This is a genomic window from Stenotrophomonas sp. STEN056, assembly GCF_056759635.1.
This window is the reverse complement of the sequence record NZ_JBRRDL010000004.1, coordinates 1-55177: the sequence shown is the minus strand read 5'-3', so window position 1 is coordinate 55177 and position 55177 is coordinate 1. Positions and strand designations below refer to the sequence as shown.

Annotated in this window: 59 protein-coding genes; 35 read left to right on the top strand and 24 right to left on the bottom strand. The window is 65.3% G+C overall.

Features of this window, described 5'->3' with window-relative positions:
* Window positions 1-165 precede the first annotated feature (165 nt).
* Complete coding sequence (locus ACVOLO_RS03540) at window positions 166-621, bottom strand: CopD family protein (protein WP_481568902.1); 456 nt, start codon at window positions 619-621, stop codon at window positions 166-168.
* A gap of 63 nt (window positions 622-684) precedes the next feature.
* Between ACVOLO_RS03540 and ACVOLO_RS03535 the strand changes: the two genes are divergently transcribed.
* Window positions 685-1281 carry a methyltransferase domain-containing protein gene (locus ACVOLO_RS03535; protein ID WP_481568901.1) on the top strand — a complete coding sequence of 199 codons (597 nt, stop codon included), beginning with the start codon at window positions 685-687 and terminating at the stop codon, window positions 1279-1281.
* Window positions 1282-1365: 84 nt separating this feature from the next.
* Window positions 1366-2682, top strand: coding sequence for a polyhydroxyalkanoate depolymerase (locus tag ACVOLO_RS03530; RefSeq protein WP_481568900.1), 1317 nt, complete (start codon window positions 1366-1368; stop codon window positions 2680-2682).
* Window positions 2683-2939: 257 nt separating this feature from the next.
* Here the strand turns inward: ACVOLO_RS03530 and ACVOLO_RS03525 are convergent, their stop codons facing one another.
* From ACVOLO_RS03525 to ACVOLO_RS03515, 3 genes are all read right to left on the bottom strand, one after another.
* Window positions 2940-3254: a DMT family transporter gene (locus ACVOLO_RS03525; protein WP_481568899.1), complete on the bottom strand. Its 315-nt coding sequence runs from the start codon at window positions 3252-3254 to the stop codon at window positions 2940-2942.
* Between the two features lies 1 nt (window position 3255).
* On the bottom strand, window positions 3256-3612 hold the full coding sequence (locus ACVOLO_RS03520; RefSeq protein ID WP_481568898.1) for a DMT family transporter: 357 nt from the start codon (window positions 3610-3612) through the stop codon (window positions 3256-3258).
* 62 nt (window positions 3613-3674) lie between these two features.
* The gene (locus ACVOLO_RS03515) at window positions 3675-4253 is read right to left on the bottom strand and encodes a TetR/AcrR family transcriptional regulator (protein ID WP_481568897.1); all 579 of its coding nucleotides are present in this window, start codon (window positions 4251-4253) and stop codon (window positions 3675-3677) included.
* A 334-nt stretch (window positions 4254-4587) separates the two neighbouring features.
* Here ACVOLO_RS03515 and ACVOLO_RS03510 point away from each other — a divergent pair, with 334 nt between their 5' ends.
* Window positions 4588-4857: a DUF2798 domain-containing protein gene (locus tag ACVOLO_RS03510; RefSeq protein WP_481568896.1), complete on the top strand. Its 270-nt coding sequence runs from the start codon at window positions 4588-4590 to the stop codon at window positions 4855-4857.
* Between the two features lie 83 nt (window positions 4858-4940).
* Here ACVOLO_RS03510 and ACVOLO_RS03505 read toward each other — a convergent pair whose 3' ends face one another.
* Together ACVOLO_RS03505 and ACVOLO_RS03500 are read right to left on the bottom strand one after the other, a co-directional pair.
* A complete protein-coding gene (locus ACVOLO_RS03505; protein WP_481568895.1) occupies window positions 4941-5927 on the bottom strand; it encodes a sensor domain-containing protein in 987 nt (328 codons plus the stop codon).
* Window positions 5927-6289: a PadR family transcriptional regulator gene (locus ACVOLO_RS03500; RefSeq protein WP_481568894.1), complete on the bottom strand. Its 363-nt coding sequence runs from the start codon at window positions 6287-6289 to the stop codon at window positions 5927-5929. Before ACVOLO_RS03500 ends, ACVOLO_RS03505 begins: the two co-directional genes overlap by 1 nt.
* Before the next feature lie 153 nt (window positions 6290-6442).
* Between ACVOLO_RS03500 and ACVOLO_RS03495 the strand changes: the two genes are divergently transcribed.
* The 3 genes from ACVOLO_RS03495 (at window position 6443) to ACVOLO_RS03485 (ending at window position 8251) form a co-directional block, all read left to right on the top strand.
* Window positions 6443-7363, top strand: coding sequence for a peptidylprolyl isomerase (locus ACVOLO_RS03495; protein ID WP_481568893.1), 921 nt, complete (start codon window positions 6443-6445; stop codon window positions 7361-7363).
* 230 nt (window positions 7364-7593) lie between these two features.
* A complete protein-coding gene (locus ACVOLO_RS03490; RefSeq protein ID WP_481568892.1) occupies window positions 7594-7986 on the top strand; it encodes an OsmC family protein in 393 nt (130 codons plus the stop codon).
* Window positions 7987-8002: 16 nt separating this feature from the next.
* Entirely contained in the window at window positions 8003-8251 is a 249-nt protein-coding gene (locus ACVOLO_RS03485; protein ID WP_481568891.1) for a hypothetical protein, read from the top strand.
* A gap of 172 nt (window positions 8252-8423) precedes the next feature.
* On the opposite strand, the gene ACVOLO_RS03480 is transcribed toward ACVOLO_RS03485, so the two are convergent.
* The gene (locus tag ACVOLO_RS03480) at window positions 8424-9236 is read right to left on the bottom strand and encodes a DUF4349 domain-containing protein (RefSeq protein ID WP_481568890.1); all 813 of its coding nucleotides are present in this window, start codon (window positions 9234-9236) and stop codon (window positions 8424-8426) included.
* A 356-nt stretch (window positions 9237-9592) separates the two neighbouring features.
* Here ACVOLO_RS03480 and ACVOLO_RS03475 point away from each other — a divergent pair, with 356 nt between their 5' ends.
* From ACVOLO_RS03475 to ACVOLO_RS03400, 16 genes are all read left to right on the top strand, one after another.
* On the top strand, window positions 9593-11395 hold the full coding sequence (locus ACVOLO_RS03475; protein WP_481568889.1) for a DUF885 domain-containing protein: 1803 nt from the start codon (window positions 9593-9595) through the stop codon (window positions 11393-11395).
* 154 nt (window positions 11396-11549) lie between these two features.
* Window positions 11550-12041 (top strand): hypothetical protein, encoded by a 492-nt coding sequence (locus ACVOLO_RS03470; RefSeq protein ID WP_481568888.1) that lies wholly within the window; start codon window positions 11550-11552, stop codon window positions 12039-12041.
* Window positions 12042-12331: 290 nt separating this feature from the next.
* Window positions 12332-12763: a hypothetical protein gene (locus tag ACVOLO_RS03465; RefSeq protein ID WP_481568887.1), complete on the top strand. Its 432-nt coding sequence runs from the start codon at window positions 12332-12334 to the stop codon at window positions 12761-12763.
* Between the two features lie 24 nt (window positions 12764-12787).
* Window positions 12788-13132 carry an excalibur calcium-binding domain-containing protein gene (locus ACVOLO_RS03460; protein ID WP_481568886.1) on the top strand — a complete coding sequence of 115 codons (345 nt, stop codon included), beginning with the start codon at window positions 12788-12790 and terminating at the stop codon, window positions 13130-13132.
* Between the two features lie 222 nt (window positions 13133-13354).
* Window positions 13355-13609, top strand: coding sequence for a hypothetical protein (locus tag ACVOLO_RS03455; protein WP_481568885.1), 255 nt, complete (start codon window positions 13355-13357; stop codon window positions 13607-13609).
* A 118-nt stretch (window positions 13610-13727) separates the two neighbouring features.
* Window positions 13728-14159 carry a PH domain-containing protein gene (locus tag ACVOLO_RS03450; RefSeq protein ID WP_481568884.1) on the top strand — a complete coding sequence of 144 codons (432 nt, stop codon included), beginning with the start codon at window positions 13728-13730 and terminating at the stop codon, window positions 14157-14159.
* Window positions 14160-14323: 164 nt separating this feature from the next.
* Window positions 14324-14722: a hypothetical protein gene (locus tag ACVOLO_RS03445; protein ID WP_481568883.1), complete on the top strand. Its 399-nt coding sequence runs from the start codon at window positions 14324-14326 to the stop codon at window positions 14720-14722.
* 46 nt (window positions 14723-14768) lie between these two features.
* Window positions 14769-15191 (top strand): GNAT family N-acetyltransferase, encoded by a 423-nt coding sequence (locus tag ACVOLO_RS03440; RefSeq protein ID WP_481568882.1) that lies wholly within the window; start codon window positions 14769-14771, stop codon window positions 15189-15191.
* Window positions 15192-15268: 77 nt separating this feature from the next.
* Window positions 15269-17500 (top strand): CocE/NonD family hydrolase, encoded by a 2232-nt coding sequence (locus tag ACVOLO_RS03435; protein ID WP_481568881.1) that lies wholly within the window; start codon window positions 15269-15271, stop codon window positions 17498-17500.
* A 35-nt stretch (window positions 17501-17535) separates the two neighbouring features.
* Window positions 17536-17919, top strand: a complete 384-nt coding sequence (locus tag ACVOLO_RS03430; protein WP_481568880.1) for a hypothetical protein — start codon at window positions 17536-17538, stop codon at window positions 17917-17919.
* A 218-nt stretch (window positions 17920-18137) separates the two neighbouring features.
* Entirely contained in the window at window positions 18138-18572 is a 435-nt protein-coding gene (locus ACVOLO_RS03425; RefSeq protein ID WP_481568879.1) for a DoxX family protein, read from the top strand.
* Between the two features lie 77 nt (window positions 18573-18649).
* Window positions 18650-18988 (top strand): tRNA-binding protein, encoded by a 339-nt coding sequence (locus ACVOLO_RS03420; RefSeq protein ID WP_481568878.1) that lies wholly within the window; start codon window positions 18650-18652, stop codon window positions 18986-18988.
* Between the two features lie 47 nt (window positions 18989-19035).
* A complete protein-coding gene (locus ACVOLO_RS03415) occupies window positions 19036-19305 on the top strand; it encodes a hypothetical protein (protein ID WP_481568877.1) in 270 nt (89 codons plus the stop codon).
* Between the two features lie 75 nt (window positions 19306-19380).
* Window positions 19381-19833, top strand: a complete 453-nt coding sequence (locus tag ACVOLO_RS03410) for an iron chaperone (protein ID WP_481568876.1) — start codon at window positions 19381-19383, stop codon at window positions 19831-19833.
* Between the two features lie 52 nt (window positions 19834-19885).
* Entirely contained in the window at window positions 19886-20389 is a 504-nt protein-coding gene (locus tag ACVOLO_RS03405; protein WP_481568875.1) for a hypothetical protein, read from the top strand.
* A gap of 17 nt (window positions 20390-20406) precedes the next feature.
* Window positions 20407-20688: a hypothetical protein gene (locus tag ACVOLO_RS03400; RefSeq protein WP_481568874.1), complete on the top strand. Its 282-nt coding sequence runs from the start codon at window positions 20407-20409 to the stop codon at window positions 20686-20688.
* 157 nt (window positions 20689-20845) lie between these two features.
* On the opposite strand, the gene ACVOLO_RS03395 is transcribed toward ACVOLO_RS03400, so the two are convergent.
* Window positions 20846-22678, bottom strand: a complete 1833-nt coding sequence (locus ACVOLO_RS03395; RefSeq protein WP_481568873.1) for an ABC transporter ATP-binding protein — start codon at window positions 22676-22678, stop codon at window positions 20846-20848.
* 89 nt (window positions 22679-22767) lie between these two features.
* Window positions 22768-24348: a serine hydrolase gene (locus ACVOLO_RS03390; RefSeq protein WP_481568872.1), complete on the bottom strand. Its 1581-nt coding sequence runs from the start codon at window positions 24346-24348 to the stop codon at window positions 22768-22770.
* Between the two features lie 107 nt (window positions 24349-24455).
* Here ACVOLO_RS03390 and ACVOLO_RS03385 point away from each other — a divergent pair, with 107 nt between their 5' ends.
* From ACVOLO_RS03385 to ACVOLO_RS03375, 3 genes are all read left to right on the top strand, one after another.
* Window positions 24456-24887, top strand: a complete 432-nt coding sequence (locus ACVOLO_RS03385) for a VOC family protein (protein ID WP_481568871.1) — start codon at window positions 24456-24458, stop codon at window positions 24885-24887.
* 167 nt (window positions 24888-25054) lie between these two features.
* On the top strand, window positions 25055-25897 hold the full coding sequence (locus ACVOLO_RS03380; protein WP_481569028.1) for a DUF72 domain-containing protein: 843 nt from the start codon (window positions 25055-25057) through the stop codon (window positions 25895-25897).
* A 46-nt stretch (window positions 25898-25943) separates the two neighbouring features.
* The gene (locus ACVOLO_RS03375; protein ID WP_481568870.1) at window positions 25944-26876 is read left to right on the top strand and encodes a DMT family transporter; all 933 of its coding nucleotides are present in this window, start codon (window positions 25944-25946) and stop codon (window positions 26874-26876) included.
* Here ACVOLO_RS03375 and ACVOLO_RS03370 read toward each other — a convergent pair whose 3' ends face one another.
* From ACVOLO_RS03370 to ACVOLO_RS03350, 5 genes are all read right to left on the bottom strand, one after another.
* Entirely contained in the window at window positions 26877-28037 is a 1161-nt protein-coding gene (locus tag ACVOLO_RS03370) for an AAA family ATPase (protein ID WP_481568869.1), read from the bottom strand.
* 79 nt (window positions 28038-28116) lie between these two features.
* Complete coding sequence (locus tag ACVOLO_RS03365; RefSeq protein ID WP_481568868.1) at window positions 28117-29181, bottom strand: GGDEF domain-containing protein; 1065 nt, start codon at window positions 29179-29181, stop codon at window positions 28117-28119.
* Window positions 29182-29275: 94 nt separating this feature from the next.
* Window positions 29276-29998, bottom strand: a complete 723-nt coding sequence (locus ACVOLO_RS03360) for a pseudouridine synthase (RefSeq protein WP_481568867.1) — start codon at window positions 29996-29998, stop codon at window positions 29276-29278.
* Between the two features lie 48 nt (window positions 29999-30046).
* Entirely contained in the window at window positions 30047-31723 is a 1677-nt protein-coding gene (locus tag ACVOLO_RS03355) for a sensor domain-containing diguanylate cyclase (protein ID WP_481568866.1), read from the bottom strand.
* A 207-nt stretch (window positions 31724-31930) separates the two neighbouring features.
* Complete coding sequence (locus tag ACVOLO_RS03350) at window positions 31931-33856, bottom strand: DEAD/DEAH box helicase (RefSeq protein WP_481568865.1); 1926 nt, start codon at window positions 33854-33856, stop codon at window positions 31931-31933.
* A 186-nt stretch (window positions 33857-34042) separates the two neighbouring features.
* Between ACVOLO_RS03350 and ACVOLO_RS03345 the strand changes: the two genes are divergently transcribed.
* Window positions 34043-34264, top strand: a complete 222-nt coding sequence (locus tag ACVOLO_RS03345) for an RNA-binding S4 domain-containing protein (protein ID WP_481568864.1) — start codon at window positions 34043-34045, stop codon at window positions 34262-34264.
* Window positions 34265-34372: 108 nt separating this feature from the next.
* Here the strand turns inward: ACVOLO_RS03345 and ubiM are convergent, their stop codons facing one another.
* From ubiM to ACVOLO_RS03330, 3 genes are all read right to left on the bottom strand, one after another.
* Window positions 34373-35551, bottom strand: a complete 1179-nt coding sequence (ubiM, locus tag ACVOLO_RS03340) for a 5-demethoxyubiquinol-8 5-hydroxylase UbiM (protein ID WP_481568863.1) — start codon at window positions 35549-35551, stop codon at window positions 34373-34375.
* Window positions 35552-35790: 239 nt separating this feature from the next.
* Complete coding sequence (locus ACVOLO_RS03335) at window positions 35791-36336, bottom strand: DUF4019 domain-containing protein (protein ID WP_481568862.1); 546 nt, start codon at window positions 36334-36336, stop codon at window positions 35791-35793.
* A 67-nt stretch (window positions 36337-36403) separates the two neighbouring features.
* A complete protein-coding gene (locus tag ACVOLO_RS03330; protein WP_481568861.1) occupies window positions 36404-37537 on the bottom strand; it encodes a COG3904 family protein in 1134 nt (377 codons plus the stop codon).
* Window positions 37538-37702: 165 nt separating this feature from the next.
* Here ACVOLO_RS03330 and ACVOLO_RS03325 point away from each other — a divergent pair, with 165 nt between their 5' ends.
* The 3 genes from ACVOLO_RS03325 (at window position 37703) to ACVOLO_RS03315 (ending at window position 41271) form a co-directional block, all read left to right on the top strand.
* Window positions 37703-39172 (top strand): DNA-3-methyladenine glycosylase 2 family protein, encoded by a 1470-nt coding sequence (locus ACVOLO_RS03325; RefSeq protein WP_481568860.1) that lies wholly within the window; start codon window positions 37703-37705, stop codon window positions 39170-39172.
* Window positions 39169-39675 carry a methylated-DNA--[protein]-cysteine S-methyltransferase gene (locus ACVOLO_RS03320; RefSeq protein ID WP_481568859.1) on the top strand — a complete coding sequence of 169 codons (507 nt, stop codon included), beginning with the start codon at window positions 39169-39171 and terminating at the stop codon, window positions 39673-39675. The genes ACVOLO_RS03325 and ACVOLO_RS03320 overlap by 4 nt, the downstream gene beginning before the upstream one ends.
* A gap of 342 nt (window positions 39676-40017) precedes the next feature.
* Window positions 40018-41271 (top strand): alkaline phosphatase family protein, encoded by a 1254-nt coding sequence (locus ACVOLO_RS03315; RefSeq protein WP_481568858.1) that lies wholly within the window; start codon window positions 40018-40020, stop codon window positions 41269-41271.
* 315 nt (window positions 41272-41586) lie between these two features.
* On the opposite strand, the gene ACVOLO_RS03310 is transcribed toward ACVOLO_RS03315, so the two are convergent.
* The gene (locus tag ACVOLO_RS03310) at window positions 41587-42492 is read right to left on the bottom strand and encodes a DnaJ C-terminal domain-containing protein (protein ID WP_481568857.1); all 906 of its coding nucleotides are present in this window, start codon (window positions 42490-42492) and stop codon (window positions 41587-41589) included.
* Between the two features lie 128 nt (window positions 42493-42620).
* Window positions 42621-43052, bottom strand: coding sequence for an Hsp20/alpha crystallin family protein (locus tag ACVOLO_RS03305; RefSeq protein ID WP_481568856.1), 432 nt, complete (start codon window positions 43050-43052; stop codon window positions 42621-42623).
* Window positions 43053-43199: 147 nt separating this feature from the next.
* Here ACVOLO_RS03305 and ACVOLO_RS03300 point away from each other — a divergent pair, with 147 nt between their 5' ends.
* Window positions 43200-43682 carry a redoxin family protein gene (locus ACVOLO_RS03300; protein WP_481568855.1) on the top strand — a complete coding sequence of 161 codons (483 nt, stop codon included), beginning with the start codon at window positions 43200-43202 and terminating at the stop codon, window positions 43680-43682.
* A gap of 229 nt (window positions 43683-43911) precedes the next feature.
* Here the strand turns inward: ACVOLO_RS03300 and ACVOLO_RS03295 are convergent, their stop codons facing one another.
* Together ACVOLO_RS03295 and ACVOLO_RS03290 are read right to left on the bottom strand one after the other, a co-directional pair.
* Window positions 43912-45999: a M13 family metallopeptidase gene (locus ACVOLO_RS03295; RefSeq protein ID WP_481568854.1), complete on the bottom strand. Its 2088-nt coding sequence runs from the start codon at window positions 45997-45999 to the stop codon at window positions 43912-43914.
* Window positions 46000-46139: 140 nt separating this feature from the next.
* Complete coding sequence (locus ACVOLO_RS03290) at window positions 46140-47531, bottom strand: aminotransferase-like domain-containing protein (protein WP_481568853.1); 1392 nt, start codon at window positions 47529-47531, stop codon at window positions 46140-46142.
* Window positions 47532-47652: 121 nt separating this feature from the next.
* Here ACVOLO_RS03290 and ACVOLO_RS03285 point away from each other — a divergent pair, with 121 nt between their 5' ends.
* Entirely contained in the window at window positions 47653-48516 is an 864-nt protein-coding gene (locus ACVOLO_RS03285) for a DMT family transporter (protein ID WP_481568852.1), read from the top strand.
* Between the two features lie 42 nt (window positions 48517-48558).
* Here the strand turns inward: ACVOLO_RS03285 and ACVOLO_RS03280 are convergent, their stop codons facing one another.
* Together ACVOLO_RS03280 and ACVOLO_RS03275 are read right to left on the bottom strand one after the other, a co-directional pair.
* Window positions 48559-49698 carry an MFS transporter gene (locus tag ACVOLO_RS03280; protein ID WP_481568851.1) on the bottom strand — a complete coding sequence of 380 codons (1140 nt, stop codon included), beginning with the start codon at window positions 49696-49698 and terminating at the stop codon, window positions 48559-48561.
* A 58-nt stretch (window positions 49699-49756) separates the two neighbouring features.
* Window positions 49757-50545, bottom strand: coding sequence for a DeoR/GlpR family DNA-binding transcription regulator (locus ACVOLO_RS03275; protein ID WP_481568850.1), 789 nt, complete (start codon window positions 50543-50545; stop codon window positions 49757-49759).
* Window positions 50546-50857: 312 nt separating this feature from the next.
* Between ACVOLO_RS03275 and ACVOLO_RS03270 the strand changes: the two genes are divergently transcribed.
* The 3 genes from ACVOLO_RS03270 to arsB all read left to right on the top strand — a co-directional run bounded on the left by ACVOLO_RS03270 (window position 50858) and on the right by arsB (window position 52817).
* A complete protein-coding gene (locus tag ACVOLO_RS03270) occupies window positions 50858-51178 on the top strand; it encodes an ArsR/SmtB family transcription factor (protein WP_481568849.1) in 321 nt (106 codons plus the stop codon).
* 69 nt (window positions 51179-51247) lie between these two features.
* Window positions 51248-51766 (top strand): arsenate reductase ArsC, encoded by a 519-nt coding sequence (locus tag ACVOLO_RS03265; RefSeq protein WP_481568848.1) that lies wholly within the window; start codon window positions 51248-51250, stop codon window positions 51764-51766.
* Between the two features lie 13 nt (window positions 51767-51779).
* Window positions 51780-52817, top strand: a complete 1038-nt coding sequence (arsB, locus tag ACVOLO_RS03260) for an ACR3 family arsenite efflux transporter (RefSeq protein ID WP_481569027.1) — start codon at window positions 51780-51782, stop codon at window positions 52815-52817.
* A 50-nt stretch (window positions 52818-52867) separates the two neighbouring features.
* Here arsB and ACVOLO_RS03255 read toward each other — a convergent pair whose 3' ends face one another.
* Entirely contained in the window at window positions 52868-54085 is a 1218-nt protein-coding gene (locus ACVOLO_RS03255; protein WP_481568847.1) for an MFS transporter, read from the bottom strand.
* A gap of 75 nt (window positions 54086-54160) precedes the next feature.
* Between ACVOLO_RS03255 and ACVOLO_RS03250 the strand changes: the two genes are divergently transcribed.
* Entirely contained in the window at window positions 54161-54958 is a 798-nt protein-coding gene (locus ACVOLO_RS03250) for an AraC family transcriptional regulator (protein ID WP_481568846.1), read from the top strand.
* Window positions 54959-55177: the final 219 nt, after the last annotated feature.

Genomic DNA, 55177 nt, shown 5'->3' with positions numbered 1-55177 from the left:
TTGCGAACCATTGGTTCGCGATCCGATGAGTGCCCTTGCGTCAACGCAAGGGCCGGGGCGCGGAGCGGGCGTTGGGGAGAGGGGGAAGGCCTTCAGCAACGCGCAAAAAAGAAAGACCAGCAATGTGCCGGCCTTTCTTTCGCATCCAACAATGCTGCAGAAACCTCAGAACGGCTTGGCCAGCACCAGGTACACAATCGCAATGAACAACACCAACGGCAGCTCGTTGAACCAGCGCAGCGCGCGCGAGGACGGCAGCGGCTTGCCCTTCAGCGTGCCCTTCAACCAGCGGCCGGTGAAGGTGTAATAGACCAGCAGCAACACCACCAGGCCCAGCTTTGCGTGCAGCCAACCCGCGGCGCCCGGGGCTACCATGGTCGGGAAATCAGGCAGCACCTTGTAGCCCAGCCACAGCACCAAACCCAGCACGAAGGCGATGCCGAACATGGTGTGGCCAAACCCGTACAGACGCTTGCCCATCAGCTGCAAGCGCTCCACCACCGCAGGCTGGCCGGCGGCCTCGGCAAGGTTGACCAGAATGCGCGGCAGATAGAACACCGCCGCCATCCACGCCACCACGAACACAAGGTGAAAGGTCTTGACCCAGAAATACGACTGCATGCATGTGCTCCGGCGGCGGCGTAGGATGGGCGCCATTTTCGCCCATCCGCACAAGACACGCACATGCAGGACAAGCAGTACGACGCCGCCTACTTCCAACGCTGGTACCGACGCGGTGATATCGGCGGCGCTGCGCGCCTGGCGCGCAAGGTGCAATTGGCCGTTGCCAGCGCCGAGTATTACCTCGAACGCCCCATCCGCAGCGTGCTGGATGTCGGTTGCGGCGAAGCAGCATGGCGTGCGCCGCTGCTGAAACTGCGGCCCAAACTGCAGTACATGGGGTTTGACAGCAGCGAGTACGCGGTGCGCCGTTACGGCCGCACCCGCAATATCCACCTGGCCCGCTTCGGTGATTTCCAATGGCTGCGCCCGTGCGCGCCGGTGGATCTGCTGATCTGTTCTGATGTGATGCATTACGTGCCCAGCCGCGAGTTGCGCCAGGGCGTGGAAGGCCTGGCCGAGCTGTGCGGTGGCGTCGCCTTCCTGGAAACCTTCACCGCCGAGGACGATTTCCACGGCGACCACGAGGGCTTCCAGAAGCGTCCGGCGCGCTGGTACCGCCGCCAGTTGCAGGACGTGGGCTTCCGCTCGGTGGGCTCGCATTGCTGGCTGGGCCCGGCCTTCAGCGAGGACATCGCAGCGCTTGAGCGCAGCGGCTGAATACGCAGGCGCGGCATTTAACGCCGGATTCGCCCGGTTGCGCTATGCTGCGCAGCACCATATGACCATACATAATGCATAGACATGCTCTATAACCTGCATGAGTTGACCCGCAACCTGCTCGCCCCCTGGGTTCACCAGGCGCAAGCCAATGCGGCGTTCTTCAACAAACCGGGGCATTGGTGGTCATCCATGCCGGGTGCCGACCGCTTCGCGGCGATGAACGAGTTGTTCCATCGCCTCGGCAAGGATTACGAGAAGCCCGAATGGGGCATCCATGAGCTGGAACTGGACGGCGAGATCGTCCCCATCGCCCAGCTCACGGAAATGGAAAAGCCGTTCTGCAAATTGCTGCGCTTCAAGCGCCACAGCAATGAAACCTCCAAGGTCGAGGCGCTGCTCGCCCAGCCCATCGTGCTGGTGGTGGCGCCGCTGTCCGGCCACCACGCCACGCTGCTGCGTGACACCGTGCGCACGTTGTTGCGCGACCACCGCGTGTACGTCACCGACTGGGTGGACGCACGCATGGTGCCGGTGGAACAGGGCGAGTTCGGCCTGGACGATTACATCGAGTACGTGCAGGAATTCATCCGCCACCTCGGCGCCGAGAATGTGCACGTGGTCAGCGTCTGCCAGCCGACGGTGCCGGTGCTGGCCGCCGTGTCGTTGATGGCCAGCCGCGGCGAAACCACGCCGCGCTCGCTGGTGATGATGGGTGGCCCGATCGATGCGCGCTGCAGCCCGACCGCGGTCAACAACCTGGCCACGCGCAACCCGCTGTCGTGGTTCGAGAACAACGTCATCCACACCATTCCTGCGCCCTACCCGGGCCAGGGCCGCCGCGTGTACCCGGGCTTCCTGCAGCACGCCGGTTTCGTGGCGATGAACCCCAGCCGGCACCTGATGTCGCACTGGGATTTCTATACCGACCTGGTCAAGGGCGACATGGACGATGCCAATGCGCACCGCCATTTCTACGACGAATACAACGCCGTGCTGGACATGCCGGCCAAGTTCTACCTGGACACCATCCGCGTGGTTTTCCAGGAGTTCCTGCTGCCGCGTGGCGAGTGGTATGTGCGCGGCGAGCATGTGGACCCGTCCGCCATCCGCGACACCGCCCTGCTGAGCATCGAAGGCGAGCTGGACGACATCGCCGGCCTCGGCCAGACCGAAGCCGCGCAGGCCTTGTGCACCGGCATTCCGGCCGCGCGCCGTGACCATTTCATCGTTGAAGGCGCCGGCCATTACGGCATCTTCAGCGGCCGCCGCTGGCGTGAAGTGGTGTACCCGAAGATGCGCGATTTCTTCAGCGCGCAGTCGCAGCCGGCGGCGGCGAAGAAGCCCCGCAAGAGCACCAGCAGCAACGTCACCCCGCTGCGTCGTCGCGCACAGCGCTGACAGCTTTGGCTTTGCTTAAGCCCCTCTCCCGTTCACGGAAGAGGGGTTGGGGTGAGGGGAAGAGCGAAGCGACAGTAATTGAGCTTGCAGTGCGCTATCCGGGGCCTGTTGTAGAGGCTCCAAGAGCTCCGAAGACTCAAGCGCTAAAAGCTCCCCCTCATCCACCCTTCGGGCACCTTCTCCCGTAAACGGGAGAAGGGCAAAAATCAGCACTCCTCGCATACGAAGGCCCCGGCATCCACCGGGGCCTGCTGCATTCACGAAACCGCCTTCAACCCCACCACGCCGATCACGATCACGCCAAGGCTGAGCAGCCGCGCAACACTGCGTGATTCGCCAAAGAACAGCATGTTGACCAGCACCGCCGCTGCTGTGCCCAGGCCTATCCACACCGCGTAGGCCACGCTCAGCTGGATGTAGCGGAACGATTGGTACAACAACACGAACGACGCGCCGAAACCGCCGAAGAACATCAATGCATTGAGCGCGTTCCTGTGCAGGCTATAACGCTTCAAACCAACCACGCCCAGCGTTTCCATCAGTGCCGCGGTCACTACCAGAAACCAACCCATTTCAGCCTCCCTGGCCGGCGGCGCCGGTACTGTCTGCGGCCTTGCCATCGGCCAGCTTCAGTGCAATCACACCGATCACCAGCAGCGCCATGAAACCGCCCTTGGCAACGCTGAAACTGCCGTCGAACAGAAAGATATCCATCAATGCGGCGCCCACCGTGCCCACCGCCGCGAACACTGCGTACACCGTGCCGGTCGGCAGGCTTTCGCAGGCACGCGCCAGCCATTGGAAGTCCACCAGGATCACCGCGATGATCGGTATCCAGTGCCACCACACCGTCGCCACGTTGAAGCCGTAGACCCAGACCAGCTCGAACGCGCAGGTCAGGGCCACGTAAAACCAGCCTTTACTGGCCATGCGTTTCTCCTCGTTGATTGTCTGCATCACGCAGCGGCGTGATGCATGAAAGGGCTGCGCCGCTACTCGGCCGCCGTGCGGCCAAGACCTGCACGGATGAAGCGCTCCAACTCCGCGCGATGCGCATGCGCCTCCTGCGGCGCAGTGGCGGCATACAGGTGCACCTGCTCGGCCGCGGCCTCAATGGCGCCGACCAACACTCTTGCTGCGTAGCGTGGCTGCACATTGGCGGCCACCGCGCCTTCGGCACGTGCCTGTTCCAGCACCTGCTGCAGCCAGTCATACAACGGCGCGTAGATGGCTTCCCAGCGCCGCATTTCATCGGTCTGGGTCATGCCGCTGTACAGCAGCGCCACCACCTGGTGTTGTTCTTCGACCACGGCGAAGATCGCCCCGGCCAGCGCATCAAGCTGGGCAGCCGCCGACAGGCCGTCCAGCTGCGCATGCAGACGTTGCAACATGCGCGCGACCACCTGCTCGGCAATGCCGCCCATCACCGCAAGCCGCGACGGGAAGTACAGGTAATAGGTGCCCTGTGCGATGCCGGCACGCTTGACGATGTCCGAGACCGTGGCTTTCTCCACGCCCTTTTCGCCGAACACGGCAATGGCGGCATCGATGATGGCGGTGCGCTTGTCCATGCAATAAACAGCAGATCACTGACTGACTGTCAGTCATTTTAGATGGAAGCCCTGCCGGGTCAAGCCGATGCCAAGGGCCGGTAAATGCCCGGTTCAAACTCGCAGTCAGTCCCCATTCCCTGCGGCCGCGCAGGCATGTACCGCGGACAAGGCGCTGCGCATCGAGTTCTTGCCTTCGCACGCGGCGGCTTCTACCATGCCCGCCGTCGTCGTTCTCGCGGCGACCGTAAGCGTTCACGTCAAACAACGCGCCCATCAACTCCGGCATTGCCGGGGCTGTTCGCCCAGTTGCGGGTGAAGGCGCCTTTGCTTGACCGGATCAAGGAATCCTCGCGTGAACGCTACAAACACACCCACTCATTTTTTCGGCATCCCCAAACTTCCCGCGCGCTACGGCTCGCTGGTCATGCCGCTGCTGCTCTCTGCCCTGATGACCTGCATCGTGTCGCTGATCAGCACGCTCAAGGCCATTGGCATGTCGCCTCATCTCACTTCCCGTTGGCTCGGAGCCTGGGGTATTTCGTGGCTCATCGCATTCCCGGTGTTGCTGCTGCTCCTGCCTGTGGTTCGCAGGGCGACCTCGGCACTCGTGCGCCCCGCATGACCGTGAACATCCGCGGCATTTGCCGCCGCTGAAAACAAAACGGGGTGCCACTGGCGCCCCGTTTCCTTGCCGCTCCGCGTGGATTACAGCCGCACCAGCAAATGCTTGGCCAGGGCGCCATGCATCCTGCCAATGGCGCGCGCCAGGTGCAGCGTGGCGAACAACAACACCGCCCCCACGGCCACCGACAACGGCCACAACCAGAACGCTCCAGCAACGTTCACGCCGTCGATCCAGATACCCACCGGCTGGTCCACAAAAAAACTGGCCAGCGGTGCGAACATCAGTGCCAACGACAGCGACAGCAGTGTCGTGGCAATGCTGAAGTACACGCTGCCCAGGGGCAGCATCAGCAGGAAATACAGCATCGTCAGCCAGGTGCGGCCATCGGAGAACATGTCACCAATGCGCGCCAGCCAGCCCCGGCTCTTGTCGCTATAGGCAGGACGGCGCGGCATGCGCACGCCCAGCATGGTTTCGATGATGCGGCCTTCCACCAGCGACAGCACCCGCACCGAGCCCAGGAACAGCAGCAGGATCGGGATGCCGACGATCAGGATCAGCAACGACACCGACAGCGACAGCCCGGTCACCACCCAGGTGAAAAAGAACGTGCCGGTCGCCAACGACAGCAGCATGTAGAACAGCGCACCGTAGGTGTGCGGGTCCAGGGCCACACCAAAGAAACGCGCCAGTGCCGAACGCGGTTTGGCCGCTGTCGGCGGTGGCGGCATGGCCGCACTCGCCGAGGTGACCGCGGCGGCCGACGCCACCGCTGCCGGCGTCAGACGCATGCCCGGCGTGCGCAGCGCGCGGTTCACGGTGACTTCGGTTTCGCGGTAGATCTCGGCCACTTCCTCCGGCGCACCGTAGCTGCCGGCCACGCCCGCAATGACCTCGGCCTCGCTCTTGCCGGCCTGCTCGGCCAACTCCGAGCGCAGGTATTCCTCGGCGTCGTACAGCGCGTCCTGGACCATCGCCGAATCGGCACCGGCCAGCGCACCACGCAGCTGCTCCAGGTATTCGGGGATCGTGGTCGGCAGCGCTCTTGGGGTGTTGTCGGTGTTCATCAGATGATTCCCTCCAATACGGATTCCAGCGAATTCCGGGTGGCCGTCCAGGCCGCGATCCACTGCCGCAGCGCGGCGCGGCCGTCGTCATTGATGCGGTAGTAACGCCGCGGCGGCCCCGCCACCGATGGCTCGATATGACTTTCCAGCAGGCCGGCCCCTTCCAGGTTGCGCAGCACCGGATACAACGCGCTCTGCTTGCCGCTGAGTACGCCATCGCCTACCCGCTCCAGCTCCTTGGCAATCAGGTAGCCGTACATCGGCGCTTCGGCCTTGGCCAGCACCGCCAGCAAGGCCAGCGACACCGTGCCGGTGCTCAGCTCCTTCTGGAACTTTCGCAGTTGGGCTTCCAGGTCGTTCATGACATCACTCCTGCAAACCAGCCTGGAGCCAACACTATTGTTGAGTTCGCTATAGCGAATGTGCCGGTAGTCACTCCCACCACCGTCACGACGCTGGCCGCCCGACCTCCGTATCCCGCAGAATCGGCCCACACCCAATCTGGAATGCGCCCGATGACGCTTCGCCCTTCGCTGCTGGCCCTGGCCCTGATGCTGTCCCCGCTGCCGCTGCTGGCCGCTGATGCACCCGCCAAGTACCGCAGCGCGCAGGAGATCATCGACGCCGCGCCTGCCAGCGACTGGCATACGCCGGCGCCGGAGAACACGCTGTACATGAACCTGGAAGGCGGCCGCGTCATCATCGAGCTGGCGCCGGACTTCGCCCCCCAGCACGTCGGCAACATCCGCACGATGGCACGCGAGCACTTCTGGGATGGGCTGAGCATCTACCGCGCGCAGGACAACTTCGTCGTGCAGTTTGGCGACGTGGATGCCGAGGACAGCGCCAAGGCCAAGTCGATGGGCAGCGCCAAACAACATCTGCCCGCCGAGTTCCAGCGCCCAGCCAAGGGCCTGGCGTTCAACGCCCTGCCCGACCGTGACGGTTGGGCCGCCAGCACGGGTTTTGTCGGCGACTTCGCCGTGGGCAGCGATGGTGAACACACGTGGCTGGCGCATTGCTACGGCGCACTCGGTGCCGGCCGCAACAATGATGAAGACAGCAGTGTCGGTGCCGAGTTGTACGTAGTCACCGGCCAGTCGCCACGCCAGCTCGACCGCAACATCACCCTGGTCGGCCGCGTGCTCAAGGGCATGGAACTGCTGAGCAGCATCAAGCGTGGCCCCGAGCCGATGGGCTTCTACGAGAATGCCGCCGAACGCACGCCGATCATCTCCATGCAACTGGCCAGCGAACTGCCGGCCGACCAGCGCTTGGCGCTGCAGGTACTGCGCACCGATTCCAAGACCTTTGCCGATGCGGTGGAAGCACGCCGCAATCGCGTGGATGACTTCTACAAACGCGCGGCCGGCCACATCGACCTGTGCAACATTCCGCTGCCGGTACGCATCGGCAAGCCAACCAGCGGGTCGTAAACGCTGCGCCATAGGCGCTGGCAGACGCATCCCCGGCATCCGGTGATGCATCCGCGCCCCGGCAACCGATCACTTCGCGGTTGCGCCATGCTTGCCTGGCCTACCCGGACCATATGCGTGGGCTAGCTGCAGCGTTCACTTCACGGAACGCTGCAGCCAGCTGGAGCAGACTACCGATGGTCATCAGCAGCCGCTAACGTGACCTCACCTGCCCAACTGGAAGACGCCACATGGCTCACGTCAGCATCACCTCCTCGGCGACGAACTACGCCCATCAGATCAGCAACGGCAAACACAGCCTGGTCGCGGACGAGCCTGCCAGCCTCGGCGGGCAGGACGCAGGCATGGCGCCGTTCGACCTTTATCTGGCGTCACTGGCCTCCTGCACCGCGATTACATTGCGCATGTATGCAGAGAAAAAAGGCTGGGACCTGGGTGAATTCAAGGCCGAGCTGAGCTCCAGCCGCGACGAAGCCGGTAAGCTGCAGGTGCACCGGGTGCTGTCGGCCACCGGCGCACTGACCGATGCGCAATGGGAGCGCCTGCTGGATGTGGTCAGCCGCACTCCGGTCACATTGGTGATGCGCGAAGGCGCAACCATCACCAGCGAACGCCGCAACTGAAGACAGGTAACCGCACATGTATACGATCGTCATCCTCTGGGACAGCGAGAACGCCGAAGTCACGCAATGGGACGAAGCGCCCATGGTCATCACCTGGAAAGACCGCGAGATATCCCTGCGCGCCGGCCCACGTGAGCGCGTGGACGCCAACGGTGCCAGCAGCCAGGTCGCGGTGTACCTGCCCGATGAACTGAACGAGGAAGAATTCCAGGACCTGTTCGCCGCGCATGAAAAGAGCGTGCCGGAGTTGCACCTGCATTCGTGATCGCCGCCGACAGGCGTGGTTTGTGCCGCGAAGCCGGTGCCGGCACGCGTTCTGCAGATGCAATGGGCTGGCGGGATATCAGCCAGCCCCCGGCTTCACCGCTCAAGCCGCACCAGCAAGCGCCGGTGACAGGATGAAAAAACGGCGCCTTGCGGCGCCGTTTTCCTGTCCGTCAGGCGCTGCCCGCGCGGTTCCTGCGACGGCGACGCCACCAGGCCCGGGCACCCCAAAGCAGCAGGCCGCCGATAATCAACAGCGGCAGCACACCGGCAGCAAACCGGATCAAATACGCCAGGCTGGTCGTGAAGATTTCGCCGGACTCTCCCAGTGCGCGGCCAATTTCGCTGCGGTTGCGCTGGCTGCTGGTGGATTCCATGTTGATGGTGACCAACTGCGTGTCGATGCGCCTGTGCTGTTGCGCCGAATCGCGGTTGGCCTGCTCCAGCCCGGCTTCGATCTCCGACAGGCGCTGGGAGATGGTCAACAGATCGGCGACCGTCAGATCACGCCGTTGCTGGTACTCGACCAGGCGTTCGTGTTCGTTCTTCAAACGCGCCTGCGTCAAGCGGGTGTCGGCCACCTGTTGCGCCAGATCCTCGGCCTGGGTGTGGCGCGTGGTCAGCTCCCCCTTGTCACTGGCCAATGCAACCAGTGGCTCCACGCCCTTGGGAGCGATGCGCACCTGCACCGAACCGCTGGGTGTATCACCGGCCTGCTGCGACACGTTGAGTACCGCGCAATCACCGAATTTCGCACTCTGGCAGGCCTCGGTCACCGCCTTCACCCGTGGCGCGATGTCCTGGGCCGGCAACCGCAGCTGCACGGTGTGCTCGTAGGCCAGGTAGGCACCGTCGGGCGACTGCAGTGCCTCGGCCGGAGCCGCCGCCGCATCGGCCGCCATCTCATGTTGGCTGCAGCCGGCCAACAACATCAGCGCGCCCAGTCCCGCACTCAGTACCCAGCCACTTGCCTGCAAACGCTTCATGCTTCGGTGTTCCCTGAAAGGTTGGTGCCGGCCACCCGGCAGCGCGGCAAGCATAGCGACAAGCCTGAATACGAACGCTAAGAAAGTGTGGATGGTGGCGTTGCCAGGCGAACCGGCTGCTGTAGGAGCGCCCTCGGGCGCGAAACCTGCCGATTGAGGGGCGAGACTTCCTTCGCAAGGCCAATGTGCTGTCAGCTTCGGCAGCGATGCTGGCTTCGCGCCCGAGGGCGCTCCTACGCGCGGCAGGGCCTGGGCGTGAACCGCCCGTTTCGGCAAGGTGCGCCCAACCAAAGGCATGTGCGGCGGTACCGCCGTCCGCCTATGCTCGGGGATTCTCCAGAATCCCAGGATTACCGATGCGCAAGCACCTGCTCGCCGCCGCCCTGCTTGCCGGTCTGGCCGGCTGCCAGAGTGGCGAAGCCCCCAACGCCCCCGCCGCCACTGCAGAGCAGGCCGGCCAGAGCCAGGCCGACGCACAGTTCGGCGAGCTGTCGAAGAAGGCGCTGGACACGTGGATGCAGCTGTCCCCGGTTGGCGCCACGCAGATTGGCGACCACCGTTTCGACAGTCAGCTCGATGACCTGAGTGCGGCCGGCCAGCAGAAGAGCCTGGAAGCCAGCAAGGCGCTGCTTGCCGACCTGGAAAAGATCGACGTCAGCAAACTCGGCCGCGAAAACCAGGTGGACGCCGCCATCCTGCGCAACCAGCTGCAGTCGGACATCTGGAATAACGAAACTCTGCAGTCGTGGAAGTGGGACCCGCAGACCTACAACGGCCTGGCCGGCAGTGCCATCTACGGCCTGATGGCGCGTGAATTCGCACCGTTGCCCGAGCGCCTGAAGTCGGCGACCGCGCGCATCGAGCAGATCCCGCAGATCTTCGCTGCCGCCCGCGCCAACCTGGACCCGGCCCGCGTGCCGAAGATCCACGCCGAAACCGTGGCCAAGCAGAACCGCGGCATCCTCAGCCTGGTGGACACCTTCATCGTGCCCAACATCGGCCAGTTGGGAGCTGCCGACCAGGAGCGCCTGAAGACCGCCATCGGTAACCTGACCAAGGCCGTTGAAGAGCAGCAGACGTGGCTGGACAAGACCCTGGTGCCGAACGCCAAGGGTGAGTTCCGCATCGGTGCGGAAAAGTACGACCAGAAGCTGAAGTTCTCGCTCAACTCGTCGCTGTCGCGCGCCGAGATCGGCGAGCGCGCGCGTGCCGAACTGACCCGCGTGCGTGCCGACATGTACGGCATCGCCCAGGTGGTCTTGAAGGACAAGCCGGGCGCACCGGAAATGCCGGCCAACCCCAGCGACGAGCAGCAGCAGAAGGCCATCGAAGCCGCACTTGAGCTGGCCTATGCCGACAAGCCGGCGCGCGACAAGGTCGTCGAAGATGCCAAGACCGCGCTGGACCAGTCCACCGAGTTCGTCCGCAAGCACGACCTGATGACCCTGCCGGATGCGCCGGTGGACATCATCCTGATGCCGGAATTCCAGCGCGGTGTGGCCGTGGCCTATTGCGATTCGCCGGGCCCGCTGGACAAGAACCTGAAGACCTTCTACGCGGTCTCGCCGATTCCGGACGACTGGAACGACAAGCAGGTGGATTCGTTCCTGCGCGAATACAACAGCCGCATGATCCACCTGCTCTCCATCCACGAAGGCACGCCGGGCCATTACCTGGAAGGCTGGCACTCGGGCAAGTTCCCCTCGACGCTGCGTGCGGTGCTGCGCTCGGGTCTGTTTGCCGAAGGCTGGGCCGTGTACACCGAGCGCATGATGCAGGAGCAGGGCTACCTGGATAACGACCCGCTGTTCCACCTGGTGCAGCTGAAGTTCTACCTGCGCACCATTGCCAACGCCATCCTCGACCAGGGCGTGCACGTGGACAACTGGAGCCGCGAGCAGGCCATGCACCTGATGACGCACGACGCCTTCCAGCAGGAAAGCGAAGCCTCGGGCAAGTGGGTCCGCGCCCAGCTCACCTCGGCGCAGCTACCGACCTACTTCGTCGGTGCGCAGGAGCACTTTGACAGCCGCAAGGCCGTGGAAGAAAAGCAGGGTGCCAACTTCAACCTGAAGGCCTACCACGACCAGATGCTGTCCTACGGCGCACCGCCGGTGCGTTTCGCACGCCAGCTGATGCTGGACCAGCCGATCGAGTAATGCTCGGCCGCGTTGATGATTGACCACAAAAGCCCGGGATTTCCCGGGCTTTTGTTTCTGCGCCACTGGCCTATCATCCATGCTCCGTACTCCCGGCTGATGGCAACATCCGGCCACAAGGCACTTCCCGGCAACTCACCCAAGGACGGTAGAGATGGACGCATCACATGCAGCCCTGCGCTCGCGCATCAGCGCGATGGACACCACCGCGTTGATGCGGATGTGGGGCGAGCAATCGCTTGAATCGTGGGCAGAAACCGTATTGCAGGAAGAACTGCAGACGCGCGGTATCGACGAAGCGGCCCTGCAGCAGGCCAGCAAGCTAAGACTGGCACCGGCGCTGCCGAAGCCGCTTTCGATCAGGGACACCTTCATGCTGCATGGCGCGCTGGGCAACTTCGGCTGCGGCATATTCGGCACCGCGTTGTACACGATGCTGGTCGGCAACACCGGGCCGCGGATCGCCCTCATCGCCCCGCTTGTCTGCCTTGGCGTTTACCAGGCCATCCTGATGCGCCGGCTGCTGGCGCACAACAAGCAGCCCGTCACCGGCGGCGACGGCTTTCTGCTGGCAATGCTCTGGTTCGGGACTGTCTCCACCAGCTTGATCCTGTTGGTTGCAGCGGCCGCACTCGCATTCGGCTGAGTACCGTCTCGGCCGGCGCTCAAAGCGCCCTGGAGATCAGCGGCGGCGCCGCGCTCTCCAGCCCGAACTCTCCCCCAATCAACGCGGCTCTTGTACGCTGGGCGCCTCGCTCGCGCTGACACGCAGCGCAACGCAGGCCGGGGAACGTGGGGAATCAGGCAATTGCCTTGTGGCCGGGGGCAAGCATCACGTTGGCAGATGCCTGCCGATGGCGCGGCTTCGGGCATCTACGGCCAGGCTGGCACACGCAATTGAAGTGACTCGAAGTACCGCACACAAGGAGATGGGACATGCGTTCATGGGTGATTCTTCTGCTCGTCCTGGGTTTGGCTGGCGGCTACAACTGGTGGAGCAAGCGCGGGCCATCCAACCCGGTCGCAACCAGCGTCAGCGGCAGCAGCGACGGTTTTGTTCCGGTGGAAATGCCCGGCGGCACGCCGCGCAATACCGTGCTGGTCCTGGCGCCACCCAACTGCCCTTCCGAACAGGCACAGCGCGCCGAAGCACTCATCCAGGCGCTGAAAGACCAGGGCATTCCGGTGACACGGGGCAGCTCCATTTCCTTCGACCTGATGAACCCCAGCGCTGAACAGCGCGCTGCGGTGGATCGCACGGTGGAAGTCTTCAAGCAGGGCGCCCCTGCGGTGTTCGTCAACGGCATGGGCATGTCCAACCCCAGCTTCGCGCAGGTTGCCGCCGTCTACGAGAAGACGCGGCGCTAGACCCGTTCCTGCAGGGAGAGCCCAATGCGCAATGCGCCCGCCGCACTTCTGTTCTTCCTTGCCTGCAGCACGATCAATGCCGCAGCGCACGCGCATTCGGGCGGATTGAACAAGGACGGCTGCCACACCAACCGCAGCACCGGCCACTACCACTGCCACCGTGGCACACCATCACCGGCGGTGCGCAGCAGCTTCAATGCAGCGCCGGCGCCGACACGCCCGGCCAGTGGCGACCGCATGTTCGCCAATTGCAGCGAGGCCCGCGCAGCCGGTGCAGCGCCTGTCCGCCGCGGCGATCCGGGCTATGGCAGCCACCTGGATCGCGACAATGACGGCATCGGCTGCGAGCCATATCGCCGGGCACCGTAGCCGCGGCTAGAACCCCGGCATGGATGACCCGCACCGAATGTCCGGAGTTCATCGCAGCCTGTTCCTGCGTGCCGCCCTGCCGGTGTGGCATGATCAGCCGGCATTGCGCAGTACGAACCGAGCGGCTTCGGCACAGGATTCGCTACACCGCCAGAGCTCGCCCAACCTTCTTACAGGCCGCTGGCGCTGCGTCGCCCGGCTGAGCCCGGGCGTCAGGCACTCATGCAATGGATCGATGATCTTGAGAAGGAAGCCTGGAACGATGTGATCGAGGAGCTGGTCTGGCACCTGCGCAACGGGCGCGTGCCAACCATCATCGCCGGCCAGTCCACGCCCGAACGCGGCGTGGAATTCCTGTTCCAGGACCTGCCCGCCGTGTTCCTGCCACTGGCCGACCCGGCCCGCTGGAAGGAGGCCGTGCAGATCATCGAACGCTTCCCGCAACTGGACGCAACCCGCCTGCGCAGCAGCGTTTGAGCTTAATCCCACATACTTCCCGCAGGCCGGCATTGCGGCCTGTTGCGGTGGCCTGCGCGCTGTCTACAATTCCGCCTCCATTGCACGACAACGCACCATTACAGGGGACGGCTTCACCATGGAAACCAATGCAATCCTGGCCTGGACGCTGGTATCGGAGTGCCCGATTCCGCAGGACGTCAACGCGATACTGGTGCCGGGCGAGACCGCCGTGGCGGCCTACAAGACCTTCCGCGACTCGGCGGTGTTCACCAACAAGCGGCTGATCGTGCGCGATGCGCAGGGCATCACCGGCAAGAAGGTGGAGATCTACTCCCTGCCCTATTCGTCCATCTACATGTGGTCCTCGGAGAACGGCCACGGCCTGTTCAACTTCAACTCCGAGATCGAGCTCTGGACCAAGGCCGGCCACATCAAGGTCAACCTCAACAAGGGGCTGGACGTGCGCCGCCTGGACAACCTTATCGCCCAGGCCGTGCTGGGCAGCCCCGTGTCGCCGGCCGCCAGCACCGCGCACGCGGCGCCCGGCAACCCGCCGCCGTTGCCGTAACCGGGCCAACGCATCCCTTCTCCGGAAGGGATGCATCACGCCACACAGGGCAGGCCGTACAGTATCGACAGAAGCATTGCCGCCCACTGCAACCGGAACTCCTCTGTCCTGCGCCGTTCCGGGCCAATGCATCACCAAGCGACACCTGGAACCCGGACGCCCCCATGACAAACCAACGCGCGCACTACCTTCAGCTGGCCCATTCCGTACTCGACTGGAACCGCCGGCATCTCAACCGCGATTCCGTGCTGACCGAAGCACTGATCGGTGAGTGCTTCGCCGGGCAGTTCATCGTCGAACCCAATGGCCGCCGCTACCAAGCCAACCCTGCCAATTACCTGGAATTCCTCAACGGCATGAAAGCCGGCATGCAAGGTATCGACTACGAGGTTGACCATGCGCTGGTCGATGGCGCGTCGGTGGCCTTCTCAATGCGCGCGAAGATCGCCCATCACGACGGCAGGTGCGAGTTGTTCCGCGCGATGCTGCTGATGCACTTTGACGAGGCGGGCAAGGTCACGCTGTGGCATGAGGTGTACGTGCCGCTGGCAACACCGGCTTGAGCCTCCGCGTCTTCAGCGTTCCCACTCCCATGCAGGCTGATCTCCGATGAGCGAATCCGGCTTCACGGTTCTTCACCAAACCCCTTCCATCGAAACCTATCGGCACTTGCGCCAGGCGGCCGGGCTCAGCCCCAAGACGCTGGAAGCCGCCACCCGCGGCCTGCCCAACACGCTGTTTGCCGTACAGCTGCTGCACGGTGAGCAGAGTGTGGCGATGGGGCGGGTGATCGGCGATGGCGGCACGTTCTACCAGGTCGTCGATATTGCCGTGCTGCCGGAGTACCAGGGGCAGGGGCTGGGCAAGCAGGTCATGGGCGAAATCGCCGCCTACATCGCGCGCGAAGTACCCGCATCGGCCTATGTCAGCCTGCTCGCCGACGGCGAGGCCTACCGGCTGTACCAGCAGTACGGCTTTGCGCTCACCGCACCGGCCAGCGTCGGCATGGCGCTGAAGAAGACCGCTGCCTGAGCGGAGCCACCCTTCACACGCCGCACCCAGAGCACGCCACCGCGATCACACGCCCCACCCACTCCACCAGGCTGCCTATGAAGACGTTCATGCTGTTGGTGTTGCTGATGTTTTCCTTGCCCGCAACTGCCGCGCCGTTGCATCTGCCGCTGCCGATACAGGCCGACAACGCCGACAAGGCCATACCTGCGCTCGCCCGGGAGTTGATCGCCGATTTCCGTGACCCGGACGAGCAACGTCATCTGGGCACGCTGTTCCGCCTGCAGATGGCCGCTGGCCAGTACCGCCAGGCGCTGCAGAGCATCCATGCATTGCGTGCGCTGCGCGGCGATGACCCGTCGCAGCCACCGCTGTTCCTGCAGTACGAAATCCACGCCCTGGCAACAATGCGCCAGGCAGAGCGCCGCGAGCCCTACGCGCAGGCATGGCCGGCGGTATTCGCCGAGCGCTTCGCAGCGCTGCAGGACAAGACCGCCTTTCAGGCCGAGTATTCCTTCGGCAGCCATCTGCCGCGCCTGCGTGGCGACTTCGATGCCGCCATCGCCAGCGTTGCCGGCAAGCACGCGCTATCGCAGACCGAAGCCCTTGAGCTGGTCCGCACCTGGCAGGTGGTTTCGGCCTACAGCGCCTTCCTGCCGTTGTTCAACGACGCACTGGCCAAGGACGATGCACGCCGCTACCTGATCGACCGCGACGCGCTGGTGCGCACCAGCGATGGCGCAAGCATTGCCGCCTTGGTCGTGCGGCCGCGCACCGGCGTCGCCTTGCCGGCACTGTTCACCTTCACCATCTACGCCAACGACGACTGGGCGTGGCTGGATGCCAAGAAGGTCGCCGCCCATGGCTATGCCGGCGTGGTCGGCTACAGCCGCGGCAAGGGCCGCAGCCCCGATGCCATCGTGCCATTCGTGCATGACGGTGAAGACGCGGCACAGGTGATCTCGTGGATCGCCGCGCAGCCGTGGAGCGACGGGCGGGTTGGCATGTACGGCGGCAGCTACAGCGGCTTCACCCAATGGGCCGCGCTGAAGCACCGGCCTGCGGCGCTGAAGGCCATTGCCACCTCGGCCACGGCCGCCCCCGGTATCGACGTGCCGATGGAAGGCAACGTATTCCTGAATTTCATGTACGCCTGGCCGGCGTATACGGCGAGCAACCGCGCGCTCGACGATGCCAACTACGGCGACCGCGAACGCTGGAACGCGCTCGACCGCAACAGCTACGCCAGCGGCCGCGCCTACCGCGACCTGCCCGCCATCGACGGCACGCCGAACCCTATCTTCAGCCGCTGGTTGCAACACCCGGCCTATGACAGCTACTGGCAGGCCATGACTCCACAAGGGGACGAATTCGCCGCGATCGATATCCCGGTACTCGCCACCACCGGCTATTTCGACGGCGCACAGATCGGCGCCCTGCACTACTTCCGCGAGCATCTGCGGCACCGGCCCGATGCCGACCACACCTTGTTGATTGGCCCGTTCGAGCACTTCTCGATGCAGACCGGCGTGGCGCCGGTGGTACAGGGTTACGCCACCGATCCGTCCGCACGCATCGACCTGCAGGCCCTGCGCCTGTCCTGGTTCGACCATGTGTTCAAGGGCGCAGCGAAGCCCCCGGTGCTGGCCGACCGCGTCAACTGGCAGGTGATGGGCGCCGATACCTGGCGCCATGCACACACGCTGGAGGCCATGCCCACGCAACGACGCAAGCTCTATCTGGTGCCGGGCACGGCAGAGGGCCCCCAGCAACTGTCCGAACACCCCCGCCCTGAGCTGTCGGTGAAACAACGCGTGGACTTCACCGACCGCAGTGATGCGGCCACGCCACTGCCCAGCCAGTCGGTGAACCTGCAACTGGATCCACGTGCAGGGCTGCTGTTCGTCAGCGCACCGATGCCGGCCGATACCGAGCTGGCCGGGGATTTCAGCGGCATGCTGGATTTCCGCATCAACAAACAGGATGTGGACATCGCCATTGCCGTGTACGAACGCAATGCCGAAGGCCAATACCTCGACCTGGGCTGGTGGCTGCAGCGCGCCAGCTACAACGCCGACCGCCGCCAGCGCCGGCTGTTGCAGCCGGGGGTAGCGCAACAGCTGCAGGTGAAAGACACGCGCCTGCTGGGGCGGCGCATGCCTGCTGGCAGCCGCTTGGTGGTGTCGCTGGGTGTGGTCAAGCAACCGGACCGCCAGCTCAACCTCGGCAGCGGCAAGGAACCCGCCGACGAAACCCTCGCCGACGCCGGCGCGCCGCTGGAAATCGAATGGCGCGGCAGCAGCTTTCTGGAGTTTGGCCTGCGCATGTAAGCTGCCGTACCCGCAGCAACGCCCCGGAACCATCGATGCGCAGGCAGTACCACTTCAGGAATTCCAGCGAAGGCCTGCTGGCCTGGGACGTGCACCGGCTGGTCGCACTTGCACGTGACCTTCCGGTCGAGCAGGTTCCGCTTGCCGCCATTGCCGAGCTGGACATGCCCTACTGGTACGACAGCGAAGGCGACGTGCCGACCTGCCGCTCCATCGCCGGCCATATGCAGCTGGTGGCCGCCACCGACCTGGCCTTTCCCGTCATCCTCTGCCCACGGGGAAAGGTGATGGATGGCATGCACCGCATCGTCAAGGCCTTGCTTGCCGGCCAGGAATCCGTGTCTGCGTATCGGTTGCGTGAGCTACCCGCCCCGGATCACGTCGGCGTTGATCCGGACGACCTGCCCTACGACGACTGACGTCGTCGCGCATCAGCGCCGGGTGGGCAGCCTTGCGTCATCAGGGCGCATTGCATTCCGTGCCGGGCAGCGATCTGCCTTCCGATGACCGACCGCCTTGACCTCAACTTAAGTTGAGGTCTTATCGTGCCCGCGCCGCCACTGGCAAGCGCTCTGCCCTCTCCCTGCTTGCCGTGTGCGGCGTCTTCACTCTCATCCCGCGCCACGGAGGTTCCTGCATGCGTCACCTGATCGACAACGCCCTGGACAGCAATGGGTTGTGGCTGCTCGCCCGCATCCTGCTGGCGGTCGTGTTTCTTTCCTCCGGGCTGGCCAAGCTTTTCGATTTCCAGGGCAGCCTCGCCGAAATGCGGGCTGCCGGCCTGCATCCGGACTGGCTGTTCAACATCGCCACCGCACTCACCCTGCTGATGGGTTCAGTGCTACTGCTGCTGGACCGCGCCCTGTGGCTGGGCGCCGGTGCGTTGTCGGTGTTCCTGCTGCTGACCATCCTCATCGTCCATCGCTTCTGGGCGTTGCCTGATGCGCAGGCGAAAGCTGCGATGTTCTGGGCACTGGAGCACACCAGCCTGATCGGCGGGTTGATCGCTGCCGCCATCGCCAGCCACTGGCGTCAGCGCCAGCACGCGCGGCATGCGTTGACGCACCGCTGAGCACGTCCGCTTCTGCACCGGCTTGACCTGCGCGGCGTGCAACGGTATTCAACGGCATCCCTGAGCGAGCACTGCCCATGCAAACCATCGATTGGAATGACTTCAGCAAAGTGGAACTGCGCGTCGGTCGCATCGTCGCCGCAGAACCCTTTGCACAGGCCCGCAAGCCGGCTTACATCCTGCAGGTGGATTTCGGCCCGGAGCTGGGCATGCGCAAGTCCAGTGCGCAGATCACCGCCTTGTACACGCCCGAACAACTGGTGGGCCGGCAGGTGGTGGCCGTGGTGAACTTCCCGCCCAAGCAGATCGGCCCGATCATGTCCGAATGCCTGGTCACCGGCTTCCACAACAGCGACGGGCACGTCACGCTGTGCATGCCCGAGCATGACGTCCCACTCGGCACCCGCCTGCTGTAGGGTTTGCCGCCAGCCGCACGCACGCATTGACCGCCTGGACTACCGCCGTGAACGACTCCGTATTGAGCGAGATCCGCGACCTGTTGGCCGAGCAGAACCGGCTGATGGCACACATCGTGGCGATGAACGAGAAATCGATGGCCCAGTCCAGCGCGGCCTTCGAACACCACCAGCGCATGGCGCTGCAGGCCCAGGCACAGGTTGATGGCAGCCGGCGCGAGCTGCGCCGGGTGATGCTGGCGGTGCTGGCCTGCGCCGCTGCCATCGCCGCTGCGGCCTGGTACCAGCTGCGCGGGTTTGGCGGCCTGTTCGGTTGAAGCCGCCGGCTTTACACATGGCCCGAAGCGGCGCGGTATAACGCTGGCTCTCCAACACCATGTGCAGGGACCGTCATGCCCAAGTCCGATGGATTCACCGCCGAAGAACGCGCCGCCATGAAGGAGCGCGCCCGCGAGCTGAAAGCCGAAGCCAAGGCCGGCAAGCTCAAGGCCGAAGGCGAAGCCGACATCATGGACAAGATCGGCCAGATGCCCGCGGCCGAAGCGCAGATGGCACGTCGCCTGCACGAGATCATCAGCGCCACCGCACCGGCGCTGTCACCCAAGACCTGGTACGGCATGCCCGCGTATGCGAACAAGGACGGCAAGGTGGTGGTGTTCTTCCAGGGTGCCAGCAAGTTCGGTGCGCGCTATTCCACGCTCGGCTTCAACGACAGCGCCGCGCTGGATGACGGTGACATGTGGCCCACCGTGTTCGCGCTCACCGCGCTGACGTCCGAGGTCGAAAAGAAGATCACCGCGCAGGTGAAAAAGGCCACGCGCGTCATCAGCCCCGGCAAGCAATAGCCACGGCACAGGGTGCCCGGCTATCTTGTCCTGCCACGCAATGATGGAACGTATGTCTTTCTGGACCTGGTTGTTCCCCCGCACGCCTGCCGTGTTCCCCAGCCCCTTGCTACGCGAACAGGCCGTGCAGAACCTGCGCGCGGCCACCGCACGCGGCAATATCACCGCCACCGGCAGCATCGGCGGTTCGGTGCGGGAAACGCAGGTAAACCTGTATCACCGCAGTGTGGCGCGCAATTCGTTCAAGCCGCATTTCCGGGGCCATTTCGTGGACACCGCGCGGGGCTGTGAGCTGCGTGGCCGCTTCGCGCTGCCCGCCTTCGTCCATGCCTTCATGCTGTTCTGGCTGGGCTTCTGCGTGCTGTGGACGGTGGTCAGCGCCATACAGTTCGGTCGGCTGGACCTGTTGCTGGTCCCCGTCGCCCTGCCCGGCCTGGTGATGGCGGCTTTCGGCATTGGCCTGGTGCGGCTTGGGCAACACCTGTCCGCCACCGACCCTGCCACTTTGTCGCGTGTCATCCGCCAGGCGCTGCAGTCGGCACCCACCGGGCAATGACATCACACGGGACCAACATGCCTGCCCATGACCCATTGGTGGAACTGCAACGCCTGCAGACCGAGACGATGCAGCAACTGGAGCGCATCGCCGAGGACATCGAGGTCGGCCGTGTTCCGGCTGAAGAAGGTGCGCAACGCGCCCGCGCCCTGGTGGCTGCCAGCGATGCACGCCGCAGCGCGCTGTTTGCCGCAGGGGCTGCCGCGGCAGACCGTCGCACACGCCGTGCCTGGCTGATGGCATTGGCGGTCGTGGTGGCCGGCGCCGTCGCGGTACTTGGCCGGGTACTGCTCGGCTAGCCCTTGGCTGCACCCATGCCTTCACCCCTCTCCCGCGTTGCGGGAGAGGGGCTCGCAATGCGTCGGCGTGTCGTGCACTTGCCCCCTCTCCCACAACGCGGGAGAAGGGTTGGATGAAGGCAACGTTCGCAAAAGTGGCATGGATGCTGCGCTGGCATCACGCATCGGCCGCCACGAACCCTCCGGTCTGGCGCGCCCACAGCCGTGCATACAGACCACCGGCGGCAATCAGTTCGGCATGCGTGCCGGTCTCCACGATCCTGCCCTGGTCCATCACCACCAGCCGGTCCATCCGCGCAATGGTCGAAAGCCGGTGTGCGATCGCAATCACCGTCTTGTTGCCCATCAACTCGTCCAGGCTGTCCTGGATGGCGGCCTCCACTTCCGAATCCAGCGCCGAGGTTGCTTCATCCAGAATCAGGATCGGCGCGTCCTTGAGCAGCACCCTCGCAATGGCGATGCGCTGACGCTGGCCTCCGGACAGCTTCACGCCGCGCTCGCCCACATGCGCGTCATAGCCCTGCCGGCCCTGCCCGTCCACGAGTGAGTCGATGAAGCCTTCGGCACGCGCCTTGGCCACGGCCGCGCGCAATTGCTCGTCGCTGGCGTCCGGGCGCCCGTAGAGCAGGTTGTCGCGGATGGAGCGGTGCAGCAGCGAGGTGTCCTGCGTCACCACGCCTATCTGCGCGCGCAGGCTGTCCTGGGTGACGCGGGCAATGTCCTGGCCATCGATCAGGATGCGGCCACTTTCCAGGTCGTACAGCCGCAGCAACACGTTGACCAGGGTGGACTTGCCGGCACCGGACGGCCCGACCAGGCCGATTTTCTCGCCCGGCTTCACTGCCAGGTCCAAACCGGCCATCACCCCACCGTGCTTGCCGTAGTGGAAGTGCACGTTCTGGAAATCCACCGCACCGGCGCTCACCTGCAGCGGCACGGCATCGGCGCTGTCCTGCACGGCGATCGGCTGGGCGATGGTTTCCATGCCGTCCTGCACCGTGCCGATGTCCTCGAAGATGCCGTTGATGGTCCACATGATCCAGCCGGACATGTTGTGGATGCGGATCACCAGGCCGGTCGCCAGGGTAATGGCGCCCACGCTGATCAGGCTGTCGTTCCACAGCCACAACGCCAAGCCGCAGGTACCCACGATCAGGAAGCCGTTGAGCACGGCGATCACCATTTCCAGCCCGGTGGTGATGCGGGTCTGCGCGCGGTGCTTCTCTGCCAGTTCCTGGATGGCCTGGGCAACATAGCGCTGCTCATGGCCGCTGTGCGCGAACAGCTTGAGCGTGGCGATGTTGGTGTAACCGTCAACAATGCGCCCCATCGCCCTGGAACGGGCATCGGAGGCGATCCATGCGCGGTGCTTCATGCGCGGCACGAAGTACACGCCAATGCCGACGTAAGCCACCAGCCACACCGCCAGTGGCAACATCAAGCGCCAGTCCGCCTGTGCGAACAGGTACAGCGCGGTGCCGGTGTAGACCACGATGTACCAGAGCGAATCCACCATCTGCACCGCCGATTCGCGCAGCGAGGTGCCGGTCTGCATCACCCGGTTGGCGACGCTGCCGGCAAAGTCGTTCTGGAAGAAGGTCAGGCTCTGCCGCACCACGTAGTTGTGCATCAGCCAGCGCGAGCGGTTGCTCAGGCCCGGCACGATGGACTGGTTGACCAGCAGGTTGTGCAGGGCCACCAGCAACGGCCGCGCCAGCAGGGTGATGCCGGCCATCCACAGCAGCTCATTGGCGTGCCGCTGGAAGAAACCCGCGCCCGGGTTATCGGACAGCATGTCCACGATGCGACCGAGGAAGTCGAACATCGCCACTTCCACCAGTGCCAGCAGCAGGCCGGCGACCAGCGTGGCCAGCAGCACCGGCCACACCGGGCGCAGGTAATGCAGGTAGAAACGGACCACGCCGCGCGGCGGCATGCGCGCATCGACCGGCGGGAACACGGGGATCAACGACTCGAACCAACGCAGCATTGCAATGGCCTGCAGAAACAGTACAGGCCGCGATTGTCCCATCGCGGCCTGTGTTGTGTCTGTCTAGGAACCGGGGTACTTCCCGGGATTCACTTCCCCACGGGCGTCAACAACAGATCCTGGAAGTCGAAGCTGAAATCGGTCAATGACGACACCGCCTGCATCCGCACGTCACGCACTTTGCCATCCGGGTCCAGGCTGAAATTGACGAAGGCGTCGGCGTTGAGCGAGCGGTTGTCCCAGCGCACGATGAAGGTGTCGTGCTGCCAATGCTCCATCGTGCCAACCAGGTCCGCGGTGGCGCCAAAGCGCAGCCGCAGCGTGTTGCCCTTCTGTTCGATGAAGACATCGCCGTACCACGGATCGCGGTACGCACCGGCATAGCCGGCCAGGCGCAGCGAGGGCTTGGACTTGGCATCACGCGCGGCCTGATGCTTGGCCCAGCCTTCGTCCGCATTGCTCTGTGCCTTGGCCACGCCGGCGGCATACGCGGCCACCCAGTCGTTGCCCTGCGCACCCAACATGGCATCCAGCACGCTCATGGTGATGGCGTTGAAGGCCGCGCCGGCTTCCTGGTTGGTCAGCACCACCACGCCCAGGTTCTGGCCCGGCACCAGGGTCAGCCGCGACACCTGCCCCGGCCAGCCGCCGGTGTGCCACACCAGTTTTTGACCACGGTAGTCACTCAGGCTCCAGCCCTCGCCATACCCGGCGAAATTGGGCCGTGCGGCTTCCAGCTCCGGCACCGATGGCTTGGGCACCACCTGCGGGATCTGCATCTGCCACATCTGCTGCTGGGTCTTTTCGGTGAACAGCGGCGTGCCGTCGGCGAGCTTGCCTTCGGCCAACTGCACGTTCATCCACTTGGCCAGGTCGTGCACGCTGGAATAAATGCCGCCGGCACCGGCGTTGTTGGACCAGGTCAGCGGCGGCACCGGGCGCAGATCGGTGAAGTCGAACTTGGCGTGGCCCACTGCAGCCTTGTCGCCGGGCTTCAGGTGATCGGCGTTGTAGCGCGTATCGGCCATGCCGACCTTGTCGAAGATGCGCTGCTGCAGGAAGTCAGCAAACGACTGCCCGGACACCTTCTCGATCACCTGCTGGGCAACCGCGTACAGGATGTTGTCGTAGGCATAGCGGTCGCGGAAGCCGTTCTTCAACGGCACCTGCGCCAGCCGCGCCACCACGTCGGCATTGCTGTAGGTGGTGGTCGGCCAGAACAGCAGGTCACCGGCGCCCAGGCTCAGGCCACTGCGGTGCGAGAGCAGGTCGCGGATGCGCATCTCGCCGGTGACATAGGGGTCGGACATGCGGAACGACGGCAGGTGGTCGATCACCCGGTCGTCCATCTTCAGCTTGCCGTCTTCGGCCAGCAGGTTCAGCGAGGTCGCAGTGAAGGCCTTGGTATTGGAGGCAATGGCAAACAGCGTGTCGGCCTGCACCGGCTCGGGCTTGCCCAGTTCACGCACGCCCCAGCCGCGCTCCAGCACCACCTTGCCGTCCTTGACCACGGCGACGGCTACACCGGGCACGTCGAACTGCTGCCGTACCCGCTCAACCGTGGCATCCAACTGCTGCAATTCCACCGGCACGCTGGCCTCCTGTGCGCTGGCCATTGGTGCCACCACGCCCATCGCGAGCAACAGCCCGCCCCCAAACCACTTGTTCAATACGTTCTCCCGTTGGATCGATGCCGCCCATGCCCGGGCCGGTCTTCTCGCGATGGTAACGCGGCCGCGCCCACCCTCGCCTCCTGCGCACCTGCCGGAGCACCGCCATGGATCTTGCCGCATCTACCACCGCCACCATCATCCCCTGCCTGCGCTACCGCGATGCGCCCGCGGCCATCGACTGGTTGTGCCGCGCGTTCGGCTTCCAGCGGCATGCGGTGTACCAGGACGGCGACACCGTTCACCACGCGCAGCTGACATTCGGCAACGGCATGTTGATGCTCAGCTCGGTGCAGCCGGGCGAATGGGGCAACAACATGATCCAGCCCGACGAAGTGGGCGGCCTGGAGACACAGAGCGCCTGCGTGATCGTCAGTGACGCCGACGCACATTACGCCCAGGCCCAGGCCGCCGGTGCGGAAATCATCATGGCCATCGCCGACCAGGACTACGGCGGCCGTGGCTATGCCTGCCGCGATGTCGAAGGCCACCTGTGGTGGTTTGGCACGTACGATCCCTGGGCCCCGGCAGCCATGTAGTGCCGAGCCATGCTCGGCAGGGCCTTCGCCCCCTGCATGCTGCAGACACCCTCTCGAACGCCGCTGCCGAGCATGGCTCGGCACTACGGTTGTTCGGCGTGGCGCGTGCAGTTGGTTACATTGCCAACTTCGCGGCCGAGCCCGCTCCTACCTTTGCAGGCCTTGCCTTGAACGATCTGTTTGCCACCACCCCCAGCGCTGCGGATGGGCTCTACCCCGATATCCACGTCGGCATCGGCGGCTGGGTCTATGCACCGTGGCGCGGCGGCATGTTCTATCCGGCAGGCTTGGTCCAACGCCGCGAACTGGAGTTCGCCAGCCGTCAGTTGACCAGCATCGAGATCAACGGCACCTACTACGGCACGCAGAAACCCTCGGTGTACGCCGGCTGGCGTGATGCCACGCCGGAAGGTTTTGTGTTCTCGGCCAAGGCGCCCAAGCGCATCGTCACCGCCCGCAAACTGGCCGGCACCGGCGGGCAGATCAACGATTTCATCGACGGCATCAGTCACCTGGGCGACCGGCTGGGTCCGCTGGTGTGGCAGTTCGAGTCCGGCCGCACCCTGGACCGCGACGATGTCGCCGCCTTCCTTGCGCTGCTGCCCACACAGGTGAATGGCCGCCGCCAGCGGCATGCACTGGAAATCCGTGACCCGGCCTTCCTCGACCCGCAAACCGTCGCACTTGCACGGCAGCACAACGTGGCTCTGGTCTACACCGATTCGCCCGACCATCCCAATGCCGCCGACCTGAGCAGCGACTTCGTCTACGCACGGTTGATGCGCAGCCGCGACGAACACCCCACCGGCTACCCGACAGCCGAGCTACTGCAGTGGAAGCAACGCGCACGCGCCTGGCGGGACGGCCAGGATCCACAGGATCTGCCACACGTCGCACCCTCCACAGCGGCTGATACACCGCGCGAGGTGTTCATCTACTTCATCAGCGCAGCCAAGCATCGCAACCCTGCCGCCGCATGCGAGCTGCTGCATCTCTGGCGACAAAGCTGAAGCGAATCGTGCGGCGCTGAACAGGCACTTCGGCGACAATTCCCGCATGTCGACGCCTGATACCCGCAAAGCCCTGTTTCAAATCCATTTCTGCGTGCTGTTGTGGGGCGTCACCGCCATCCTCGGCAAGCTCATCACCCTGCCCGCGCTGCCGCTGGTGTGGTGGCGCATGCTGCTGGTGGTAGCCATGTTGGCGCTGCTGCCACGGGTGTGGCGCGGGCTGTCCACCCTCACGCCGCAGCTCGCACTGGGCTACGCCGGCGTCGGTGCGCTGGTGGCGCTGCATTGGCTCACGTTCTACGGCTCGGTGAAGCTGGCCAACGCCTCGGTGGCCGCCACCTGCATTGCCCTGGCGCCGGTGTTCACTTCGGTGATCGAGCCGTGGATTGCGCGGCGGCCATTCCAGATGAAGGAACTGGCCCTGGCCATCGTGGTGCTGCCGGGCGTGGCCCTGGTGGTGGGCGGCGTGCCCGACGGCATGCGCCTGGGCGTGGCGGTCGGTGCGGTTTCGGCCCTGCTGGTGGCATTGTTCGGCTCGTTCAACAAGCGCCTGGTCAGCCACGCCGATCCCTTGACCGTTACCGCACTGGAGCTGGGCGCAGGCACGCTTACCCTGACCTTGCTGGCGCCCGCCCTGCCGTTCGTATTGCCGGCGCTGGCCAGCGACCTGTGGGTACTGCCCAACCTGCATGACGGCATGTTGCTACTGGCGCTGGCCGGGCTGTGCACGCTGCTGCCGTTTGCGCTGGCGCTGGTCGCGCTGCGCCACCTCAGCGCATACACCGTGCAGTTGGTGACCAACCTGGAGCCGGTCTACGCGGTTCTGCTGGCGGCCGTATTCCTGAGCGAACAGCAGGAACTGACCGCGCAGTTCTACCTGGGCGTGGCCATCATCGTCGGCGGTGTTTTCCTGCACCCCCTGCTCAACCGCCTTCGGCCGGCGGCTACCGCCGCCAGCGGCAATACGCCGGCTGACTGATCAGCGCTGCGGCCAGTACCACGCAGGCGCTTCGAGATTGCCCACGCCCCACACCCGCGTCTGGCTGAATTCCTTGTGCAGGCGAATCGCGTTGCAGGCGGGGTCCTCCTGCAGCGCGGCGATCAACCGCGACGCATGCGACACCACCCACAACTGGCTGCGTGTGGACGCCTTGATGATCAGCCGCGCCAACGCCGGCAACAGGTCTGGATGCAGGCTGGTTTCCGGCTCGTTGAGCACCATCAGTGGCGGCGGGCGCGGCGTGTAAAGAGCGGCGATCAGCAGCAGATAGCGCAAGGTGCCGTCTGAGAGTTCGCCAGCCGCCAGCGGGCGCAACAGGCCCCGCTGCTGGAACTTCAGTGACAACCGTCCGTCCCAGCTCTCGATCACCACCCGCGCGCCGGGAAACGCGTCGTCCAGCGCACTCTGCAGCCCGGCGTCATCGCCGATCTCGATGATGGTCTGCCAGGCAGCGGCCAAGTCGTGCCCGTCATCGCTGAGCACCGGAGTCCGGATAGCCATGCATGGTTGCCGCGCGGGTGCGGCAGCATCCGAGCGGAAATGATCATGGAACCGCCACCGCCGGATGTACTCGCGCAGCGCCAGCACCTCCGGCATACGCTGTGGGTCGGCCAATTGGCCGAACACGCTGTCGAAAGATGACAGGTGTTCATCCACTATTTCCCAGCCGCGCCCGGCACGTCGCCGCACCACGTTGCCACGGCGCTCGACCAGCACATTGCTGGCCCGCAGAAACGGGCCCGCCCACAGGCTTTCACATTTGATCTGCGGATCACGGTCAAACATCGACCTGCTCGGCACCGGCAAGCCCAGATCAATCGCATAGCCGAATTCCTCAGCGGCAAAGCCGAGCCGTATCGATATCGGCTCAGTGCGCGCCGTGCACTGCACCGGCACTTCGCCGGCGATCATGCGCGGACTGATCCGTTCCGGCCCCGCCCACAAGGCAGATTCCAATCCGCCCTCGGCGGCCAGTGCGCTGGTTACGCCATTGCCTGCGGTCTGTGCCAGCAGGCGCAACGCTCGGTAAAGATTGGATTTGCCGCTGCCGTTATCGCCGGTAACCAGGTTCAACCGGGTCATCGGCACGACCAGCTCATGCAACGAACGATAATTGGCAACCGCCAAGGTCTGCAGCATCAGAGATTCTCTGAACGCAAGGATTCCAGGCAGCATAGCCGAGCGGTGTCGCAGCAAGCGCGACGCCCCCGGCCATACCTCAGTCGGCCAGCACCACCCGGTCACGGCCCTGGTGCTTGGCCTGGTACAGCGCGGCATCGGCGCGGCGCAGGGTGTCCTGCGGCGTTTCGCTGGGGCGGTGTGAGGCCAGCCCGATGCTGACCGTGATCGGCAAGCCCACCGGCAACAGGCCCACCGATTCACGCAGGTACTGGCATTGCAGTTCGGCCTGTTGCAGCGTTGTCTCCGGCATCAGGATCACAAACTCCTCACCGCCGAAGCGGGCCGCCATGCCACGGCCGGCAAACTGTGCGCGCAATGCTGCGGCCAGTTCGGTCAACACGCGGTCGCCTTCATCGTGTCCGTGGATATCGTTGACCATCTTGAAATGGTCGATATCGACGATGGCCACCGCCGGCGTCACCGCGGTGCCGCGCTCGATCGCCTCGGTCAACGCCGCCGCCAGCGCACGCCGGTTTGGCAGGCCGGTCAGCGGATCGGTGCGGGTCTGTTCCGACAGCTCCAGGTTGGTCTGTTCAAGCTGCTGGTAGTACTCGGCCAGGCGCGCCTCGTACCACTCGTGCTCGGCCTGGTGGTGGTCGATCTGCCGCCGCAGCACCCGCATTTCCAGCAGCTTGCTCACTTGCCGGGACAAGGCGGCCAGCGCTTCGGCCTGCGGGCCATTGAGCCGCCGGGGAGTTGAATCGAACACGCACAGCGAGCCCAGCGACTGGCCATCACTGCTCAGCAGCGGTGCGCCCGCGTAGAAGCGGATATGGGGCTCACCCAAGACCGACGGATTACCCGAAAACCGGGCGTCCTGGCGGGCGTCTTCCACCACGGTGAGCTGCAGCGGATGCAGGATGGTGTGGGCACAGAACGCCTCGTCCCGGGGCGTCTGCTCGGCCTCCAGCCCCTGCAGCGCCTTGAACCACTGCCGGTCGCGATCAATCAAGGTCACCGCGCCCATCTGCGTCCCGCACAACGTGCGGGCGATGGTCACCAAGTCATCAAACGCCGGTTCGCGGTCAGTATCGAGAATGCGATAGCGCTGCAGCGCGGCCAGACGTGCCGCTTCGTTGACGGGCTTTGGCGGTTTGATCATTGCGCAGCTCCCGGGCCCGGCGAGGTTCCTCGCCTTCTCAAACGCGGGAGAGTCTAGCCTCACCGCACGCAAGGCGCGGTGAGGCAGTCACACTTCACCAGTTCTGTTGCTGCGGCAGCAGCCCGCGCAGTTCCTGCTCGGTGAGGTTGCGCCACTGGCCCGGCTTGAGCGCGCCAATCTTGACGTTGTCGATGCGCACGCGGCGCAACTGGGTGACGCGGTAGCCGAACTCGGCCGCCATCAGGCGGATCTGCCGGTTCAAACCCTGCTCCAGGATGATGCGGAAGCCGAACTTGGCGATGCGCGAGGTGCGGCATGGCAGCGTCATCTGGTTGTGGATGCGCACGCCACGGGCCATGCCACGCAGGAATTCGTCGGTGACCGGCTTGTTCACCGCCACCAGGTATTCCTTCTGGTGGCCGTTCTCCGCGCGCAGGATCTGGTTGACGATGTCGCCATTGCTGGTCATCAGGATCAGGCCTTCGGAATCCTTGTCCAGGCGGCCAATCGGGAAAATGCGCTGCTCGTGCCCGACGAAATCGACGATGTTGCCCTTGACCGCGCTTTCGGTGGTGCAGGTGATGCCCACCGGCTTGTTCAGCACGATGTAGACATGCTTGCGGCCGGTGCTTTTCTGGACCACGCGCGCACGCAATGGCTGGCCGTCCACGCGGACTTCATCGCCCTCGCCCACCACCGCGCCGGCGCCGGCGGCGATGCCGTTGACGGTGACGCGGCGTTCGCTGATCAAACGGTCGGCCTCGCGGCGGGAACAGAAGCCGGTTTCGGCAATGTGCTTGTTGAGTCGGATTGTCATCGGCGGATTATCCGCCATCACCCACGCCCCGAACAGCGCGCGGCAGGTTCAGTCGGCCAGGGGTTCATCGCGCGCATCCACCACGCGATTGCGGCCACTGCGTTTGGCGCGGTACATGGCGTTGTCGGCGCGGCGCAGCAAGGCGGCAACGTCGCCATCGCGCGGCTGCAGCTCGGCCAGGCCAATGCTGGAGGTGACAACCAGGCCCTCATGGTCGAGCGCACTGGCCTGCTGGCTTACCCGCTCACGCAACTGCTCCAGCCGCGGCAGGGCCGCATCGGAACTGCTGCCGGGCAGCAGGATCAGAAACTCCTCACCGCCCATGCGGATCACGTCGCTGCGGTTGCGCACGCTCGCCTCCAGCGTACGCGCCACCGACACCAGCACCTGGTCGCCGACATCGTGGCCGTAGCGGTCGTTGATCTGCTTGAACAGATCGATATCCAGAAAACCGATGGACAACGGCTGGCCGTTCGCACGTGTTTCGAGCAGGTAGCGCTCCAGCTGGCGCAGGCCGGCGCGGCGGTTGGGCAGCCCGGTCAATGTGTCGGTGTCGGCCAGCTGGCGCATTTCATCGCGCTGCTGCCGCATGTGACCAAGGCCACGGTTGAGTGAATAGGCCGACATCATCAGGAACCAGGTCACCGTCAGCTGCACCGCTTCAACCCGGTATTCGATCAACAGCGGGTTGCCCGAGATATCGGCCAGCATCAACAGCAACAGCGGCACCAGCGCGACGATGCCGTCCAGCACGTGGTAATAGCCACGGCGCAGCGACACCAGGCCCAGGCCCAGGGCAATCACGCAGGCCACCGCGAACAGCCCGTCCAACGCAACGGCCGTCATCGCCAGCAGGTAGCGGGGCATGAACGGCGTCAGCACCGCCACCAGCGCCAGCACGGCGGCCAGGCAGGCAATCCAGCGTCGTGCGCCGCGCATCACCCTGCGACCACCGCACAGCCGCCACAGCATCCAGATCATCACCCCGTAACTCAGTGCCGAAACGGCCACCATCCACACCGGCGCGGCGCGGCCCACCGGCAACCACGGCTCGGGATAGCCACTGAGCCCGCTGAGGATCGACTGCCAGACCACCAGCAATCCGCAGACCAGCGTGTAGGTCAGGAAATCGCGGCCACGGGTGGTGAAGTAGCCCATCAAGGCCGACAGAGCCAGGGCCAGGGCAATGGCGATGCAGGCCGTGCGTATCAACAGCCGGGCGGTGTCGGTCTGCTGCACCGGGCTGGGCGCACCCAGCCGCACGGTGGGAATCCAGCCCGGCTTGAGCGGCGGCTCCCATGCCACCAGGATCGGATCGGTATTGCCGGCCTTGGGCACCATCACCATGCCGATGCCCGCACGGAACCGCGAGTCGCGGGTGCGGGCATCCTGCATGTGGCCGCACACCTGGCGCTCGCCGTGGGAAATCATCACCTCACCGGCAAACACGTTGAACACGTCCACCGCCTGCGGTGCGCCGGGCCAGCCCTGCGCCGGCGGCGGCACCTGGATGACGTTGCTCAGCCGCGCAAGGATGTCGGGAGTACAGGCGCGTGTCGGGGCCTGCTGGTCGGTGGCTTCGCCCAGCAGCAGGTAGTCACGGTCCACCTGCATCGTCTGTGCCATGCCGAGCAACGGCCAAAGCAAGGCCAACAGCATCAGCAGCCGCTGTACCCCCCGCGCACCATCACCGCGCCCTGCTTTTGCCCCCCCGCCGTCCGCCATGACTTCCCTTCTGTGCATCCCCCGACGCAACCGGGTGGATTATCGCAACAACAGGGGGATGGCGGCACGTGAAGACGCCGATTGTCAGGCGAACAGCGACGGGCCGCTGGCACGTGGGTGGGATCCCGCCCGCTGCCTTTGTTCGGGCACAAAAAAGACAACCCTGCATTGGCAGGGTTGTCTGGTCAGCCGGGTTGCTCGCAACCCTTAGAAATTGCGCGGGCCGCGCGGCTTGAAGCCATCACGGCGCGGATGCGCTGCCGGCGAACCCGGGCGCAACCCCGGGCGGCCGCCCGGCTTGTGCTTGTCGAAACGCGGCTTGGACGAGGGCGGGGAATTCAGGTTTTCACCCTCTTCCACACGCCGCATCTGCAACTGCTGGCCCGATACCCAGACCTTCTTCAGGTGCTGCAGGACATCGCTGGGCATGTCTGCCGGCAGGTCCAGCACCGAATGGCTGTCGTGGATGTCGATACGACCGATGTAGCGGCTTTCCAGGCCAGCCTCGTTGGCGATGGCACCGACGATGTTGGCCGGCTTCACGCCATGGCTGTGGCCCACTTCGATGCGGTAGGTTTCCATGCCGGTTTCCGGCGCGCTGCGCGGCGGCATTTCGCGACGCGGGCGCTCACCGAACTCACCTTCACCACGCGGCGGACGCGGTGCGCGCATGCCGTCGTCTTGACGCGGGCCACGCTCGAAACGCGGCTCGAAACGGGACGGACGCTCGCCACGCTCACCCCGCTCTTCACGGTGACGCGGGAAGCCGCCATCACGCTGCGGACGCTCCTGGCGGTCACGCGGCTGCGTGCTCAGCAGGAACGGGGCATCGCCCTGCAGCAGCTTGGCCAGCGCGGCGGCAATTTCCACCGCCGGCACGTTGTTTTCGTTCTCATAACGCTGCACCAGGTCGCGATAGAAGTCCGTGTCGCCGGCGGCCAGGGTCTGGCTGATGCGCTCCATGAACTTGCTCACGCGGTGGTCGTTGACCGCATCCACGCTCGGCAGCTGCATCTCTTCGATCGGCTGGCGGGTGGCGCGCTCGATCTGGCGCAGCATGCCCTTCTCGCGCGGGGTCACGAACAGGATGGCTTCGCCGCTGCGGCCGGCACGGCCGGTACGGCCGATACGGTGCACGTAGCTTTCGGTGTCGTACGGGATGTCGTAGTTCAGCACGTGGCTGATGCGCTCCACATCCAGGCCGCGCGCGGCCACGTCGGTGGCGACCAGGATGTCGAGCTTGCCTTCCTTCAGCTGGCCGATGGTGCGCTCACGCTGGGCCTGCTGCATGTCGCCGTTGATGGCGGCCGCGGCCAGGCCACGCGCCTGCAGCTTGCCGGCCAGTTCCTCGGTGCCGGCCTTGGTACGCGCAAAGATGATCATCGCATCGAAGGTTTCCACCTCCAGGATGCGGGTCAGCGCGTCCAGCTTGTGCATGCCTGCCACCCACCAGTAACGCTGGCGGATGTTGGCCGAGGTGGTGGTCTTGGAGGCGATGGTCACTTCCACCGGCTCGCGCAGGTAGGTCTGCGCGATGCGGCGGATCTGCTGCGGCATGGTGGCCGAGAACAGCGCCACCTGGCGGCTTTCCGGCAACTTCTTGAGCACGGCTTCGACGTCGTCGATGAAGCCCATGCGCAGCATTTCGTCGGCTTCGTCCAGCACCAGCGTCTTCAGCTCGGACAGATCCAGGGTGCCGCGGTTGAGGTGATCGATCACGCGACCCGGGGTGCCGACCACGACATGGACACCACGGCGCAGCGAGGACAGCTGCTGGCCGTAGGGCTGGCCGCCGTACACCGGCAGCACGCGGAAGCCGGGCATGGCCACCGAATAGCTCTGGAACGCTTCGGCCACCTGGATGGCCAGCTCACGGGTGGGGGCCAGCACCAGCACCTGCGGCTTGGTGGCGGAAAGGTCGATGTTGGACAGCACCGGCAGCGCAAAGGCGCCGGTCTTGCCGGTACCTGTCTGCGCCTGGCCGAGCACGTCACGACCTTCCAGCATGGCTGGAATGGTGGCAGCCTGGATGGGCGACGGCGACTCGTAACCGACGGCGGTTACGGCTTTCATCACAGGCTCTGACAGGCCGAGATCTGCAAACAGCAGCGGCGCGGGGGATTCTTGGGTCATGGGAACTCCGGGGGCACCGCCGCGAACGGGCGGGCGAAAAGACGCATATTGTGCGCCCTGAAACCCCTCGCTGTCGCGTAGGGATCGATTCCCGTTCAGCTGGCGCCCACGCCGCCGCCGTTGAAGCGCCACACGAATGCAGGCGCTTGGCGCACAATAGCGCCCGTTTTTCCCGCCGTGAAGCCCATGCAGACCATTGATTTTGAACTCGACCGCGAATACGTGGAACTGAAGCAGCTGCTCAAGCTGACCGACCTGGTTTCCAGCGGTGGCGAGGCCAAGATGATCATCGGCGAAGGCCAGGTGAGCGTCGATGGCGAGGTCGAGCTGCGCAAGGCCTGCAAAATCCGCGCGGGCCAAACGGTGGTGCTGGGCGAGGTCCACATCCGCGTACTGGCCGCCGGGTAACCACCGCCGCCGCCTCGGCCGCGAAACCTGCCTTGTGCCCGTGATGCGGGTGCAGGCATTCGCAGCGGCCGGCAAAACCGCACGACCCAGCCTCCGCTGCAGGCAGCGTCAGGCCATGCGCTGGGTCAGGTGCCCGGCAATCAATTTCCTGAATGGAACCACCCCGTGTGCGGCCCGCAGCGCGGCCCCGCGCAGCAGCCGGGCCGGCAGGCGGCTGTCGTTGTACAGCGTGGCAATGGCGTTGGTGGCTTCGTACAACGGCCGTGTCGCCAGGCGATGCCCGCGCTCGTAGCGGGCCAGCAGCGCCGCCGCGCCAATATCCCCGCCCTGCCCCGCGGCCTCGTTGATCAGCTGCGCCAGCCGCTGCTGGCTCTGCAGGCCGAAGTTGAAACCATGCGCGGTGACCGGATGCATGCCAACGGCGGCATCCCCCACCAGCGCGTAGCGGTGACCAACGAAGCGGCGCGCATACACGCCCACCAGCGGATACACATGGCGCGTGCCGAGCGGCTGCATGTCGCCCAGGCGACGCTCGAAGAAGCCGGTGACGGCCCGGCCAAACGCCGCCTCGTCCATGGCCTGCAATGCCTGGATCTTCTGCGGCGGCAGGGTGATCACCGCCGATGCCTGGTTGCCCGGCAACGGCAGCATGGCCAGGGTGCGCTCGTAACCGAACCATTCCCAGGCTTCATTGCGATGCGAACGCTCGCACTGCAGGCGGCTGACCATCATCGATTTGCCGAAATCACGCATCTGCGCGCCGATGCCCATCATCCGCCGGGTCGCGGAAAAACGGCTGTCGGCGGCCACCACCAGGCGCGCGGCAAGGCGCCGGCCGTCGGACAGGGTGACCGTGTTGTCGCCACTGCCGGTTTCAATGGCAGTCACCGAGGTGCCGTCCAGCACCTCCAGATCGGCCTGGCCCTGGACTGACTCCCAGGCCGCACGGCGGATCAGGTGATTGGGCACCAGCCAGCCCAGCTGGTCCACGTTTTCACGCTCCGCGGCAAAGCCCAGCGCAAACGGCGAGGTGCCGTTCATGACCCGGGCGCTGCGCAGCGGCGAGATTTCGGCCGGGTCAATGCGCTGCCAAAGCCCCATGGCCTGCATGACCTGGTGCGATGCATGGGTGAGTGCGATCTCACGGCCATCAAAGGCCGGCTCGGCCAACGCCGCCGCCGATTGCGGTTCGACCACAGCCACCGACAGACCGCTGCCCGCCAGGCTGCGGACCAGGCTCAACCCGGCCGGGCCGGCCCCCACCACCAGTACATCCACCTTGCGCATTTCAGACTCCGCCATGGCACTGGGCAGCAAGCCTAAACAGGCTGGTGTAAGGAAACATTGATCTGGATCAGGTAGGCGGCAGAAGTGCCTAAGCAAGCGTGCGGCAGAGGGCTCAACGGCGTGTCAGCACCTGGCGAGCACCGAGGGAAACGCCAACCGCCGGCTGTTACAGGCCCAGTCCATCAAAAAAGAAACGGGCACCTTTCGGTGCCCGTTCCCAAAACACTTCACGCCTGCCGTCAGTTGTTGGCGGCGCGCAGGCTGTAACCGGAGGCGCGCCAGACCTTGTCCTCGTCCAGCCGGAACGAGACCAGCTCGCGTACCGGCTGTGCATTGTTGGCAAAGCGGGTCGGGAAGCTGACGTTGACGTAGACACCCTCCGGCACCGCTGCGCCAGCCGGGTACTGCACCCGGGTGATCGAGGGCTTGCCGCGCGAAACCAGGCCGCCGAGCCGGCTGCGGTCGGCATTGACGTTGCTGGCAAACTGGTCACGCGTCACTGCCTTGCGGGCCACCGACGAGGCGCCATCCCAGACCTGCGCGGCCTGGTTGGCATCGACCAGTTGCGCCACGCGCTGGGCGGCCTGAGTCATTTCCGCGTCCTGCCGGGCCAACTGCGCCTGTTGCGCCACATTCAAGGCCGGATTCGCCGCGCCTGCCGTTGTCGGCGCCGTTGCCGCAGCATTGGGAGCCGCCGGCGACGGGCTCTGCGCCATCAGCGCGCCGGCAGGCAGGCACAGGGACAACACCATCAGCACACCACTGGGACGCATAGCTCTCTCCATGACGCTGTCCGGTCGGACGGAACCGTCATCCAAACACGAAATGCGACCGACCGCACATCCGGCCGATTCAGTTCGGTTGCGAGGGTACAGCCAGCTGCGCCCCGGCCGGGGCACTGGCCGGCGCCTCCGTCAGCGGCGCGGCAACCGGCTCGAGCACCAGCAGCGCCGTGTCGATTTCCGACAGCGGGCTTTCGTCGGGGCAGACATCGTCCGGGAAGCCGAAACGCTCCTTCAAGGTCTGGCCACAGCTGTTGACCGCTTCCAGGTCGGCGCCTTCCACCTTGCATTCACGGTCAAACGCGATCAGGAAAGCGTCCTTGCGCCGCACGAAGTCATCGCCACACTTGCGCATCTGCTTGATGCGCTCCAGGTCGTCCTGCACGGCGTTGGTGCCATCCAGGCCGAACTGCTTGAGCTCGTCATTGGTCAGCAGGCGCAGGCTGCGGTTGGGCACGGTCATCATCAGGTCGGCCACGCCCACCGCCACGCCGTTGCGCTGCAGGTAGTCCTTCACGTTGTCGTAGACCGCGTGCAGCTCCTTGTTCAACTCCGCCCGCGAGGTGGCCGTGGAGCTGATGCGCATCATGCGGTGGATGCCCACCTTGCCGGAGATCAGCCGGTTGTCGCCAGCGGCCAGCACGAACACGCAGGCGCTGTGGCAGATGGAGCCTTCGCGTACCCAGATCGTCCAGCCCGACTCGCCAATGCTGTCACCGGCGACGATCGCCGCTTCCACCTGCCCGCCGCTGGAATCCAGGTCAAGAATGCGCCGGCTGATCTTCATCGCATCGGCCACCACCGCCAGCCGCGACACCAGCGCCGTGAACGAGGGGTTGATCTTGCCGGCATAGCGCACGCGCACCAGCCCACGCTCCTTGCAGGGCGCCAGCGCCGCGTCCACGGCGGCGCGGTCCAGGGTTTCCAGGGCAACGCCGTCGCCCACCTCACCCGCGTAATCGGTATCGCAGCTGACCCAGGCCTTGCCGTTCTCCAGCATCACTTCCGGCCATTCACTGTCCTTGGCCGGCAGCACCGGGGCGACCGGGGCCGGCGCGTCGGCGGCATTGATCGAGACCATGTGGTCGCCATCGGCGGCCAGGGCCACTGCCGGGTCCGTCACCTGCCTGCCGGCAGGCTCCTGGCGATTACAGGCCAACAGCCCGAGACACAACAACGGCGACCACCAGAATCTGGGCAACATGGGCAGCAATGGGATCCGTGCAAGGGCGCAACGTGCGCCGGGAAAGCACACAGTCTAGTGCCGATGGCTGCTCCCGCTGCAATCCCTGCTAAACAACGGATCGTCCTGAGCATTGATGTCCGGAATTGGCCAGTACGACACCGGCAACGCGCCTAGACTGCGCCCATGCACACTTCATCCATGCCCTCCCACGACCAATGCGAGCAGGCGCGCCTGGCGCGCGATGCGCGTTTTGACGGGCTGTTCTTCACCGCGGTGCGCTCCACCGGCATCTACTGCCGGCCGGTGTGCCCGGCGCCGCCACCACGGCCCAGGAACGTGAGCTACTACCCCAGCGCGGCCGCTGCCACGGCCGCCGGCTACCGGCCCTGCCTGCGCTGCCGCCCAGAGCTGTCGCCCGACGACGCCAACCTGCTGCATGACCACACCCTGCACCGCGCCCTGACCCTGCTCAACGAAGGCATCCTGCAGGACCAGTCCGCCGCCGCGCTGGCCTCGGCAATGGGCCTGAGTGCGCGCCAGTTGCAGCGCCTGTTCGTTGCCCGCCTCGGCGCCACCCCGGCGCAGCTGCATTCCACTCGGCGCCTGCTGTTGGCCAAGCAGCTGCTGACCGAGACTGCCCTGCCCGTCACCCAGGTTGCACTGGCCGCTGGCTTCAACAGCCTGCGCCGCTTCAACAGCGCTTTCCTGCAAGGCTGCGGCATGCCGCCCAGCGCGCTGCGCCGGCAGCACGGTGCGGTGGATGGTGGCGAGCCGGTGCTGCGCCTGGCCTACCGCCCTCCGCTGGATTTCACCGCCATGCTCGCGTTCCTGCGCAAGCGCTCGTTGCCCGGCATCGAGTGCATCGGTGAGGACAGCTACCAGCGGGTGATCGTCGCCAATGGCCGCACCAGCCTGATTCGCGTCACTGCCGATGCCCGGCGCCCGGAGCTGCGCCTGCAACTGGGCACCACCGACCCCCGCGCCATCCCCGCCATCGTCGCGCGGGTACGGCGGGTGTTCGACCTGGATGCCGACCTGACCACGGTACATGCCGCACTCGACCACGAGCCGCTGCTGGCTCGCGGCATCGCCCAACGCCCAGGCCTGCGCATTCCCGGCGGCTGGGATGGCTTTGAAGTGGCGGCACGCGCGGTGCTGGGGCAGCAGGTCAGCGTGGCTGCGGCAACCACCCTGGCGCGGCGGCTGGTGGACCGTTTCGGCGAGCACCTGCCCGGCATGCCCGAAGGCCTGGACCGGCAGTTTCCAGCGCCCGCCATGCTGGTGGATGCACCGCTGGAATCCATCGGCCTGCCACGCACGCGCGCCACCACCTTGCGCTCGGTTGCACGCGCCTGTGCCGAAGGCCGCCTGGATTTCAGTCGTGCACAGACGCTGGAGCACTTCATCCAGCAGGCCACCGCGCTACCCGGCATTGGTCCGTGGACCGCGCACTACATGGCATTGCGCGCGATGGGCATGCCCGACGCCTTCCCCGCTGGCGACCTGGTGCTGCAGCAGGTGCTGGGCGAAGGCCAGCGCCTGAGCGAAAAACAGACCGAAGCCCGCTCCCAGGCCTGGCGCCCCTGGCGTGCCTACGCGGTACTGCACCTCTGGCACCTGGCCGCCGAACCCAACAAGGAATCGCAACCATGACCATTTACTACGACCGCTTCGACACCCCCATCGGCCCGCTCACCGTGGCCGCCGATGAAAACGGCGTGCGCCACATCCTGTTCGCCGAGAACCGCCACGACGCCAAGGGCCGCGAGCAGTGGCAGCACGATGCCGATTTCGTCGCCGAACCGCGACGGCAGTTGCTGGAATACCTGCAGGGCAAGCGCCGCCATTTCGACCTGCTCCTGGCGCCGGCCGGCACCGATTTCCAGCTCGATGTCTGGCAGATGCTGGCGCAGATTCCGTTTGGCGCCACCTGGAGTTACCGCGAGTTGGCCGAACGCATCGGCAAGCCCACCGCCACGCGCGCGGTTGGCGCTGCCAATGGCCGCAACCCGTTGCCCATCGTGCTGCCCTGCCACCGCGTGATCGGCAACAACGGCGCGTTGACCGGCTTCGGCGGCGGCCTGCCAACCAAGGTGGCGCTGTTGAAGCTGGAAGGGATTGATATGGAAGATCAGGTAGCCGATTTGTTTTCTTGAGTTGCTGGCTTGGGTCTGGTGATCAGGAACTGAGCCAGCAAGCACAGAAGCAGAAACACCCCCTCCCCAACCCTCCCCTTCGCTGCGCGAAAGGGGGGCGGATCGCGGCGACGTGCGGGCTTGCTCGTACAGGTGCTCGTGCAGGTGCGGTGCGTACATGAGTACGAGCGCCGTTGCTTTTAATCCCATCCCTTTCGCGCAGCGAAGGGGAGGGTTGGGGAGGGGTGCCCTTCACAGTCGCCCCGCGCTCCTCACACGCAATCCCCCACTTACCCTTTCAAACCCCACGTCCCAACGCCCCCAAAACGCCAAAGCGTCACACGCTCGAACTATCATGGCGCGATGATTTCCATACGTTTTCCTGCTGCGGCACTGACCTGTGCCCTGCTCGCCGCGTGCGCAACGTCGCCCACGCCATCCTCTCCATCACCGTCTGCCACGCCCACGGTGCTGCTGTTGTCCATCGACGGGCTGCGCGCGGACATGCTCGACCGTGGCAACAGCCCCAACCTGTCACGGCTGGCACGCGAAGGTGTGCGCTCGGCAGGCATGCGGCCTTCCTATCCGTCGCTGACGTTCCCCAATCACTACACACTGGTCACCGGCCTGCGCCCCGATCACCACGGGCTGATCCACAACGCAATGAGCGACGACGCGCTGGGCGACTTCCGTGTGGACAATCGCGCGGCCGTGCGCAATCCCGCATGGTGGGAAGGCGGCGAGCCGCTCTGGGTCAGCGTCGAAAAGGCCGGCTACAAGAGTGCCACCTGGTCCTGGCCCGGCAGCGAAGCACCGACCCACGGCTTCCAGGCACAGCAGCGCCACCCGTACGACGACAGCGTGCCCCTGCCCGAACGCATGCAGCTGGTGCTGTCATGGCTGCAGGGCGCACCGGACGGGATCAAGCCGCGTTTTGTCGCTGCCTACATGGAGCACGTGGACAAGGCCGGCCACAAATACGGCCCGGAATCCCCCGAATACGCCGCAGCATTGCGCCAGGTGGACGCTGCCATCGGCCTGTTGATCGACGGCATGGCCCGCGATGGCTCACTCGATCACACCAACATCGTGGTCGTCTCCGACCACGGCATGGCAACGGTGAAGCAGGATCAGGTGATCACGCCCGAAGACATGGTCGCGCCGGACATCGCGCGCGTGGTGTCCATTGGCCAGTCGGTCGGTTTCATGCCCCAACCCGGCAAACAAGCCGAAGCCGAGCGCGCCCTGCTCGGTCGTCATGCGCACTACGAATGCTGGAACAAGGCGCAGCTGCCGCCGCGCTGGCACTACGGCCAGAACCCGCGGGTGCCGGCCATCGTCTGCCAGATGGATGAAGGCTGGGATGCAATCACCGCGCAGATGCTCGCCAAGCGCCCGCCGGGCAACAGCGGTTCGCATGGCTACGACCCGGCATTGCCGTCGATGCAGGCGGTGTTCGTCGCACGCGGCCCGGCCTTTGCCCAGGGCAAGCAACTGACCGCGTTCAACAACGTGGACGTGTATCCGTTGCTGACCCGGCTGATCGGCATCACCGCCCAGCCGAACGATGGTGATCCCAAAGCGCTGGAGCAGGCGCTGCGTGTGCCGGGCAAGTGAGCCCAGAAGCCCTCTGACTTTGAAGCCCCTCTCCCGTTCATACGGGAGAGGGGTTGGGGTGAGGGCCGCCTTTAGCGCACGTAGAGCAAAAGCTCCCCTCATCCGCCCCTTCGGGGCACCTCGCTCCGCGCCCCGGCCTCGCACAGCGTGCGAGGCGTTCAGTCATGCACGAGCCGGTGGCTCGTAAGCCGCATGCCTTCACCCCGCACGCGGAAGAAGGGAGTGCTTTGGACTCCGCTTAGAGATGCGGGCGTGTTCCAGCTGCGCTCGATCATTCACTCCGCCCAGCTTCACCCTCACCTCAAAACTTCATCCTCAAACGCTATCGCCAAACGCCTTTGCCAGTTCGCGATACGCCGCATGCTGGGCCTCGTTCTCCGGCACCGGCGCCACCACTTCCAGTTCGACAATCTGGTCGCCACCGGCCGGCTTGCCCGGCAGGCCACGGCCACGCAGGCGCAACTTGCGGCCACTGTCCGAATCGGCCGGCACCTTCAGCTCCACCGAACCACCCAGCGTCGGCACGCTGATGCTGGTGCCCAGCGCGGCCTGCCACGGGGTGACCTGCAGCGTGTACAGGATATTCAGGCCGTCCACCTCGAACTGCGGGTGCGCGGCGTATTCCACTTCCAGCATCAGATTGCCGCCGCCGCTGCCCTGCCCGGTCAGGCGGATCACCTGCCCCGGGCGGATGCCCTTGGGCACGCGCACGTCCAGCTGGCGGCCATCCACGGTGATGCGCAGGCTGTCGCCGTTGTAGGCGGCCTCCAGCGGCACCGACAGTTTGGCGCGGGTGTCGCGCATCGGCTGCGGGCCGGCGCTGCCGCCGAAGCCATTGCGACCACGCGCACCGCCAGCACCGCCGCCACGCTGGCGGGCGAACAGGCTTTCAAAGAAATCACTGAAGCCGCCGCCGGCACCCGCGCCGCCAAATACTTCCTCGAAATCAAAGCCCTGGCCGCCGCCAAAACCCGGCGGTGCCTGGAACTCTTCGCCGGGGCGATAACCTTGCGCGCGCAGCTGATCATAGGCCTTGCGCTTGGCCGGATCGCGCAGCGCTTCATAGGCCTCGTTGACAGCCTTGAACTTGTCTTCGGCGCCGGCTTCCTTGCTGACGTCCGGGTGGTACTTGCGTGCCAACCGCCGGTAGGCGGTCTTGATCTCCGCATCGCCGGCGGTGGGCTCCACGCCCAGCGTTGCGTAGTAATCCTTGAATTCCATCCTTACACCTCTGCAAAAAAGTCAGGCCCGCCACCTTTCGGCAACGGGCCGTCATGCAACCGGCAACCGCCGTGGCGCCATTCTAGCGGGCCACGGCGGTCAAGCTGGTGGAAAGATGCTCACACCGCTCAGGCAGCGGCGGCCGATTCCACCTGGATACGCCGGGGCGCGGCCTCGCTGCGCTTGGGGATGCGGATTTCCAGCACGCCGTTGTGGCTGCGGGCAACCACGCCCTCCGCATCGGCGCTGTCGGGCAGGGTGAAACGGCGGTTGAAACTGCCGTGGCCGCGCTCACTGCGCGAAAACAGCCCTTCTGCCGAAGCCACCGCTGCCGGGCGTTCGCCCTTGATCGACAGCACACCCTTGTCCATCTGCACCTCGATGGCAGACGGCTCCACGCCGGGCAGGTCGGCCAACAGCACGAACTGCGAGGCCTCCTCGCGGATATCCACCGCTGGCATCCAGCCCTGGCCTGCGGTGGCGGGGGTTTCCAGCAACGGGGCAAGCAAGTGGCGGATCTCGGACTGCGTCGGCCACTGGCGGTAACGTACGATGCTCATCATTCCTCCTGCTAAAAGGCGGCGGGCAGACCACAATGGTGCTGCCATTCCATGCACACGAAGTGCTGTGTGAAGGCGGCCTTTTCAAGCCGTTGACGCTGCGCTTCCCCTGCCTCACTAAACTTCAATTCACATTAGGAGTCCGCAATGTCCATCCAAGTTGGCGATCGTGTTCCGGAAGTCACGCTCAAACGTCTGCGCGAAGGCTTGGAGACCATCGACACCGCCGCCCTGTTCGACAGCCGCAAGGCGGTGTTGTTTGCCGTCCCCGGCGCGTTCACCCCGACCTGCTCGGCGCGCCACCTGCCCGGCTATGTCGAGCACTTCAACGACTTCCTCAACCGGGGCATCGAAGTGTTCTGCATGGCGGTCAACGATCCGTTCGTGATGCAGGCCTGGGGCAAGAGCCAATCGGTCCCCGACGGGCTGCAGATGCTGTCCGACGGCAACGGTGATTTCACCCGCGCCCTGGGCCTGGAGATGGATGCCAGCAGCTCCGGCATGGGCACGCGCTCGCGCCGTTTCGCGCTGTATGTCGAAGACGGCATCGTGCGTGGCTGCTTCGTGGAAGAGCCCGGCAAGTTCGAGGTGTCCTCGGCCGAGTATGTGCTGGAACATCTGCCCCGGTAATTTGCCCTTGGTCATTTCCTCGGCGACAAGGACACCGCTGGCGCATCTGTGAGCATGGAAATGACACGCGCAGTCCGCCTGAAAACAGCGTTTTTAAGGCCCCTTTTTCCGTTCACGGCAGAGGGGCTGGAGTGAGGGCCGCCCTTCCCGCTTCGCCCAAACACCCAGATAAAAGAAGGCCCGGCAATGCCGGGCCTTCTCACATCACATCTTCAAACAAACGCCGCAATCACCAGATCACGACGCGCTTGTCGTCGGCACGCACCATCGCATCGCCGGCCTTGCACTGGAACGCAGCCGCGTACGACGGCATGTTCGACGGCGCGCCGTTGGCACGGAAGTTGGCCGGTGCGTGCGGGTCGGTGTTCAGACGCACGCGCAGCTCGCCTTCGGTGAAGTTGCGGCGCCACACGGTGGCCCAGTTCATGAAGAAACGCTGGTCCTGGGTGTAGCCATCCACCGGCACGTTGACCTTCTCGTCTTCCTTCAGCGCCATCTGCAGCGCGTCGTAAGCCACGGTCAAACCGCCCAGGTCGCCGATGTTCTCGCCCAGGGTCAGCTTGCCCTTGACGTTCACGCCCGGCAGCGATTCATAGCCATCGAACTGCGCAACGAGCTGGTCGGTGCGGCTGTTGAACGCGCTGCGATCGGCATCGGTCCACCAGTTGTCGAAGTTGCCATTGGCGGCGAACTGGCTGCCCGAGTCGTCATAGCCGTGCATCATTTCGTGGCCGATCACCGCGCCGATGCCGCCGTAGTTCAGCGCCGGGTCGGCCTTGGCGTCGAAGAACGGCGGCTGCAGGATGGCGGCCGGGAACACGATCTCGTTCTTGGTCGCGTTGTAGTACGCGTTCACCGTCTGCGGAGTCATGCCCCATTCGGTCTTGTCCACCGGCTTGCCGATCTTGCCCAGCATGTAGCGGTAGTTGAACGCGCGCGCGGCCTGCATGTTGCCCAGGTAGCTGTCGCCATTGGTGGTCAGGCCCGACCAGTCACGCCACTTGTCCGGGTAGCCGATCTTCGGGGTGAAGCTGGCCCACTTTTCCAGTGCCTTCTTCTTGGTGTCATCGCCCATCCACGGCAGCGATTCCAGGCGTGCCTTCAGTGCAACGGACAGGTTCTGCACCAGGTGCTCCATTTCCACCTTGGATTCGGCCGGGAACACCGCGTCCACATACAGCTGGCCCAGTGCTTCGCCCATCGAGCCGTTCACCGAGTCCAGCACACGCTTCCAGCGCGGCTGCATTTCCTTCTGGCCGCGCAGGGTCTTGTTGAAGAAGTCGAAGCTGGCCTGCTCGAAGTTCTTGCTCAGGTACGGCGCGGCATTGTCCACGGTGTGGAAACGCAGGTAGGCCTGCCAGGTCGCGGCCGGCACGTCGGCCAGCATCTTGTCCACTTCGCCAAAGAAGCCCGGCTGCGCCAGCGAGAACTTATCCTTGGCCGGAATCTGCAGGGTGTCGAACAGCGCGGTCCAGCTGAAGTTCGGGGTCTGCTTGTCGGCGTCGGCGGCGCTGACCGGGTTGTAGCGCTTGGCCGGGTCACGCAGTTCGATGCGCGACAGCGAGGCCTTGGCCAGGCGGGTCTCGAAATCCATCACCGCCTTGGCCTGCTCCTTGGCCTGCGCGGCATCCACGCCGGACAGGGTCAGCAGCTGCTCGATGTAGGCCACATAGCCCTCGCGGATCTTGGCCTGCGATTCGTCGAAGTAATAGCCCTTTTCCGGCAGGCCCAAACCGCCCTGGCCGACGTAGGCGATGACGTTGGCCGAATCCTTGAAGTCCGGGCTGGCGTACAGGCCGAACAGGAAACCATTGCCCTGCGCATAGCTGTCACGCAGGTAGCCACCGATGGCGGCGGTGTCGTTCAGCGCGGCGATCTTGTCCAGTTCCGGCTGCAGCGGGGTGATGCCGGCCGCTTCAATGGCGGCCTCGTCCGAGCCGGTCTTCCAGATGTCACCGATCTTGGCTTCCACCGAACCGGCCTCGGCCTTGGCGGCGGCAGCCTGCTGCACCAGTGCGTGCTGCACTTCCAGCGAGCGCTCGCGCAGGATCTCGAAACTGCCCCACGTCACTTCATCGCCCGGCACCGGGTTGGCGGCAAGCCACTTGCTGTTGACGAAGCCATTGAGGTCGGTACAGGCGGAGATGGACGGATCCAGATCGGCCGCGTTGAGCGAGATCAACTGCGTCTTGATCTGCGACTGATCAAACGCCGGCTTGGCAGCAGCGGCAGCAGGTGCCTCGGTCTTGCCGCAGGCGGCCAGCGAGGCGGCGATGGCAACCGTCAGGGACAACGGGGCGAGCTTGGAAAACGACATGAAAACCTCCAGCCATACAGGGAAAGGCCGCACAAACGAGCGCGGCGCGCTCCTAAAGCGTAGAAGATCCCGGGCAGGCGCGGATCGGCCGAAGGTCACGCGGCCACCATTGATCCCGCATCGGCCCGCGGGCACCGCGCTCAGCGTCGATGTCCGGCCAGGGCCCGCGCCAGCACTTCAAAGATGCGGTCATCGCCGGACTGCGCCACGTTGAACCGCAGGAAATCGCCGGCGCTCAGCGATTGGCTGAAGGCGTTGCCCGGCGCCAGCACCACGCCATCCTCCAAGCAGGCACGCGCGATGGTGGCCGCATCCATGCCCTCGGGCAGCCGGCACCAAAGGAACATGCCCGCCTGCGGTATATGCCATGGCGCGATGCCCAGCGCCGCGAGCCGGCCCAGGGTTTTCCGCATTTCCTCCGACAACCGCCGGCGCACTGTTTCCATGTGCCGGCGATAGCCCGGATCGGTCAACGCCATCAGCACCGCATCGGCGGCCAGACGCCCGCCACCGAAGGCGACGGCGATCTTCAGGTCGGTCAGGCCTTCAACCCAGTGCGCTGGCATCGCGATGTAGCCGCAGCGCAGCGCGGCCGATACCGTCTTGGAGAAACTGCCGGTATGGACCACCCGCGAGAGGCCATCGAAGGCCGCCAGCCGCGGCGCTGGCGTGATCTCGAAATCCGCATAGATGTCGTCCTCGACAATCGTCATCCCCGCGCTGTCGGCGAGCTTCAGGATGCGGTGCGCCACCACGGGCGACAACACCGCTCCGGTCGGGTTGTGGATGCCGGAATTGGTGATGTAGAGCCGCGGCGAATGCGCCTGCACGGCGGCGCCGAACTGCTCCACGTCCGGGCCGCTCGCCGTGTAGGGCACGCCGACGACGCGGACGCGGTGCGCCTTGAGCAAGGCATGGAAGTTGAAGTAGCACGGATCGTCCACCAGCACGGTGTCGCCCGGCTCCAGCAGGAAACGGCAGACCAGGTCGATCGCCTGCGTCCCCGATTCGGCGAGCATGATCTGTTCGGGCGGCGCCTCCACCCCGATGGCCGCCAGCCGGCGCGAGAGAAAGCCACGCAGCCCCGCATGGCCCAGCGGTGTGGCGTATTCGGCCAATACCAGCGGTTCGGCACGCGCCAGCGCGCGCAGTGCACGGCGCATGCCCGCTTCGTACATCCACGAGGCCGGAAGCCAGCCACACCCGGGCTTGAGCGCGCCGGGGGCCGTCTCCAGCGCCTGCCGCGAGACCCACAACGGATCGACCTCCCGGTCCCGCCGCGGCCCGATCCCGGTAAGCGCCAGCGGGGCGGACGGCGCGGTGACATAGAACCCCGAGCCCGGCCGGGCCAGGATGACGCCTTCGGCGGCCAACCGCTCGTAGGCCTCCACCACGGTCGACACCGACAGACGCATCGCCCGCGCCTGCATGCGCACCGAGGGCAGGCGCATCCCCGGCGGATAGCGGCGGGAGGCGATTCCCGCCCGGACTTCCGCCATCACCGCATCGATCCGTGTGCCACTGCGCCTCATCATCCGCCCCTGACCGTACTGGAAAATACAGCATTACAGTTTTGTCGAATCGTACTGCATTGTCTCTGGCTCGCCCGTCGCCTGGATGGTCTCCTGCCTGCCGATGACAGAGGAGTGGGCGATGAAGGAAACAACGAGTGGCTGGATCAACGGATTCATCGGCGTCGCCATCTTCGCCGGCTCACTGCCCGCGACCCGGATGGCCGTGGCCGACTTCGATCCGACGTTCCTGACCGGCGCACGGGCAACCATCGCCGCCCTGCTGGGACTGGCCCTGCTGGTCCTGCTCCGGCAGCCCCGGCCCAGGCCGGCGGACCTGCCGTCCCTGGCCATCACCGCGCTGGGCTGCGTGGTCGGTTTCCCGTTGCTCACCGCGCTGGCGCTGCAGCACGTCACCTCCGCCCATTCGACCGTGTTCCTCGGCCTGCTGCCGCTGTGCACGGCCATCTTCGCGGTGCTGCGTGGCGGCGAGCGTCCCAGGCCCGCGTTCTGGCTGTTCTCGGTCCTCGGCAGCGCCTTCGTCGCCGGCTATGCCGCCCTGGGCGGCCTGCAGGCGTCGGCCAAGGGCGACGCCCTCATGCTCGCCGCCATCGTGGTGTGCGGCCTGGGCTATGCGGAAGGAGCGCGCCTGTCGCGCAGGCTCGGCGGCTGGCAGGTCATCAGCTGGGCACTGGTACTGGCACTTCCGGTGATGCTGCCGCTCACCCTGTGGGCGCTGCCGGCCTCCTTCGGCCATGTCGGCGTCCCGGCATGGGCCGGTCTTGCCTACGTCTCGCTCTTCAGCATGCTGATCGGCTTCGTCTTCTGGTACCGCGGGCTGGCGCAGGGCGGCATCGCCGCGGTCGGGCAGCTCCAGTTGTTCCAGCCGTTCATGGGCCTGGCCCTGGCCGCTGCGCTGCTCCATGAAACGGTGAGCTGGACGATGCTGGCAGTGACGCTCGGCGCGGTGCTCTGCGTCGGCGGGGCCAGGAAGTACGCGGCATGAAGGCGGGGCGCCGGCGGGCCGTTCCGGCGCCAGCTCCCCGCATCACCGCACCCGCAGCAGCGAACCGGCCACCGCGACGCACGCCAGGGCGGCGGCGGCCGACAGGAAGGCACCGGAAAGCGACCAGCGCTGGGCAATGAAACCAATCAATGCCGGCCCAAGCAGCACGCCGGCGTATCCCATCGTGGTGACGGCCGGGATCGCGATGCTTTCGGGCATCCGCGTTTGCCGCCCGGCCAGGGTGAACATCACCGGCACGATATTGGCGCAGCCCACGCCAACCAGTGCATAGCCAAACAGTGCAATGGAAAAGCCCGGCACCAGCGTCGCCAGCGCGAAGCCCGCACTGGCAAGCATGCCGCCCAACAACACCGCACGCGATGCACCCAAGCGGCTGACCAGCCGATCACCCAGCAAGCGCGTGACCATCATCGCCACGTTGAAAGCGACAAAGCCCCAGCCGGCCTGCGCCAGTGCGACCGCGCGCACCTCGTGCAGAAACACCGCACTCCAGTCCAGCATCGAGCCTTCCGCAAGAAAGGTGACAAAGCACACAAGGCCGATCAGGATCACCACGCCACGCGGCAGCGCAAATGCCGCCTCGCCCTGTGCGGCACGCTCCGTGCGCCAATGCCGCAGCGACAGCGCCGTGACCAGTGCCGCGCCGGAAGCGACGACCCACGTTGCCAGCTGCTCGCTCGCACCGGCCGACAACAGCAACGTCACCAGCACCGCGCCAGTGAGTGCACCAATGCTGTAGAAGGCGTGGAAGCCGGACATCATCGGCCGCCCGGATTCGCGCTCGACAACCACGGCCTGGATGTTCATCACGCAATCCATCGCACCGATGGCCGCGCCAAATACCAGCAACACCAGGCCAATCGTCAGCGGCGTCGGCGCCAGTGCCAACAGCGGCAAAGTGATGAGCATCATCGCCACGGTCACCAGCATTACCGGGCGGCACCCGTGCCGCGCCGCCAGCATGCCGGCAATCGGCATCGCCAACAGCGAGCCCAGGCCAAGACACAGCAGCACCACGCCGAGCATCGCTTCATCCAGGCCGGCACGCTGCTTGGCGAAGGGCACCAGCGGCGCCCAACAGGAAATGGCAAAGCCGGGAATGAAGAATGCAGCGCGCGTGGCCGCCTGTTGATGGCGTTGAGAAGTGGTTGATTGGGTCATGGCGTGGAGCTGCGAAAGGATGCGGCCGCGCAGCAGCCGGCATCAGGCGGGGACGCGTTCAAACGCTACCGATGGCGACCGTGTGCACGCGCAGGGAATCGGCAGCGAACCGTTCGCGCAGTTCCGCCGAAATGCTGTCGGCGATCACCAGGTGATCCACCTGATCGATGTCCGCAATGCGGAAATTTGCACGTGCGCCGATCTTTTCCTGCGTGGCAACGATGAGCGTCATGCCACTCACGCGGATCATCGCCTGCTTGAACGCGCACTCTTCGGCATTGATGCCCCACACGCCGGTTTCAGGATCCACCGCGCACGCGCCGGGAATGCACACATCGGCCTGCACCTGCATCAGCTGCTGCAGCGCGATGGCGCCGATGGCGCCCCCGCTTTGCGGATCGACCCTGCCGCCGATCATCAGCACGTCCGTCGCCGGTTCACCGGCCAGCGCGTCGGCAACGGCGGGCGCGTTGGTCACCACGGTCACCTTTTTGCCGCGCAACAGCCGCGCAATCACAACGTTGGTTGAACCGGCGTCCAGCAGGATCACCTGCCCCGGCTGGATCAGCGATACCGCATACGCGGCCAACGCACTGCGGCCGTCGTCATTGCGCTGAATGCGCGCGGGCAGCGCATCGAACTGCGGCGTCGGCAGCAGCGCGCCGCCATAGACACGCCGGCACAGGCCCCGGCTTGCGAGATCACGCAGATCGCGGCGGATGGAGTCCTCGGAGACACCGAACGCAATGGCCAGATCATTGGCAACCACACGGCCCGTGGCCTGGAGCTGGTCGAGGATGCGCTGCTGGCGCTCCTGCGGAAGCGCGTCTGATTCGGTGCTGCTCATTGATGGACCTGGCATGGGGCTTAACGGGCTTGTGGCAGGGGCCACGCGGGGCGGGCTCCACCCTGTGGATCGTGCCGAGATAATGCACAAACACGCAACATAATGCAATTTAGTGCAGATAATGCGAACACCAAACTCAACTTCACGCAATAATCGGCAATCAACTCAACTGTACCCATCGAAATCAAGGCACACATCGCCGGCAATCAGCGGTCCACGGCTTCGACTGTGCCGGCCACGGGCGGAGATCAAGTGCAGGCAGATCGGCAAGGTCGGATTGCTCCGTCATATCCATTCGATTATTCTAGAAATATGGAAACGAACCAAGCCATCTCCGCCCTGAACGCACTCGGCCATGCCACCCGCCTGGCCGCCTTCCGCCTGCTGGTGGAAGCTGGCCCGCCCGGGCGCATGGCCGGCGACATCGCCCAGGCCCTGTCGGTTCCCAACGCCACGCTGTCGTTCCACCTGAAGGAACTGGTGCATGCCGGCCTGGTGCGGAGCGAAAACGTGGGACGCAACGTCTGCTACCGCGCCGACTACTCCGTAATGAACGCGCTGCTGGCCTACCTGACGCACAACTGTTGCGCAGGGGCGTCGTGTGATGCGCCCGGGCCCAGCGACTGCGGCTGAGCAAGCCGCAACGAAGCTGCCGCACTGGCAAGCCGCCTCCCACATTTTCCGCCCGGAATCGAGAGTTCCATGACGACCAATGTTCTTTTCCTATGCACCGGCAACAGCGCGCGCAGCGTCCTGGCCGAAGCCACCCTGCGTGCCTGGGGTGGCGAGCGCTTCGCAGCCTTCAGTGCGGGCAGTCAGCCCACCGGCGCGGTCAATCCGTTCGCGCTCGCCCAGCTGGCAGCCGATGGCATCAGCAACGCAGGCCTGCGCAGCAAATCCTGGGACGAATTCACCACCGCTGATGCGCCACGCATGGATCTGCTCATCACTGTCTGCGATTCCGCTGCAGCCGAAACCTGCCCGGTGGTATTCGGCAACTTTGTGCGCGCCCATTGGGGCTTGTCCGATCCGGCGGCAGTAGAAGGCAGTGATGCAGACAGGCAGCAGGCATTCGCGCGGGCGCATCGCACCATCAAGGCACGCTTGCTGTCGTTGCTGGCGCTGCCAACCGAAACCTGGGCCAACCCAGCCCAGCTGAAAAACGCACTGGACCGCATCGGCCTGCTCCAAGCGCAACACGAATCCGCCAGCCATGAATGAGGCGCTACCACGCATGAGCGGGTTCGAGCGTTACCTGACGCTGTGGGTCGCATTGTGCATCGTCGTCGGCACAGCGTTGGGGCACCTCTTTCCTGCCCTGTTCGCCCGCCTGGGCAGCATGGAAGTGGCACGGGTGAACCTGCCGGTGGCGGTGCTGGTCTGGCTGATGATCATCCCGATGCTGCTGAAGGTCGACTTCGGTGCAATGCGCCAGGTAGGCCAGCATTGGCGTGGCATCGGCGTCACGCTCTTCATCAACTGGGCCGTCAAACCGTTCTCGATGGCGCTGCTGGGCTGGCTGTTCCTTCGCCATGTATTTGCGCCGTGGCTGCCCACCGCACAGATCGACGCCTACATGGCCGGCCTGATCCTGCTGGCTGCCGCGCCCTGCACCGCCATGGTGTTTGTGTGGAGCAACCTGTGCCGGGGCGATGCCAACTTCACCCTGAGCCAGGTGGCGCTCAATGACGCAATCATGGTGCTGGCGTTTGCGCCATTGGTGGCGTTGTTGCTCGGCGTCTCCGCCATCAGCGTGCCGTGGGCAACACTGATGTTGTCGGTAACGCTGTACATCCTGATTCCAATCGCCCTGGCGGCGTTGCTGCGCCGCTGGCTGCTGGCGCATGGCGGCCCTGCACGATTGCAGCGGGTGCTTGATCGGCTGGGGCCGATATCGCTGGCCGCGCTGCTGCTGACGCTGCTGTTGCTGTTCGGCTTTCAAGGCCAACAGATCATCCAGCAGCCGCTGGTCATTGCCATCCTCGCCGTGCCGATCCTGCTGCAGGTGTATTTCAATGCCGGGCTGGCCTATTGGCTCAACCGACGACTGGGCGTGGCCCATTGCGTGGCCGGGCCTTCGGCCCTGATTGGTGCCAGCAATTTCTTTGAGCTGGCGGTGGCCGCAGCGATCAGCCTGTTCGGCGTGCATTCCGGTGCGGCGTTGGCCACCGTCGTCGGCGTGTTGATCGAGGTGCCGGTGATGTTGTCGGTGGTGGCCATCGTCAACCGCTCACGCGGCTGGTACAACACCGGCACAAACCACATGCGCTGAACGACGAAGCCCGGCAGTGCCGGGCTTCGTCATGCATGCATACCGCCAGGTCAATGTGCGCGGCGGTTGGGCAGGAACGCTGCCACAAAGCCCAGCAACGGCAGGAACGAGATCACCTTGTAGACCCACAGAATGCTGGTGTGGTCGGCCAGTACGCCCAACACGGCGGCGCCCAGGCCGCCCATGCCGAACGCGAAACCGAAGAACATGCCTGATACCGCGCCAATGCGGTGCGGCATCAGCTCCTGTGCGTACACCAGGATGGCCGAGAACGCCGAGGACAGGACAAAGCCAATGATCAGCGTCAGCACCGTGGTCCATTCCAGGTTGGCGTACGGCAGGACCAAGGCGAACGGTGCCACGCCCAGAATCGATGCCCAGATCACCGGCTTGCGGCCGATGCGGTCACCCAGCGGGCCGCCGAGCAAGGTGCCTGCGGCCGAGGCTGCCAGGAAGCCAAACAGGTGCAGCTGCGCACTCTGCACGCTGACGCTGAACTTCTGCATCAGGTAGAACGTGTAGAAGCTGCTCAGGCCGGCGATGTAGAAGTACTTGCTGAAGATCAACACCAGCAGGATCGCGATCACCCAGGCCACCGTGCGCGGCGGCAACAGGGGTTCGGTATTCGCCGTCACCACTTTCGGCTTGGCCGCGCTGATCACCAGGTGCTGCTGGTACCAACGGCTCACATACATCAGCAGGCCGATGCCGATCAGCGCCGCGCCACTGAACCACGCCACGCTGCGCTGGCCGTTGGGCGCAATCACCGCCGCCGCCAGCAACGGGCCAATGGCCGTGCCGGCATTGCCGCCCAGCTGGAACACCGATTGCGACAGGCCATGCCGTCCGCCGGAGGCAAGCCGCGCGATGCGCGAGGATTCCGGGTGGAATATGGCCGAGCCGATGCCCACCAGCATCGCCGCCACCAGCACTGCGCTGAAGTTGGGCGCGTAGGCCAGCAGCAGCAGGCCGCACAGTGTCGAGGTCATGCCTATCGGCAAGGAATAAGGCGCCGGACGTTTGTCGGTGCGCAGGCCGATCAACGGCTGGAACAACGAGGCCGTGAGCTGGTAGGTCAGCGTGATCAAGCCCACCTGGGTGAAGCTCAGATGGAACTGCAACTTGAAGATGGGATACAGGGCCAGAATCAGCGACTGCATCATGTCGTTGACCAAGTGCGAACTGCTGATTGCCGCAAGCACGCCCACCGCAACCGGACGACGCGAAGCGCTCGTGGGTGCGGCAATCGGTGGAGCCGTAGATGACATGTCAGAACCACAGGGGAGAGGGAGACCGGACGCATGGTAGAGTCGCCCGCAACGCCCTTCTTGCGCGATATGGTCATGCACCCTCTCAAAAAGGACACGCCACTACGCATCGGCAAGCGCCGCCCGCTACCGGCCGGCCCGGAAACCCCCGTCTACTGCAAAGCCCGCGATTACGACGCGGACACGCTCATCCCCTTGCATCACCATCCCGACCGCCACCAACTGGTGTACGCCGAATCGGGCGTGCTGGTGGTCCGTGCCGGCATGGGCCGCTGGGTCGTGCCCAGCACCCGCGCCATCTGGATGCCGGCCGGTACCGGCCACCAGGTGCACTGCATTGGCGTGGTGCAGATGCGCAGCCTATACATCGCACCTGCGGCGATGATCCAGCCACCGGCGGGCCCGTCGGCCGTATCGATCACGCCTTTGTTGGCCGCATTGATCCGCGCTGCGGTCACGGTAGAGCCGCCCTATCGCGAAGATTCACGCGATGGCCGGCTGATGCGCCTGATCCTGGATGAAATGCAGACCCTGCCGGTGTTGCCGCTGCATCTTCCCGAGCCCAGCGACACCCGCCTGCGCACCATTGCACGGCAGTTTGAACGCCGCCCGGAAGACGCCTCCACACTGCAGGATTGGGCCGAACGGATGAAGGTGGACGTGAAAACCATCCAGCGCCTGTGCGCACGCGAACTGGGCATGACCTTCGGCCAGTGGCGGCAGCAGGCGCGCCTGCTGCGTGCCCTGGAACGCCTGGCCGTCGGTGAAAAAGTCATCGACGTGGCATTGGCGCTGGGCTACGAAAGCCCCAGTGCATTCACCACCATGTTCAAGCGCCGCTTCGGGCTGACGCCGAGCCAGTTCTTTCGTTGATGCGCCCGTAGGAGCGGCTTAAGCCGCGAAGCTCACGGCTTTGCCGTGGTCGGGGTGCATGCGTTTGCAGACTTGGTGTGCGAGCTTCATCGGCTTCGCGACTGAAGTCGCTTGTGTCTGCCACCGGAGTAGGTTTGCAGGTGAGAGCGGAGTGCGGCAGCCCGTTATGCCGCGGTGCGCACAAGCACGTGTAGGAGTTGGGGCGCCGCACTCCAAACT

Bases quoted from the DNA above. Each gene is read 5' to 3' on its own strand.
- ACVOLO_RS03525 (WP_481568899.1), bottom strand. From the start codon at position 3,254: ATGGGTTGGTTTCTGGTAGTGACCGCGGCACTGATGGAAACGCTGGGC.
- ACVOLO_RS03440 (WP_481568882.1), top strand. From the start codon at position 14,769: ATGAGCGAATCCGGCTTCACGGTTCTTCACCAAACCCCTTCCATCGAA.
- ACVOLO_RS03465 (WP_481568887.1), top strand. From the start codon at position 12,332: ATGCGTTCATGGGTGATTCTTCTGCTCGTCCTGGGTTTGGCTGGCGGC.
- ACVOLO_RS03290 (WP_481568853.1), bottom strand. From the start codon at position 47,531: ATGAGGCGCAGTGGCACACGGATCGATGCGGTGATGGCGGAAGTCCGG.
- ACVOLO_RS03325 (WP_481568860.1), top strand. From the start codon at position 37,703: ATGCACACTTCATCCATGCCCTCCCACGACCAATGCGAGCAGGCGCGC.
- ACVOLO_RS03420 (WP_481568878.1), top strand. From the start codon at position 18,650: ATGCAAACCATCGATTGGAATGACTTCAGCAAAGTGGAACTGCGCGTC.
- ACVOLO_RS03530 (WP_481568900.1), top strand. From the start codon at position 1,366: ATGCTCTATAACCTGCATGAGTTGACCCGCAACCTGCTCGCCCCCTGG.
- ACVOLO_RS03385 (WP_481568871.1), top strand. From the start codon at position 24,456: ATGGATCTTGCCGCATCTACCACCGCCACCATCATCCCCTGCCTGCGC.
- ACVOLO_RS03395 (WP_481568873.1), bottom strand. From the start codon at position 22,678: ATGCTGCGTTGGTTCGAGTCGTTGATCCCCGTGTTCCCGCCGGTCGAT.
- arsB (WP_481569027.1), top strand. From the start codon at position 51,780: ATGAGCGGGTTCGAGCGTTACCTGACGCTGTGGGTCGCATTGTGCATC.
- ACVOLO_RS03455 (WP_481568885.1), top strand. From the start codon at position 13,355: ATGCAATGGATCGATGATCTTGAGAAGGAAGCCTGGAACGATGTGATC.
- ACVOLO_RS03335 (WP_481568862.1), bottom strand. From the start codon at position 36,336: ATGGAGAGAGCTATGCGTCCCAGTGGTGTGCTGATGGTGTTGTCCCTG.
- ACVOLO_RS03405 (WP_481568875.1), top strand. From the start codon at position 19,886: ATGTCTTTCTGGACCTGGTTGTTCCCCCGCACGCCTGCCGTGTTCCCC.
- ACVOLO_RS03520 (WP_481568898.1), bottom strand. From the start codon at position 3,612: ATGGCCAGTAAAGGCTGGTTTTACGTGGCCCTGACCTGCGCGTTCGAG.
- ACVOLO_RS03275 (WP_481568850.1), bottom strand. From the start codon at position 50,545: ATGAGCAGCACCGAATCAGACGCGCTTCCGCAGGAGCGCCAGCAGCGC.
- ACVOLO_RS03350 (WP_481568865.1), bottom strand. From the start codon at position 33,856: ATGACCCAAGAATCCCCCGCGCCGCTGCTGTTTGCAGATCTCGGCCTG.
- ACVOLO_RS03270 (WP_481568849.1), top strand. From the start codon at position 50,858: ATGGAAACGAACCAAGCCATCTCCGCCCTGAACGCACTCGGCCATGCC.
- ACVOLO_RS03375 (WP_481568870.1), top strand. From the start codon at position 25,944: ATGTCGACGCCTGATACCCGCAAAGCCCTGTTTCAAATCCATTTCTGC.
- ACVOLO_RS03365 (WP_481568868.1), bottom strand. From the start codon at position 29,181: ATGATCAAACCGCCAAAGCCCGTCAACGAAGCGGCACGTCTGGCCGCG.
- ACVOLO_RS03360 (WP_481568867.1), bottom strand. From the start codon at position 29,998: ATGACAATCCGACTCAACAAGCACATTGCCGAAACCGGCTTCTGTTCC.
- ACVOLO_RS03495 (WP_481568893.1), top strand. From the start codon at position 6,443: ATGACGCTTCGCCCTTCGCTGCTGGCCCTGGCCCTGATGCTGTCCCCG.
- ACVOLO_RS03480 (WP_481568890.1), bottom strand. From the start codon at position 9,236: ATGAAGCGTTTGCAGGCAAGTGGCTGGGTACTGAGTGCGGGACTGGGC.
- ACVOLO_RS03475 (WP_481568889.1), top strand. From the start codon at position 9,593: ATGCGCAAGCACCTGCTCGCCGCCGCCCTGCTTGCCGGTCTGGCCGGC.
- ACVOLO_RS03280 (WP_481568851.1), bottom strand. From the start codon at position 49,698: ATGACCCAATCAACCACTTCTCAACGCCATCAACAGGCGGCCACGCGC.
- ACVOLO_RS03430 (WP_481568880.1), top strand. From the start codon at position 17,536: ATGCGCAGGCAGTACCACTTCAGGAATTCCAGCGAAGGCCTGCTGGCC.
- ACVOLO_RS03425 (WP_481568879.1), top strand. From the start codon at position 18,138: ATGCGTCACCTGATCGACAACGCCCTGGACAGCAATGGGTTGTGGCTG.
- ACVOLO_RS03435 (WP_481568881.1), top strand. From the start codon at position 15,269: ATGAAGACGTTCATGCTGTTGGTGTTGCTGATGTTTTCCTTGCCCGCA.
- ACVOLO_RS03460 (WP_481568886.1), top strand. From the start codon at position 12,788: ATGCGCAATGCGCCCGCCGCACTTCTGTTCTTCCTTGCCTGCAGCACG.
- ACVOLO_RS03445 (WP_481568883.1), top strand. From the start codon at position 14,324: ATGACAAACCAACGCGCGCACTACCTTCAGCTGGCCCATTCCGTACTC.
- ACVOLO_RS03285 (WP_481568852.1), top strand. From the start codon at position 47,653: ATGAAGGAAACAACGAGTGGCTGGATCAACGGATTCATCGGCGTCGCC.
- ACVOLO_RS03315 (WP_481568858.1), top strand. From the start codon at position 40,018: ATGATTTCCATACGTTTTCCTGCTGCGGCACTGACCTGTGCCCTGCTC.
- ACVOLO_RS03540 (WP_481568902.1), bottom strand. From the start codon at position 621: ATGCAGTCGTATTTCTGGGTCAAGACCTTTCACCTTGTGTTCGTGGTG.
- ACVOLO_RS03500 (WP_481568894.1), bottom strand. From the start codon at position 6,289: ATGAACGACCTGGAAGCCCAACTGCGAAAGTTCCAGAAGGAGCTGAGC.
- ACVOLO_RS03250 (WP_481568846.1), top strand. From the start codon at position 54,161: ATGCACCCTCTCAAAAAGGACACGCCACTACGCATCGGCAAGCGCCGC.
- ACVOLO_RS03345 (WP_481568864.1), top strand. From the start codon at position 34,043: ATGCAGACCATTGATTTTGAACTCGACCGCGAATACGTGGAACTGAAG.
- ACVOLO_RS03410 (WP_481568876.1), top strand. From the start codon at position 19,381: ATGCCCAAGTCCGATGGATTCACCGCCGAAGAACGCGCCGCCATGAAG.
- ACVOLO_RS03515 (WP_481568897.1), bottom strand. From the start codon at position 4,253: ATGGACAAGCGCACCGCCATCATCGATGCCGCCATTGCCGTGTTCGGC.
- ACVOLO_RS03305 (WP_481568856.1), bottom strand. From the start codon at position 43,052: ATGAGCATCGTACGTTACCGCCAGTGGCCGACGCAGTCCGAGATCCGC.
- ACVOLO_RS03370 (WP_481568869.1), bottom strand. From the start codon at position 28,037: ATGCTGCAGACCTTGGCGGTTGCCAATTATCGTTCGTTGCATGAGCTG.
- ACVOLO_RS03255 (WP_481568847.1), bottom strand. From the start codon at position 54,085: ATGTCATCTACGGCTCCACCGATTGCCGCACCCACGAGCGCTTCGCGT.
- ACVOLO_RS03450 (WP_481568884.1), top strand. From the start codon at position 13,728: ATGGAAACCAATGCAATCCTGGCCTGGACGCTGGTATCGGAGTGCCCG.
- ACVOLO_RS03320 (WP_481568859.1), top strand. From the start codon at position 39,169: ATGACCATTTACTACGACCGCTTCGACACCCCCATCGGCCCGCTCACC.
- ACVOLO_RS03355 (WP_481568866.1), bottom strand. From the start codon at position 31,723: ATGGCGGACGGCGGGGGGGCAAAAGCAGGGCGCGGTGATGGTGCGCGG.
- ACVOLO_RS03470 (WP_481568888.1), top strand. From the start codon at position 11,550: ATGGACGCATCACATGCAGCCCTGCGCTCGCGCATCAGCGCGATGGAC.
- ACVOLO_RS03330 (WP_481568861.1), bottom strand. From the start codon at position 37,537: ATGTTGCCCAGATTCTGGTGGTCGCCGTTGTTGTGTCTCGGGCTGTTG.
- ACVOLO_RS03400 (WP_481568874.1), top strand. From the start codon at position 20,407: ATGCCTGCCCATGACCCATTGGTGGAACTGCAACGCCTGCAGACCGAG.
- ACVOLO_RS03265 (WP_481568848.1), top strand. From the start codon at position 51,248: ATGACGACCAATGTTCTTTTCCTATGCACCGGCAACAGCGCGCGCAGC.
- ACVOLO_RS03300 (WP_481568855.1), top strand. From the start codon at position 43,200: ATGTCCATCCAAGTTGGCGATCGTGTTCCGGAAGTCACGCTCAAACGT.
- ACVOLO_RS03535 (WP_481568901.1), top strand. From the start codon at position 685: ATGCAGGACAAGCAGTACGACGCCGCCTACTTCCAACGCTGGTACCGA.
- ACVOLO_RS03505 (WP_481568895.1), bottom strand. From the start codon at position 5,927: ATGAACACCGACAACACCCCAAGAGCGCTGCCGACCACGATCCCCGAA.
- ACVOLO_RS03485 (WP_481568891.1), top strand. From the start codon at position 8,003: ATGTATACGATCGTCATCCTCTGGGACAGCGAGAACGCCGAAGTCACG.
- ACVOLO_RS03310 (WP_481568857.1), bottom strand. From the start codon at position 42,492: ATGGAATTCAAGGATTACTACGCAACGCTGGGCGTGGAGCCCACCGCC.
- ACVOLO_RS03295 (WP_481568854.1), bottom strand. From the start codon at position 45,999: ATGTCGTTTTCCAAGCTCGCCCCGTTGTCCCTGACGGTTGCCATCGCC.
- ACVOLO_RS03490 (WP_481568892.1), top strand. From the start codon at position 7,594: ATGGCTCACGTCAGCATCACCTCCTCGGCGACGAACTACGCCCATCAG.
- ubiM (WP_481568863.1), bottom strand. From the start codon at position 35,551: ATGCGCAAGGTGGATGTACTGGTGGTGGGGGCCGGCCCGGCCGGGTTG.